General features: G+C 72.3%; 44 protein-coding genes and 1 pseudogene. 29 read left to right on the top strand and 16 right to left on the bottom strand.

Features of this window, described 5'->3' with window-relative positions:
- Positions 1-82: 82 nt before the first annotated feature.
- On the bottom strand, positions 83-1,303 hold the full coding sequence (locus tag ACFV5H_RS31685; protein WP_385198358.1) for a threonine aldolase family protein: 1,221 nt from the start codon (positions 1,301-1,303) through the stop codon (positions 83-85).
- Between the two features lie 196 nt (positions 1,304-1,499).
- On the opposite strand from ACFV5H_RS31685, the gene ACFV5H_RS31680 reads away from it, so the two are divergent.
- The 10 genes from ACFV5H_RS31680 to ACFV5H_RS31635 all read left to right on the top strand — a co-directional run bounded on the left by ACFV5H_RS31680 (position 1,500) and on the right by ACFV5H_RS31635 (position 10,216).
- Positions 1,500-2,438, top strand: a complete 939-nt coding sequence (locus ACFV5H_RS31680; protein WP_385198357.1) for a Rossmann-like and DUF2520 domain-containing protein — start codon at positions 1,500-1,502, stop codon at positions 2,436-2,438.
- A 70-nt stretch (positions 2,439-2,508) separates the two neighbouring features.
- On the top strand, positions 2,509-3,507 hold the full coding sequence (gene panC, locus ACFV5H_RS31675) for a pantoate--beta-alanine ligase (protein WP_385198355.1): 999 nt from the start codon (positions 2,509-2,511) through the stop codon (positions 3,505-3,507).
- On the top strand, positions 3,504-5,213 hold the full coding sequence (locus ACFV5H_RS31670) for an L-aspartate oxidase (RefSeq protein ID WP_385059051.1): 1,710 nt from the start codon (positions 3,504-3,506) through the stop codon (positions 5,211-5,213). The genes panC and ACFV5H_RS31670 overlap by 4 nt, the downstream gene beginning before the upstream one ends.
- 5 nt (positions 5,214-5,218) lie before the next feature.
- Positions 5,219-6,193: a carboxylating nicotinate-nucleotide diphosphorylase gene (gene nadC / locus ACFV5H_RS31665; RefSeq protein ID WP_385059062.1), complete on the top strand. Its 975-nt coding sequence runs from the start codon at positions 5,219-5,221 to the stop codon at positions 6,191-6,193.
- A gap of 8 nt (positions 6,194-6,201) precedes the next feature.
- Positions 6,202-6,999, top strand: a complete 798-nt coding sequence (locus tag ACFV5H_RS31660) for a type III pantothenate kinase (protein ID WP_344567221.1) — start codon at positions 6,202-6,204, stop codon at positions 6,997-6,999.
- Positions 7,000-7,799: 800 nt separating this feature from the next.
- A complete protein-coding gene (locus ACFV5H_RS31655; RefSeq protein WP_385198354.1) occupies positions 7,800-8,396 on the top strand; it encodes a hypothetical protein in 597 nt (198 codons plus the stop codon).
- Positions 8,397-8,423: 27 nt separating this feature from the next.
- Positions 8,424-8,600, top strand: a complete 177-nt coding sequence (locus ACFV5H_RS31650; RefSeq protein ID WP_385059134.1) for a hypothetical protein — start codon at positions 8,424-8,426, stop codon at positions 8,598-8,600.
- A 136-nt stretch (positions 8,601-8,736) separates the two neighbouring features.
- Entirely contained in the window at positions 8,737-9,138 is a 402-nt protein-coding gene (locus ACFV5H_RS31645; RefSeq protein WP_385059149.1) for a BlaI/MecI/CopY family transcriptional regulator, read from the top strand.
- A 9-nt stretch (positions 9,139-9,147) separates the two neighbouring features.
- Positions 9,148-9,681, top strand: a complete 534-nt coding sequence (locus ACFV5H_RS31640) for an amino-acid N-acetyltransferase (RefSeq protein WP_385059136.1) — start codon at positions 9,148-9,150, stop codon at positions 9,679-9,681.
- Between the two features lie 199 nt (positions 9,682-9,880).
- The gene (locus ACFV5H_RS31635) at positions 9,881-10,216 is read left to right on the top strand and encodes an Lsr2 family protein (protein ID WP_385059139.1); all 336 of its coding nucleotides are present in this window, start codon (positions 9,881-9,883) and stop codon (positions 10,214-10,216) included.
- Here the strand turns inward: ACFV5H_RS31635 and ACFV5H_RS31630 are convergent.
- Positions 10,195-10,878 carry an SCO3374 family protein gene (locus ACFV5H_RS31630; protein ID WP_385059141.1) on the bottom strand — a complete coding sequence of 228 codons (684 nt, stop codon included), beginning with the start codon at positions 10,876-10,878 and terminating at the stop codon, positions 10,195-10,197. The genes ACFV5H_RS31635 and ACFV5H_RS31630 overlap by 22 nt on opposite strands.
- A gap of 431 nt (positions 10,879-11,309) precedes the next feature.
- Here ACFV5H_RS31630 and ACFV5H_RS31625 point away from each other — a divergent pair, with 431 nt between their 5' ends.
- Positions 11,310-13,835 carry an ATP-dependent Clp protease ATP-binding subunit gene (locus ACFV5H_RS31625; protein ID WP_385059144.1) on the top strand — a complete coding sequence of 842 codons (2,526 nt, stop codon included), beginning with the start codon at positions 11,310-11,312 and terminating at the stop codon, positions 13,833-13,835.
- An 80-nt stretch (positions 13,836-13,915) separates the two neighbouring features.
- On the opposite strand, the gene ACFV5H_RS31620 is transcribed toward ACFV5H_RS31625, so the two are convergent.
- Positions 13,916-14,554: an HAD family acid phosphatase gene (locus ACFV5H_RS31620; RefSeq protein WP_385198353.1), complete on the bottom strand. Its 639-nt coding sequence runs from the start codon at positions 14,552-14,554 to the stop codon at positions 13,916-13,918.
- 442 nt (positions 14,555-14,996) lie between these two features.
- On the opposite strand from ACFV5H_RS31620, the gene ACFV5H_RS31615 reads away from it, so the two are divergent.
- Positions 14,997-15,701, top strand: a complete 705-nt coding sequence (locus ACFV5H_RS31615; RefSeq protein ID WP_385198351.1) for a M23 family metallopeptidase — start codon at positions 14,997-14,999, stop codon at positions 15,699-15,701.
- A gap of 20 nt (positions 15,702-15,721) precedes the next feature.
- On the opposite strand, the gene ACFV5H_RS31610 is transcribed toward ACFV5H_RS31615, so the two are convergent.
- A complete protein-coding gene (locus ACFV5H_RS31610) occupies positions 15,722-16,318 on the bottom strand; it encodes a TetR/AcrR family transcriptional regulator (protein WP_030836008.1) in 597 nt (198 codons plus the stop codon).
- 137 nt (positions 16,319-16,455) lie between these two features.
- On the opposite strand from ACFV5H_RS31610, the gene ACFV5H_RS31605 reads away from it, so the two are divergent.
- Both ACFV5H_RS31605 and ACFV5H_RS31600 read left to right on the top strand, forming a co-directional pair.
- Positions 16,456-18,042 carry an MDR family MFS transporter gene (locus ACFV5H_RS31605; RefSeq protein ID WP_385057869.1) on the top strand — a complete coding sequence of 529 codons (1,587 nt, stop codon included), beginning with the start codon at positions 16,456-16,458 and terminating at the stop codon, positions 18,040-18,042.
- Positions 18,043-18,192: 150 nt separating this feature from the next.
- Positions 18,193-18,409: pseudogene (locus ACFV5H_RS31600) on the top strand (helix-turn-helix domain-containing protein); the annotation flags it as partial.
- 56 nt (positions 18,410-18,465) lie between these two features.
- On the opposite strand, the gene cseC reads toward ACFV5H_RS31600, so the two are convergent.
- The 5 genes from cseC to ACFV5H_RS31575 all read right to left on the bottom strand — a co-directional run bounded on the left by cseC (position 18,466) and on the right by ACFV5H_RS31575 (position 23,116).
- The gene (cseC, locus tag ACFV5H_RS31595) at positions 18,466-19,812 is read right to left on the bottom strand and encodes a two-component system sensor histidine kinase CseC (RefSeq protein ID WP_385057868.1); all 1,347 of its coding nucleotides are present in this window, start codon (positions 19,810-19,812) and stop codon (positions 18,466-18,468) included.
- Between the two features lie 9 nt (positions 19,813-19,821).
- A complete protein-coding gene (gene cseB, locus ACFV5H_RS31590) occupies positions 19,822-20,520 on the bottom strand; it encodes a two-component system response regulator CseB (RefSeq protein WP_073936761.1) in 699 nt (232 codons plus the stop codon).
- A gap of 143 nt (positions 20,521-20,663) precedes the next feature.
- Entirely contained in the window at positions 20,664-21,320 is a 657-nt protein-coding gene (locus ACFV5H_RS31585) for a hypothetical protein (protein ID WP_385057866.1), read from the bottom strand.
- Positions 21,308-21,871, bottom strand: coding sequence for a SigE family RNA polymerase sigma factor (locus tag ACFV5H_RS31580; protein ID WP_385057864.1), 564 nt, complete (start codon positions 21,869-21,871; stop codon positions 21,308-21,310). The genes ACFV5H_RS31585 and ACFV5H_RS31580 overlap by 13 nt, the downstream gene beginning before the upstream one ends.
- A gap of 309 nt (positions 21,872-22,180) precedes the next feature.
- Complete coding sequence (locus tag ACFV5H_RS31575; RefSeq protein ID WP_073936763.1) at positions 22,181-23,116, bottom strand: A/G-specific adenine glycosylase; 936 nt, start codon at positions 23,114-23,116, stop codon at positions 22,181-22,183.
- A 131-nt stretch (positions 23,117-23,247) separates the two neighbouring features.
- Here ACFV5H_RS31575 and ACFV5H_RS31570 point away from each other — a divergent pair, with 131 nt between their 5' ends.
- Both ACFV5H_RS31570 and ACFV5H_RS31565 read left to right on the top strand, forming a co-directional pair.
- Complete coding sequence (locus ACFV5H_RS31570; protein ID WP_385198349.1) at positions 23,248-24,831, top strand: sensor histidine kinase; 1,584 nt, start codon at positions 23,248-23,250, stop codon at positions 24,829-24,831.
- Positions 24,828-25,493 (top strand): response regulator, encoded by a 666-nt coding sequence (locus tag ACFV5H_RS31565; RefSeq protein WP_385198348.1) that lies wholly within the window; start codon positions 24,828-24,830, stop codon positions 25,491-25,493. The genes ACFV5H_RS31570 and ACFV5H_RS31565 overlap by 4 nt, the downstream gene beginning before the upstream one ends.
- A 6-nt stretch (positions 25,494-25,499) precedes the next feature.
- On the opposite strand, the gene ACFV5H_RS31560 is transcribed toward ACFV5H_RS31565, so the two are convergent.
- Positions 25,500-26,153: a phosphatase PAP2 family protein gene (locus tag ACFV5H_RS31560; RefSeq protein WP_385057859.1), complete on the bottom strand. Its 654-nt coding sequence runs from the start codon at positions 26,151-26,153 to the stop codon at positions 25,500-25,502.
- Positions 26,154-26,327: 174 nt separating this feature from the next.
- Between ACFV5H_RS31560 and ACFV5H_RS31555 the strand changes: the two genes are divergently transcribed.
- Positions 26,328-27,185 carry a hypothetical protein gene (locus ACFV5H_RS31555; RefSeq protein ID WP_385198346.1) on the top strand — a complete coding sequence of 286 codons (858 nt, stop codon included), beginning with the start codon at positions 26,328-26,330 and terminating at the stop codon, positions 27,183-27,185.
- A 154-nt stretch (positions 27,186-27,339) separates the two neighbouring features.
- Here ACFV5H_RS31555 and disA read toward each other — a convergent pair whose 3' ends face one another.
- On the bottom strand, positions 27,340-28,464 hold the full coding sequence (disA, locus tag ACFV5H_RS31550; protein WP_030872200.1) for a DNA integrity scanning diadenylate cyclase DisA: 1,125 nt from the start codon (positions 28,462-28,464) through the stop codon (positions 27,340-27,342).
- An 81-nt stretch (positions 28,465-28,545) separates the two neighbouring features.
- Complete coding sequence (gene radA, locus ACFV5H_RS31545) at positions 28,546-29,955, bottom strand: DNA repair protein RadA (RefSeq protein ID WP_385057856.1); 1,410 nt, start codon at positions 29,953-29,955, stop codon at positions 28,546-28,548.
- Between the two features lie 238 nt (positions 29,956-30,193).
- Between radA and ACFV5H_RS31540 the strand changes: the two genes are divergently transcribed.
- Positions 30,194-31,996, top strand: coding sequence for a hypothetical protein (locus ACFV5H_RS31540; RefSeq protein ID WP_385057854.1), 1,803 nt, complete (start codon positions 30,194-30,196; stop codon positions 31,994-31,996).
- A 189-nt stretch (positions 31,997-32,185) separates the two neighbouring features.
- Here the strand turns inward: ACFV5H_RS31540 and ACFV5H_RS31535 are convergent, their stop codons facing one another.
- Complete coding sequence (locus ACFV5H_RS31535; RefSeq protein WP_385057853.1) at positions 32,186-33,058, bottom strand: hypothetical protein; 873 nt, start codon at positions 33,056-33,058, stop codon at positions 32,186-32,188.
- Positions 33,059-33,153: 95 nt separating this feature from the next.
- On the opposite strand from ACFV5H_RS31535, the gene ACFV5H_RS31530 reads away from it, so the two are divergent.
- From ACFV5H_RS31530 to ilvD, 4 genes are all read left to right on the top strand, one after another.
- A complete protein-coding gene (locus ACFV5H_RS31530; RefSeq protein WP_385057851.1) occupies positions 33,154-34,086 on the top strand; it encodes a Ppx/GppA family phosphatase in 933 nt (310 codons plus the stop codon).
- An 88-nt stretch (positions 34,087-34,174) separates the two neighbouring features.
- Complete coding sequence (locus tag ACFV5H_RS31525) at positions 34,175-35,014, top strand: sugar phosphate isomerase/epimerase (protein ID WP_073936773.1); 840 nt, start codon at positions 34,175-34,177, stop codon at positions 35,012-35,014.
- Positions 35,011-35,658, top strand: coding sequence for a TetR family transcriptional regulator (locus tag ACFV5H_RS31520; RefSeq protein WP_385057850.1), 648 nt, complete (start codon positions 35,011-35,013; stop codon positions 35,656-35,658). The genes ACFV5H_RS31525 and ACFV5H_RS31520 overlap by 4 nt, the downstream gene beginning before the upstream one ends.
- Before the next feature lie 111 nt (positions 35,659-35,769).
- Positions 35,770-37,623, top strand: coding sequence for a dihydroxy-acid dehydratase (gene ilvD / locus ACFV5H_RS31515; RefSeq protein WP_385057849.1), 1,854 nt, complete (start codon positions 35,770-35,772; stop codon positions 37,621-37,623).
- Between the two features lie 435 nt (positions 37,624-38,058).
- Here ilvD and ACFV5H_RS31510 read toward each other — a convergent pair whose 3' ends face one another.
- Entirely contained in the window at positions 38,059-40,176 is a 2,118-nt protein-coding gene (locus ACFV5H_RS31510) for a serine/threonine-protein kinase (RefSeq protein ID WP_385198344.1), read from the bottom strand.
- A gap of 183 nt (positions 40,177-40,359) precedes the next feature.
- Between ACFV5H_RS31510 and ACFV5H_RS31505 the strand changes: the two genes are divergently transcribed.
- The 6 genes from ACFV5H_RS31505 (at position 40,360) to proC (ending at position 44,971) form a co-directional block, all read left to right on the top strand.
- A complete protein-coding gene (locus tag ACFV5H_RS31505) occupies positions 40,360-40,686 on the top strand; it encodes an SH3 domain-containing protein (protein WP_385198342.1) in 327 nt (108 codons plus the stop codon).
- Between the two features lie 59 nt (positions 40,687-40,745).
- Positions 40,746-41,246 carry an EamA/RhaT family transporter gene (locus ACFV5H_RS31500; RefSeq protein WP_385198341.1) on the top strand — a complete coding sequence of 167 codons (501 nt, stop codon included), beginning with the start codon at positions 40,746-40,748 and terminating at the stop codon, positions 41,244-41,246.
- Positions 41,247-41,565: 319 nt separating this feature from the next.
- A complete protein-coding gene (locus ACFV5H_RS31495; RefSeq protein ID WP_385198340.1) occupies positions 41,566-42,348 on the top strand; it encodes a class I SAM-dependent methyltransferase in 783 nt (260 codons plus the stop codon).
- 32 nt (positions 42,349-42,380) lie between these two features.
- Positions 42,381-43,172: an ABC transporter ATP-binding protein gene (locus tag ACFV5H_RS31490; protein WP_385058864.1), complete on the top strand. Its 792-nt coding sequence runs from the start codon at positions 42,381-42,383 to the stop codon at positions 43,170-43,172.
- The gene (locus ACFV5H_RS31485) at positions 43,169-43,939 is read left to right on the top strand and encodes an ABC transporter permease (protein ID WP_385058866.1); all 771 of its coding nucleotides are present in this window, start codon (positions 43,169-43,171) and stop codon (positions 43,937-43,939) included. Before ACFV5H_RS31490 ends, ACFV5H_RS31485 begins: the two co-directional genes overlap by 4 nt.
- 219 nt (positions 43,940-44,158) lie before the next feature.
- Positions 44,159-44,971 carry a pyrroline-5-carboxylate reductase gene (proC, locus tag ACFV5H_RS31480; protein WP_073936784.1) on the top strand — a complete coding sequence of 271 codons (813 nt, stop codon included), beginning with the start codon at positions 44,159-44,161 and terminating at the stop codon, positions 44,969-44,971.
- 28 nt (positions 44,972-44,999) lie between these two features.
- On the opposite strand, the gene ACFV5H_RS31475 is transcribed toward proC, so the two are convergent.
- Complete coding sequence (locus ACFV5H_RS31475) at positions 45,000-45,584, bottom strand: cysteine hydrolase family protein (RefSeq protein WP_385198338.1); 585 nt, start codon at positions 45,582-45,584, stop codon at positions 45,000-45,002.
- A 75-nt stretch (positions 45,585-45,659) separates the two neighbouring features.
- Between ACFV5H_RS31475 and ACFV5H_RS31470 the strand changes: the two genes are divergently transcribed.
- Positions 45,660-46,664, top strand: a complete 1,005-nt coding sequence (locus tag ACFV5H_RS31470) for a GlxA family transcriptional regulator (RefSeq protein WP_385198336.1) — start codon at positions 45,660-45,662, stop codon at positions 46,662-46,664.
- On the opposite strand, the gene trpS is transcribed toward ACFV5H_RS31470, so the two are convergent.
- Entirely contained in the window at positions 46,595-47,629 is a 1,035-nt protein-coding gene (gene trpS / locus ACFV5H_RS31465; protein ID WP_385198335.1) for a tryptophan--tRNA ligase, read from the bottom strand. The two genes, ACFV5H_RS31470 and trpS, sit on opposite strands and share 70 nt — an antisense overlap.
- Positions 47,630-48,164: the final 535 nt, after the last annotated feature.

Below are 48,164 nucleotides of genomic sequence, written 5' to 3'. Positions count from 1 at the left end.
CGGCTGGATCTCAGCCTCTCCGGCGTTTGAGGAGCGGAGCCCCAGGTCGGGACGGGAAGGGGCGGCGGGGGCGAAGAAACCCTCAGGCCCGGAGCAGCCGCCGCGCGAACTCCAGCGCCGCCGCGCGTACGTCCTCGGCCGTCCACTCCAGCCCCGCGGAACGCACGTACACCTCCGTGAGGGACAACCCCGGCCCCTTCGGATCCCAGTGGTTGGCGAAGAGCACGGTTCCCGTCTCCTCGGCCGCCCGGATCGCCATCTCGGCGACCACATCCGCGTCGTACGGCAGCCACACCTGGAAGTCATAGGTGTGCGGCACCTCGGGGTGGACGCGGAACCAGGGCAGTCCCCCTGCTTCCAGGCCCTCCCGCAGCGCGGCGGCCACCACGCGCGCGTGCCCGACGTACTCCGGCAGCCGTGGCAGCTCCCGCTCCAGTCCGATCAGCGCCGACAGCGCGGTCGGGAACTGCTGGAAGACGTTGCCCCCGTACCGGTGCCGCCAGGCCCGCGCCTCCTCGATCAGGCTCGCGGGACCGGCGAGGGCGGCGCCGCCGTAGGCGTCGAGGGACTTGTAGAACGACACGTAGACGCTGTCCGCGAGGCCCGCGATCTCCTCCAGCGGCCGGCCGAAGTGCTCGGTGCACTCCCACAGCCGGGCCCCGTCGAAGTGCACGACCGCCTCGCGTTCCCGCGCGGCGGCCACCACCTCGGTCAGCTCCTCCCACGTGGGCAGCACGAAACCGGCGTCCCTGAGCGGCAGCTCCAGCATCAGCGCCCCGAAGGGCTCCTCGAAGTCGCGGACCTCTTCGGCGGTGGGCAGCCGGGGCTCGCTCGTCATCCGCACCGGCCGCAACCCGCTGACCTGACTGAACGCGTTCCGCTCGTACACCTCCGGGTGGCTGAGCGGATGCAGCGCGACCGCCGGGTCGCCGGTGCGGCCGGCCCAGCAGCGCAGCGCCACCTGCTGGGCCATCGTCCCGGTCGGGAAGAACGCGGCGGCCTCGGTGCCGAGCAGACCGGCGACCCGCTTCTCCAGGGCCTCGACGACGCCGTTGCCGTAGATGTCGGACGTCTCGTCGAGGTCGTACACACTCCCCGCCGCCTCCAGCAGGGCCAGCCGCTCCGAGAGGGGGGCGAGGAAGCCGAGGCGTGCGAGCACACGCGGGGCGGCGCGCCAGGCGGCGATCCGCCGTTCGCGCGACGTCGGCCGCGCCGCGTCGTCCGCCTCCTGCCCGGACTCCCGCTCGTCCCGCACCGTCGTGGTGTCACTCGTGCCGTCGGTATCACTCATGCGCGCGATCATCCCCCGCCCCCGTCCGCGCGGGCACCCACATTTCCGTACGCGCGCCCGCCGCACATTTCCGCACGCGCGTGTGCCACGACGGCGCACGGAAACCCACAGCCTGTGGACAACCGACCGCCTCCGGAACCGATCGCGTTAACATGACGAGAAATCGTCCGGTACCCCGAGCGGACTGGAACGGGAAGGCCGCCGTCGCGTGAACACAACCCCACAGCCAGATCCCCGGGACCGCCCCGCGCGGCTCACCGTCGGCGTCGTCGGCGCCGGACGCGTGGGCCCCGCCCTGGCCGCGTCCCTCCAGCTCGCCGGGCACCGCCCGGTGGCCGTCTCCGCCGTCTCCGACGCCTCCCGCAGGCGCGCCGAGCAGATGCTCCCCGACGTGCCGGTGGTGCCGCCCGCCGAGGTCCTCCAGCGGTCCGAACTGGTCCTGCTGACCGTCCCGGACGACGCCCTGCCCGAGCTGGTCTCCGGACTCGCCGACACCGGCGCGGTGCGGCCGGGCCAGCTACTGGTGCACACCTCCGGGCGGTACGGCGCGAAGGTGCTCGACCCCGCCCTGCGGGCCGGCGCGCTGCCGCTTGCCCTGCATCCCGCGATGACGTTCACCGGCACCCCCGTCGACGTGCAGCGCCTCGCCGGGTGCTCCTTCGGCGTCACCGCCCCCGAGGAGCTGCGGCTGGCCGCCGAGGCCCTCGTCGTCGAGATGGGCGGCGAGCCGGAATGGATCGCCGAGGAGAACCGCCCGCTCTACCACGCGGCCCTCGCCCTGGGCGCCAACCATCTGGTCACCCTGGTCGCCCAGTCCCTGGAACTGCTGCGCACCGCCGGTGTCGAGGCCCCCGACCGGATGCTCGGCCCGCTGCTCGGCGCCGCCCTGGACAACGCCCTGCGCTCCGGCGACGCGGCCCTCACCGGCCCGGTCGCGCGCGGTGACGCGGGCACGGTCGCCGCACACGTCACCGAGCTGCGCCGGCACGCCCCGGGGGCCGTCGCCGGCTATCTGGCGATGGCCCGCGCGACCGCCGACCGGGCCCTCGCCCACGGCCTGCTGAAACCGGAACTCGCCGAGGACCTCCTCGGAGTGCTCGCCGACGGAGCCGACGGCACCGGAAGCACTTCGGGGGAGGACCGATGAGCGGCACACCCCGACACCCCGCCCACCCCACCCCCGCGACGACGCGCGCGTCCCGGAACGGAGTCACCCGATGACCGCCACCCTGCTGCGCACCGCCGCCGAACTGCACGCACGCGCGCGTACCGGCCGCCGCGCCGTCGTGATGACCATGGGTGCCCTGCACGAGGGCCACGCCACGCTGATCCGCACCGCGCGGGGCATCGCCGGTCCCGGCGGAGAGGTCGTCGTCACCGTCTTCGTCAACCCGCTGCAGTTCGGCGCGGGCGAGGACCTGGACCGCTACCCGCGCACCCTGGACGCCGACATCGAGCTCGCCGGGCAGGCGGGCGCCGACGCCGTCTTCGCCCCGTCCGTCGACGAGGTCTACCCGGGCGGCGAACCCCAGGTCCGCGTCACGGCCGGCCCCATGGGCGAACGCCTGGAGGGCGCCGTCCGCCCCGGCCACTTCGACGGCATGCTCACCGTCGTCGCCAAACTGCTCCACCTCACCCGCCCCGACCTCGCGCTGTACGGCCAGAAGGACGCCCAGCAGCTCGCCCTGATCCGCCGCATGGTGCGGGACCTGAACTTCGGCGTCGAGATCGTCGGCGTCCCCACCGTGCGCGAGGAGGACGGGCTCGCCCTGTCCAGCCGCAACCGCTACCTCTCGCCCGCCGAGCGGCGCACCGCGCTCGCCCTGTCCCAGGCCCTGTTCGCGGGCCGCGACCGGCACGCCGCCCAGCAGGCGCTGCGCGCGCGTGCGAGTGAGGTGCCCTCCACGCGCGCGCGTGCCGAGGCGCTCAGCGCCATAGGGGAGTCCCGCGCGGCGGCCGACGCGCACGCCGTCGCCACGACCGCCGGCGGCCCGGTGGCCGTCCGCGCCGCCGCCCGCCTGGTCCTCGACGAGGCCGCCCGCCTCACGCCGCCCCTCGACCTGGACTACCTGGCCCTGGTCGACCCCTCCGACTTCACCGAGATCGGCGACGACTTCACCGGAGAAGCCGTCCTCGCCGTGGCCGCCCGCGTGGGCACCACCCGCCTGATCGACAACATCCCCCTGACCTTCGGAACCTTCGGAGCCGCCTCGTGACCAGCACAGGCATAAGACTGCATGCGCCCGCGCCCGGGTGGTCCATCGACGCGGACGTCGTGGTCGTCGGTTCCGGCGTCGCCGGCCTCACCGCCGCCATGCGCTGCGAGGCCGCCGGCCTGACGACGGTGGTCGTCACCAAGGCCCGTCTCGACGACGGCTCCACCCGCTGGGCCCAGGGCGGCATCGCCGCGGCCCTCGGCGAGGGCGACACCCCCGAGCAGCACCTGGACGACACCCTGGTCGCCGGCGCGGGACTGTGCGACGAGGAGGCGGTCCGCATCCTCGTCACCGAGGGGCCCGACGCCGTACGCCGCCTCATCGCGACCGGCGCGCACTTCGACGAGTCGACCGACGGCGGCCTGGAACTCACCCGCGAGGGCGGCCACCACCGCCGCCGCATCGCCCACGCGGGCGGCGACGCCACCGGCGCGGAGATCTCCCGCGCCCTCGTCGAGGCGGTCCGCGCGCGCGGGATGCGCACCATCGAGAACGCCCTCGTCCTCGACCTCCTCACCGACGCCGACGGCCGCACCGCCGGCGTCACCCTGCACGTCATGGGCGAGGGCCAGCACGACGGCGTGGGGGCCGTCCACGCACCCGCCGTGGTCCTGGCGACCGGCGGCATGGGCCAGGTCTTCTCGGCGACCACGAACCCCGCCGTCTCCACGGGCGACGGCGTGGCCCTCGCCCTCCGCGCGGGCGCCGAGGTGAGCGACCTCGAATTCGTCCAGTTCCACCCGACGGTGCTCTTCCTCGGACCCGAGGCGGAGGGCCAGCAGCCGCTGGTCTCCGAGGCGGTGCGCGGCGAGGGCGCCCACCTGGTGGACGCCGACGGCGTGCGCTTCATGCAGGGGCAGCACGAACTCGCCGAACTCGCGCCCCGGGACATCGTCGCCAAGGGCATCATGCGCCGCATGCGGGAGCAGGACGCCGAGCACATGTACCTCGACGCCCGCCACTTCGGCGCCGAGATGTGGGAGCACCGCTTCCCCACGATCCTCGCCGCCTGCCGCGCGCACGGCATCGACCCGGTCACCGAGCCCGTTCCGGTCGCCCCGGCCGCCCACTACGCCTCCGGCGGCGTCCGCACCGACTCCCACGGCCGCACCACCGTGCCCGGCCTGTACGCGTGCGGTGAGGTCGCCTGCACCGGCGTGCACGGCGCCAACCGCCTCGCCTCCAACTCCCTCCTCGAGGGCCTGGTCTACGCCGAGCGCATCGCCGCCGACATCGCGCGCGCCGGAAACACCCTCCACGCGCGCGTGCCGCAACCGCTCCCCGTCACGGAGCGCCCCGCCTACCCCCTCCTCCCCCCGGAGGCCCGCTTCACCGTCCAGCGGATCATGAGCCGGGGAGCAGGCGTACTCCGCTCCGCGACCTCCCTCTCCCAGGCCGCCGACAGTCTCCACCGGCTCCACGCCGACGCACGCGACGCCCTCGACGAGAACGGCAAGACCGCCGAGCCCGGCGTCGACACCTGGGAGGCCACCAACCTCCTGTGCGTGGCCCGCGTCCTGGTCGCCGCCGCGCAGCGGCGCGAGGAGACCCGCGGCTGCCACTGGCGCGAGGACCGTCCCGAGCGCGACGACACGACCTGGCGCCGCCACATCGTCGTACGGCTGAATCCGGACCGATCGCTGGCGGAGCACACCACCGACACCACAGACTTCCCCCCGACCCTCACCCAGGCCCAGGAGCAGTGACAGCAGTGACCACCCCCGACCTTCCCCTCGTTCCCTCCGGCGGCTGTGGCGACGGCTGCGCCTGCGGCGCCGACGAGGAGACCTACCTGGAGTGCGGCCTCGACCCCGCACTCGCCCAGCTCCTGGCCGACGCCGGCCTCGACCCCGTCGAGGTCGAGGACATCGCCAACGTCGCCCTCCAGGAGGACCTGGCCCACGGTGTGGACGTGACGACGGTCGCGACCATCCCGGAGGACGCCGTCGCCACCGCCGACTTCACCGCGCGGGAGGCGGGCACCGTGGCGGGCCTGAGGATCGCCGAGGCGGTCATGTCGGTCGTGTGCACGGAGGAGTTCGAGGTCGAACGCCACGCGGAGGACGGCGACCGCGTGGAGGCGGGCCAGACCCTGCTCTCCGTCACGACCCGCACCCGCGACATCCTCACCGCGGAACGCAGTGCCCTGAACCTGCTGTGCCGCCTGTCGGGCATCGCGACCGCCACGCGCGCGTGGGCGGACACCCTGGAGGGCACCAAGGCGAAGGTCCGCGACACCCGCAAGACGACCCCCGGCCTGCGCAGCCTGGAGAAGTTCGCCGTGCGCTGCGGCGGCGGCGTCAACCACCGCATGTCCCTCTCGGACGCGGCCCTGGTCAAGGACAACCACGTGGTGGCCGCCGGCGGTGTCGCCAAGGCCTTCGACGCGGTCCGCGAGCGCTTCCCCGACGTCCCGATCGAGGTCGAGGTCGACACCCTGCACCAGCTCCGCGAGGTCCTGGACGCCGGCGCCGACCTGATCCTGCTGGACAACTTCACGCCCGGCGAGTGCGAGGAGGCGGTGGCCCTCGTCGGCGGCCGTGCCGCCCTGGAGGCCTCCGGCCGCCTCACCCTCACCAACGCGAAGGCGTACGCGGACACGGGCGTCGACTACCTGGCGGTGGGGGCCCTCACCCACTCCTCGCCGATCCTCGACATCGGCCTCGACCTGCGAGCGGCGGAGTAGGACCGGCCATGCTGCTGACGATCGACGTGGGCAACACGCACACCGTCCTGGGCCTCTTCGACGGCGACGACATCGTCGAACACTGGCGCATCTCCACGGACGCGCGCCGCACGGCCGACGAACTCGCGGTCCTGCTCCAGGGCCTGATGGGCATGCACCCGCTGCTGGGCGACGAGCTGGGCGACGGCATCGACGGCATCGCGATCTGCGCGACGGTCCCGTCCGTCCTGCACGAACTCCGTGAGGTGACGCGCCGCTACTACGGAGACGTCCCAGCGGTCCTGGTGGAACCGGGCGTGAAGACGGGCGTGCCGATCCTCACCGACAACCCCAAGGAGGTCGGCGCGGACCGCATCATCAACGCGGTCGCGGCGGTCGACCTCTACGGCGGACCGGCGATCGTCGTCGACTTCGGTACGGCGACGACGTTCGACGCGGTCTCCGCGCGGGGGGAGTACGTCGGTGGGGTCATCGCCCCCGGCATCGAGATCTCCGTCGAGGCGCTCGGCGTCCGCGGTGCGCAGTTGCGGAAGATCGAGGTGGCGCGTCCGCGCAGTGTGATCGGCAAGAACACGGTCGAGGCGATGCAGTCCGGCATCATCTACGGATTCGCCGGTCAGGTCGATGGCGTGGTCAACCGGATGGCTCGCGAGCTGGCGGACGATCCCGAGGACGTGACGGTCATCGCGACGGGTGGGCTGGCGCCGATGGTGCTGGGTGAGAGCTCGGTCATCGACGAGCACGAGCCGTGGCTGACGCTGATCGGTCTGCGCCTGGTGTACGAACGGAACGTGTCGCGTCTGTGACGTGCGGGTGCCTGCGCGGCCCGGTGCGGTACGGGGTGCCCCTCGCTGTTGTGGTCCGGTGCGGTACGGGGTGCCCGGCGTTGATACGGCCCGGGGGTGTTCGTGCGGCCCGGCACGCTTTGCGGGGTGCCCCGGCGTGGGTGTGGGCCGGGGGGGGTGTTCGCGCTGCCCGGCGCTTGCGGGGTGCCTCCCCCCACTCTCGGCTTCGCTCGAGCGGGAGGTACCCCCACCGCCCACCCGTGCCGCCCCAGCGGCACGACTGCCCGCGGAGGGCGGGGTGGTGGCTGCCCGCGGAAACGGCGGCAGCGGCGGCTGCCCGCGGAGGACGGGGCATGCGGCACGGCTGCCCGCAGAGGACGGGGCGGCGGGGGTAGGCAGTCGCGTACGGCGGGAAGGGGACGGGGCGGGGGTGGCCGCCCGCAGCGGCTGGCGCGTCCGCGCCGCCCACCCCTCCAAGTGACCTGTTCCGCGCCAGTCCGAGGACGGACACCCCCGACCCGGCCCCGACCCACCCACCGACCGCAGGCGCTACCCAAGCCCCCACCCGAGCCGCACAGGCGCCGCAGGCATCCCACCCACCGGACCGAAAGCCGCACCGCAGGCACAAGACCCGCACCGGGACCGTGGCGGCGCCGAGGGCACAAGACCCGCACCCCCACCGGGGGCGAACAGCGGCGCCGCAGGCATCCCACCCACCGGACCGAAAGCCGCACCGCAGGCATCCCACCCACCCGGGTGGCGCCCCACGCCACACCTGCCCCATACGCGGTGTTTGTCTGATTAGCGCGTATCGTCGCAGCATGCCCACGCCCTACGGACCCCGCGGCGGCATGGCGTTCGGCGCGGAGGAACTGCGCGTGCTCCGCCGCGCTCTCGCCCTCGCCCTGTGCCCCACCCCCACCCCCGCCTCGGCCGACGACCTCCAGGACTGCCTCCGCCTCGCCACGGACCTCGACGAGGCGACGCGGGAAAGTGCCCGGCTGCGCGCCTTCCTCCTGGCCGACCTCGGCCGCTACCGCGCGGCCCTCCCCGGCACCGCCGCCGGCTACCTCACGCTCCTGGAGGAGGCGCTGGGCGCCGGGTACCGCCCCCACCCCGACGACCTGGCCGCCCTCCGGGCCCTGCGCGGCAATCCCACCGCCGCCGCCCTCCTGCGCCACTGCCGGCGCACCTTCCTCCTGGCCCTCCCAGGAGGCCGTGCGGCCACCGAGGACCCGCGGAAGAAGCAGGACCCGTCCCGGAAGCCGGCCACCCCCAGCCCCGCCCCCGGCCCCGCCCCGAACCCCACTCCCGCCCCCGCGCCCGACCCCGCCCGCCCCATCCCCACCCCCGGCGAGGTCTTCCCCCGGCGCAAACCCACCCCGCCCCCCTCGGACCGGCACCTGGCCGCCGGCTGACGACCCCCGCTGCCCTACCCTGGACCCATGGACTACGTCTCCGCGCTCCTCCCCCCGGCCGTCATGGCCGTCCTCTTCATCGGCGTGATCCGGGTGATCGTGAAGACCCAGGGCGGCGCCAACAAGACCAAGGAGGACGCCGCGGTCGACGCGGCCCTCGCGCGGGTGCAGGGTTCCCAGCCCTCCCCCAAGACCGAAGCCTGACCGGCCCGACCCCAGCCGCCCCCGGCGTACGACCCAAGGTCGTACGCCCTTTTTGTTCATGTTTGACGACGATCATGCCCGTCCGGCACGCCATTACCCGGATCCGCCAGTATTGTTCTGAGTTGTGCCTCGCCCATTGGGAGAACTCGAAGACGCGGTCATGACGCGGGTGTGGAAGTGGAACCGCCCGGTGACCGTTCGGGAAGTCCTGGAAGATCTTCAGAAGGAACGGTCCATCGCGTACACCACGGTGATGACCGTTTTGGACAATCTCCATCAGAAGGGCTGGGTGCGCCGAGAGGCGGAAGGCAGGGCCTATCGATATGAGGCGGTCTCCACTCGCGCCGCCTACGCCGCCGCGCTGATGAACGAGGCGTGGTCGCAGAGCGACAACGCCGCCGCCGCTCTCGTCGCGTTCTTCGGCATGATGAGCGAGGAACAGCGTCAGGCTCTCACCGACGCGGTCCGCATCGTCCAGCTCCCGGAAACCCCCGCCGAGGAGAACCCCGGCTCGGCAGAGGGCCGGGGCGGACGATAGCGTCCGCCCATGTCCGCAGACAGCCCCGAAGTCCCCGCAAAAGCCATCACGGTCCGACGGGCCCGCACCAGCGATGTCCCCGCCGTCCGCCGGCTCCTTGACGCCTACGTCCGCGGGCGCATCCTGCTCGACAAAGCAACGGTGACGCTTTACGAGGACATCCAGGAGTTCTGGGTCGCGGAACGGGACGACAACGCGGAGGTGGTCGGCTGCGGCGCCCTGCACGTGATGTGGGAAGACCTCGCGGAAGTCCGCACTCTCGCCGTGAAGCCGGGCCTGAAGGGCGCGGGCGTCGGACACCGGTTGCTGGAGAAGTTGCTGGAGACCGCCCGCTGGCTCGGTGTTCGGCGCGTATTCTGCCTGACCTTCGAAGTGGAGTTCTTCGGCAAGCACGGCTTCGTGGAGATCGGTGAGACACCCGTCGACACCGATGTGTACGCGGAGTTGCTGCGCTCCTATGACGAGGGTGTCGCGGAGTTCCTCGGCCTCGAACGCGTGAAACCGAACACCTTGGGCAACAGCCGGATGCTTCTGCATCTGTGATCTGCGCGCGGTGCCCTATGTCCGAAACGCGCACGTTTCCGGGCCGGGTGCGGGCAGCGGGTCTCCGTCAGGGGTTTGTGTTTTTACGGCAAAAGCGGTTTGCTTTCCGGAGTACTGCAGTACTGGATATAACAAGGGGCGGCGATACGGCGGACGCCGGCACACCCCGGCCCTCAAGTTATCGATGAAAGGAAATCCGGTGGCACAGAAGGTTCAGGTCCTTCTTGTCGACGACCTCGACGGCGGCGAGGCGGACGAGACCGTGACGTTCGCGTTGGACGGCAAGACGTACGAGATCGATCTCACCACCGCCAATGCGGACAAGCTCCGCGGCCTTCTCGATCCTTACGTGAAGGGCGGTCGTCGTACCGGAGGCCGCGCTTCGGGCGGGCGCGGAAAGGCGCGTTCCTCTTCCGGCGGCAGCCAGGACACCGCGGCCATCCGCGCGTGGGCGAAGGAGAACGGTTACGAGGTCAACGACCGCGGCCGTGTCCCCGCGTCCATCCGCGAGGCCTACGAGAAGGCCAACGGCTGACCGTCGGCCCGTACGGCGGCGGCAGCGCACGCACGCCGCAGCCGGACCCGGTGGACCTGTGTCGCCACCGTGTTCACCAGTCGCACGAGATCCGGGGGGACGTCCCGGTCCCCCCTCGCACCACCTCTCGTGCCCATCGCCGACAGCGTCGGCAGCGAGGCCTCGGCCCCGCGTCCCGGCTCGGGGGGCCGCAGCCACACGGCGGCCCCCTGCGATCCGTCACGGCCCAGGGGGAGCGACCGGGCGGCGGGGCCGGCGTCACCGCCGGCGGCGGCGCCCGGAGGCCAGGGAGCGTCCATGAGACCTCCCGCGCCGATCGCCACCAGGTCCAGCCCCAGCGCACCCCACTCCAGCCACTCCAGCAGCCCCGGCAGTTCCTCCGCGCTGCCCGCCGCCACCAGCAGCCTCATCCGGCCGTCCCGCAGGGCCACCGGGAACCCCCGCCCGAGTCCTCCCGAGCGCCCCAGGCGTTCCAGCGCCGCGCACCCCGCCTCCGCGGGCACGTCCAGGACGTCGAAGCACACCCCCACCACCAGCCGCACCGGCACCCCGGGCACTGTGGGCCACCCCAGCGCGTTCTCGTACCAGAGCCGCACCTCGTCGTCGTCCGGCGTGAGCGGCCGGTGGGGAAACGGCACTGCGGGAGCGACGGTCCGAGCCATGCCCGGCGCAACGTCCCGGCGCCCTCCGGGTTACGCTGGGTGCTCACGTGTAAGCGGGGGGTGTCGAACAAGGGGGCGTGCGGGGGTGCGGGGAGGCGCAAGGTTGTTCGCCCGTAGCGGAGGGAACCCGTGCACTCGGCATGGACTGTCCGTAGCAGCGGGTAAGACATCCCTAGTGGGAGGGGGCGACACGCAGGGCGGGACGTCTCCCGTTCGCCATGGGCGTACTGGCGAAGGGGGTAACTGCCTGGCCTGCGGGAACATCGTCTCGCACCATCGGGTTGGAGCAGATGTCGGCGTGAGCGGGGTCAGGAGGCCATCGACGGTGTCGGCAGTTGGAATGAGCGGTCCCCGCTCGCGGGACTAAGCTGCGGAAGGACAGGGAGGGGAAGTTCCCCCCACTGCCTGACCGCTCTGAGGAGCGATTAACGATGTTCGAGAGGTTCACCGACCGCGCGCGGCGGGTTGTCGTCCTGGCTCAGGAAGAAGCCCGGATGCTCAACCACAACTACATCGGCACCGAGCACATCCTCCTGGGCCTGATCCACGAGGGTGAGGGTGTCGCCGCCAAGGCCCTTGAGAGCCTCGGGATTTCGCTCGAGGCGGTCCGCCAGCAGGTGGAGGAGATCATCGGGCAGGGCCAGCAGGCCCCGTCGGGTCACATTCCCTTCACCCCCCGTGCCAAGAAGGTCCTGGAGCTGTCGCTCCGCGAGGCCCTTCAGCTGGGCCACAACTACATCGGCACGGAGCACATCCTGCTCGGCCTGATCCGTGAGGGCGAGGGCGTCGCCGCCCAGGTCCTGGTCAAGCTGGGCGCCGATCTGAACCGGGTGCGGCAGCAGGTCATCCAGCTGCTCTCCGGTTACCAGGGCAAGGAGACCGCCACCGCCGGCGGTCCTGCCGAGGGCACCCCCTCCACGTCCCTGGTCCTCGACCAGTTCGGCCGGAACCTCACCCAGGCCGCTCGTGAGTCCAAGCTCGACCCGGTCATCGGGCGCGAGAAGGAGATCGAGCGGGTCATGCAGGTGCTGTCCCGCCGTACCAAGAACAACCCGGTGCTGATCGGTGAGCCCGGCGTCGGCAAGACCGCCGTCGTCGAGGGCCTCGCCCAGGCCATCGTCAAGGGCGAGGTGCCCGAGACCCTCAAGGACAAGCACCTCTACACCCTGGACCTCGGTGCCCTGGTCGCCGGCTCCCGCTACCGCGGTGACTTCGAGGAGCGCCTGAAGAAGGTGCTCAAGGAGATCCGCACCCGCGGCGACATCATCCTGTTCATCGACGAGCTGCACACGCTGGTCGGTGCGGGTGCCGCCGAGGGCGCCATCGACGCCGCGAGCATCCTCAAGCCGATGCTGGCCCGCGGTGAGCTGCAGACCATCGGTGCGACCACGCTGGACGAGTACCGCAAGCACCTGGAGAAGGACGCGGCCCTGGAGCGCCGCTTCCAGCCCATCCAGGTCGCGGAGCCGTCCCTGCCGCACACGATCGAGATCCTCAAGGGCCTGCGCGACCGGTACGAGGCGCACCACCGCGTCTCGATCACCGACGAGGCCCTGGTCCAGGCGGCGACGCTCGCCGACCGCTACATCTCGGACCGCTTCCTGCCGGACAAGGCGATCGACCTGATCGACGAGGCCGGCTCCCGGATGCGCATCCGCCGGATGACCGCGCCGCCGGACCTGCGCGAGTTCGACGAGAAGATCGCCGGCGTCCGCCGCGACAAGGAGTCCGCGATCGACTCGCAGGACTTCGAGAAGGCCGCCTCCCTGCGCGACAAGGAGAAGCAGCTCCTCGCCGCCAAGGCCAAGCGGGAGAAGGAGTGGAAGGCCGGCGACATGGACGTCGTCGCCGAGGTCGACGGCGAGCTGATCGCCGAGGTCCTCGCCACGGCGACGGGCATCCCGGTCTTCAAGCTCACGGAGGAGGAGTCGTCCCGCCTGCTGCGCATGGAGGACGAGCTCCACAAGCGGGTCATCGGCCAGGTCGACGCCGTCAAGGCGCTGTCCAAGGCGATCCGCCGTACCCGTGCCGGCCTGAAGGACCCGAAGCGTCCCGGCGGCTCGTTCATCTTCGCCGGCCCGTCCGGTGTCGGTAAGACCGAGCTGTCCAAGGCGCTCGCCGAGTTCCTCTTCGGTGACGAGGACGCGCTGATCTCCCTCGACATGTCGGAGTTCAGCGAGAAGCACACGGTCTCGCGTCTCTTCGGTTCGCCCCCCGGCTACGTGGGCTACGAGGAGGGCGGCCAGCTGACGGAGAAGGTGCGCCGCAAGCCGTTCTCGGTCGTCCTCTTCGACGAGGTCGAGAAGGCCCACCCGGACATCTTCAACTCGCTGCTGCAGATCCTGGAGGACGGTCGCCTGACCGACTCCCAGGGCCGGGTCGTGGACTTCAAGAACACGGTCATCATCATGACGACCAACCTCGGCACCCGGGACATCTCCAAGGGCTTCAACCTGGGCTTCGCCGCCGCGGGTGACACGAAGACCAACTACGAGCGCATGAAGAACAAGGTCCAGGACGAGCTCAAGCAGCACTTCCGGCCCGAGTTCCTCAACCGCGTCGACGACGTGGTCGTCTTCCCGCAGCTCAGCCAGGACGACATCCTGCGGATCGTCGACCTGATGATCGGCAAGGTGGACGAGCGCCTCAAGGACCGGGACATGGGCATCGAGCTCTCCCAGTCCGCCAAGGAGCTGCTGTCCAAGAAGGGCTACGACCCGGTGCTGGGCGCGCGTCCGCTGCGCCGCACGATCCAGCGCGAGATCGAGGACACGCTCTCGGAGAAGATCCTCTTCGGCGAGCTGCGTCCCGGTCACATCGTGGTCGTGGACACCGAGGGCGAGGGCGAGTCCCAGACCTTCACCTTCCGCGGTGAGGAGAAGTCGGCCCTGCCCGACGTCCCGCCGATCGAGCAGGCGGCCGGCGGAGCCGGTCCGAACCTGAGCAAGGACGCGTAAGCGTCCCACGGCGACCGAAAGGGGCCGGTGCCCGAAAGGCACCGGCCCCTTTCGCGTGCCCGCGGGCACACATGCCCGTGTTACGACAGCTGACCGTCGTAGTCCGGCAGCTTGAACGTCCTCTCGGCGTGGCCGCCCGACAGGTCGGTGGCGCTGTTGCCGATGTTGGCGATGATCGTGTAGCCCTTGGCCTCGATGTGGGCGCGCTGGGCGGTCTTGTAGTCGGCGACGTTCTTGAACAGGTCGAAGAACCCGCGGACGTACAGGCCGGAGGACTCGTAGCCGGCGTGGTCGAGGTTCCAGTCGGTGGGCGCGTGGATGATGCCCGGGCGGGCGGTCACGAAGAACAGGGCGACACCGTGCTCCTGCGCGTACTCCGCGACCTCCAGGACCGGCTCGTTGGCGGGCTGCGGGAAGCTGAACCCGAAGTCGGTCTCCAGCGCGGTGTTGTCGACGTCGAGGACGATCGCCTGCTTCTCGCCCGGCCCGGTGTCCCCGATCCGCTGCTTCAGATAGGGCAGGGCCTGGTCCATGACCGCCCGGCAGTCCCGCTGCCAGGTGTCGTAGTCGACGTCCGCCGCCGCGGTGGCAGCCGCCAGCGCGGCGGCGGACGGTGAGGCGGGGGCCGTGGCCTCGGCCGGTGCGGCCAGGGCCACCAGGGCGGCCGCGGAGACGGCGGTGACCGATGCGCGGATCGGCCAGGAGCGTCGGCTTCTCATCTCGTGGGGGGTCCTCTCACGTCCGTAACGCTGCCAACGTGTCGTGTGCATGCTCGTCTGCGAGGGTGACGTGAGGTGAACCGTAGGGTTACCGGGCGGTAGGCGCCTAGAGGCCTGCGCCACATTTATGGAATGGCCGAACCCGGTCCCCGGTGACATGGTGCACAGGCGCTTTGTCCGGTACTAGCCGGAATAGTGGCTGAAGACCGCACCCAAAACGGACATTTACCCCAAGATTCTGATCGATCGGCTCTAAATGGGGGGTTTCGCCAGGTAAGGGGGCTGTGTCAAGAGATCTGCATCTCAGTGCATGTCTACGACTTTCCGTCGTAGGTCACACCTTTGCGCGCTTATGTCCGGAAGGGCTACCAATGAATCACCACCGAGGCGCGGATCCGTCCGCCGGGTGGTTTTCCTACGCCCCCTTCCTGATGAGGTTGAGATGTCCCAGCGCGTCACGCCCCGCTCCTTCCGTACGTCCCAGATCCGCACCCGTGCTGCCGTGCTGGCCGCCGGACTGGGGGCCTCGGTCGTGATGGGAGCCGGGGTCGCGGCCGCCGCCGACACCACGGCCGCGTCCGGTGCCGCCAGTGCCGTTCAGGCGCAGGCCGCCGCCCAGGCCAAGGCCGCGAAGGCCCAGGCCGCCCAGGTCGAGAAGGCCGCCGAGGCGAAGGCCGCGAAGGCCGCCCAGGCGAAGAAGGCCGCCCAGGCCGCCGCCAAGAAGCAGGCGTCCTGGATCGACCCGGTCAAGAGCTACAAACTGTCCGCGAGCTTCGCCCAGAACGGCGGCATGTGGGCGCACAAGCACAGCGGCCAGGACTACGCCGTCCCGACCGGCACCACGGTGATGGCCGCGCACGGCGGCACCGTCGTCAAGGCCGGCCCCAACGGCGCCGGCGACGGCCCCGCGTACGGCAACGCCGTCGTCATCAAGCACGGCAACGGCACGTACTCCCAGTACGCCCACCTGTCGCAGGTCGACGTGCAGGTCGGTCAGGTCGTCAAGACCGGCCAGAAGATCGCCCTGTCCGGCAACACCGGCAACTCCAGCGGCCCGCACCTGCACTTCGAGATCCGCACCACCCCGAACTACGGCTCCGCCGTCGACCCGGTCAAGTTCCTGCACTCCAAGGGCGTGACCGTCTGACCCGCACGGACGAGCAGCGCCTAAGCGCCCCCGGACCCCCGGTGGGCCTGGGTGATCAGATCGATGGCGACCTCGAGGACGGCCTTGCGCTTCTCCTCGGGGTCGCTTTCGACGTCCTGCAGGACGTGCATCCCCGCGTGCATGGTGAACAGGGCGCTGACGCAGCGCACCTGGTCGACCAGGTCGGCGTCCGGGTCCATGAGGATGTCGCGCAGCCCGAGCATGCGGGTCTTGAACATCTCGCCGATGCTCAGCTCGCGGATCGTCGCCTGGTTCTCCTGCATGAAGCGGAAGAGCGGGGCCGCGCCCGCCAGGGCCTCGCTGTAGCGGCGGATGATCTCCTGCTTGGTCTCCAGCGAGTGGGGCTGCCGCCGACCCCACTCGATCAGGTCCTCGATCGGCCGCGAGAGGTCCTCGAAGATACCGACGAGGATCTCTTCCTTCGTCTTGAAGTGGTAGTACAGCGCCGCCTTGGTGACGTCCAGGCGCTCGGCGATCTCGCGCAGCGATGTCTTCTCGTAGCCCTGCTCGGCGAAGAGTTCGAGGGCCACGTCCTGGATGCGCTGGCGGGTGTTCCCGCGGCGCCGCTGTCTGGTGCCGTCCATGGTGCCGCCCATCCTCCTACTCGACTCCTCTTGACGAAAACTTACTTGACGCCCGGCTAGTTACACGACTAGCTTCCCAGTGTAGTGAACTAGCCGGGCGGCAAGTAAGTAGCAGTGGTCACGCGACCGTGGCCGGGGGAGAAGGAACCATGACGGACACACCAGCGGCGGGGGCCGTGGAGACGGACACCGGCAAACAGCCGAAGAGCGTGCGGGTGGTCCTGCTCGCACTCATGATCGCGATGATGCTCGCGATGCTCGACAACATGATCATCGGTACGGCGATGCCGACGATCGTGGGCGAGCTGGGCGGACTGGAGCACCTGTCCTGGGTGGTCACCGCCTACACCCTGGCCACCGCGGCCTCCACCCCGGTCTGGGGCAAGCTCGGCGACATGTACGGGCGCAAGGCCACGTTCATGACGTCCATCGTGATCTTCCTGATCGGCTCCGCGCTCAGCGGCATGGCCCAGGACATGGGTCAGCTGATCGCCTTCCGCGCGGTGCAGGGTCTGGGCGCCGGCGGACTGATGGTCGGCGTCATGGCGATCATCGGCGACCTGATCCCGCCCCGGGAGCGCGGCAAGTACCAGGGCATGATGGCGGCCGTGATGGCGCTGGCGATGATCGGCGGACCCCTGGTCGGCGGCACCATCACCGACAACTGGGGCTGGCGCTGGGCCTTCTACATCAACCTGCCGCTCGGCGCGATCGCGCTGGCCGCCGTCGGCGCCGTACTGCACCTGCCGAAGAAGCGGTCCAAGGCCGGCATCGACTACCTCGGGGTCGCGCTGCTGACCGTCGGCATCACCTCCATCGTGCTCGTCACCACCTGGGGCGGCACGGAGTACGCCTGGACCTCCGCGCGGATCATGGAGCTGATCGGGCTCGGTGTCGCGTCCCTCGTGGGCTTCGTGTTCTGGCAGACCAGGGCCGCCGAGCCGGTGGTGCCGCTGCACATCTTCCGCAGCCGCAACTTCACGCTGATGTCCGTCATCGGCTTCATCACCGGCTTCGTGATGTTCGGCGCGACGCTCTTCCTGCCGCTCTACCAGCAGGCCGTGCAGGGCGCCTCCGCCACCAACTCCGGCCTGCTGCTCCTGCCGATGCTCGGCGCGATGCTGGTCACCTCGATGGTGGCGGGCCGGGTCACCACCAACACCGGCCGGTACAAGATCTTCCCGGTGCTCGGCAGCGCGCTGATGATCGTCGGCCTGTACCTGCTGTCCACGATGGACACCGGGACCTCCCGGTTCACCTCCGGTGTCTTCATGGCCGTGGTCGGTCTCGGCATGGGCTGTCTGATGCAGATCACCATGCTGGTCGCGCAGAACAGCGTCGAGATGAAGGACATGGGCGTGGCGTCCTCGTCCACCACCCTGTTCCGTACCCTCGGCTCCTCCTTCGGCGTCGCGATCATGGGCGCGCTGTTCAACAACCGCGTCCAGGACGTCATGGCCGAGAAGGCCGGCTCGCTGGGCTCCAAGGTGACCGAGCAGTCCGCCCAACTGGACGCCGCGAGCCTGGCGAAGCTGCCGGAGGCGGCCCGCGAGGCCTACCAGTACGCGGTGTCCTCGGGCACCCACTCGGCGTTCCTCCTGGGCGCCGTGATCGCGGTGCTCTCGCTGGCGGCGGCGGTCTTCGTCAAGGAGGTCCCGCTGAAGGGCGCGGGCCCCCAGAAGGACGACACCGACGACGGCGCACCGGCACCGATGGCGGTCACCGAGCCCGTCTGACTCTCCTCCCGAGCGGCACGAAGGCCCCCGGCGGCGCACCCGCGCTTCCGGGGGCCTTCCCCGTACGCCGGACCGGCCCCGTTGTCGGACCCCCGTGCCACCATCGGTCGCACGGACAAGGCGCGGCAGCCGAGGCCGGCCAAGGACGCGATGGACCGGGACCGGGCCGCCCCGGACCTCGGCCTGGCCGCGATCGCCGCGCACGCCGGACGCGCGCTCCCACTTCGTACGCGCCTTCGGGGAGACCTGCGGCGAGACACCGGGCCAGTACCTCACGCACCGCCGGATCGAGCGCGCCGGGGACCTGGCGCGCACCGCAAACCCGCCGGTGACGGAGATCCGCCACCTGGCCGGTTTCCACAGCGTCTCCGATCGGCTCAGTGATCCCCACGGACAAGGACCGGTCCCGCTGAACCGCCCCCGCTAATGCGCCAGTACGGGATAGCTCCCGGTGTTCGTCGGTGCGTGTTCGGGCAGCCACAGCACGGCGGCCGCGCCCTCGGCCGGTGCGTCGTCCGGGGCCCCCGGCGGCCGTACGTTGCGGAAGGTCAGCCGCGCGCCCAGCACCCGCGCCTGCCCCGCCGCGATGGTCAGGCCCAGCCCGTGACCGCGGCCGGCCCGGTCCGCGCTGCCGGTGCGGAAGCGGCTCGGCCCCTCGGCGAGCAGTGCCTCGGGGAAGCCGGGCCCGTGGTCGCGGACCCGGATGACCCGGCCCTCGACGGTGACCTCGATGGGCGGCCTGCCGTGCCGGGCGGCGTTGGCGAGCAGGTTGAGCAGCACGCGCTCCAGCCGCCGCGGGTCGGTGGTGACCTCCGACTCGTGCACCACCCGCACGGTGACGTCCGGGTCCTTCGCCGCCACCCGCCGGGCGACGAACTCGCCCAGCAGGATGTCCTGCAGTTCCGCCCGTTCGGAGGCGCTGTCCAGCCGGGCCACCTCCAGGACGTCCTCGACGAGGGTGCGCATCGCCTTGGCCCGGTCCAGCACCAGCTCGGTCGGCCGGCCCGGCGGCAGCAGCTCGGCGGCGGTGAGCAGGCCGGTCACGGGGGTGCGCAGCTCGTGCGCGATGTCGGCGGTGACCCGGCGCTCGGCCTCCAGCCGCTGCCGCAGCGCGTCCGCCATGGCGTCCACCGCGCTGGCCAGGTCGTCGGTCTCGTCGCGCACCACCCCGCCGATCGCCTCGCGCACCCGGACGTCCGTCTCACCCTTCGCGACCCGGTTGGCGGCCGTGGCCGCCTTCCGCAGCCGCCGCGACAGGTGCCCCCCGATGAGCACCCCGAGCGCGCTGCCGCCCAGCACCACCGCGATGGAGCCGATCACCAGGGCCTGGTCGAGGTCCTTGAGGATGTCCGAGCTGCGGTCCGTGAAACCGGAGTGCAGCGACATCACGTGCCCGTTCTTCAGCGGCACCGCCGCCCAGATGTCCGGCGCCCCGCCCGGCCGGTCCGCCACATAGGTCGCCCGTCGGCCCCCCTCGGCCTTCTCCCGCAGCTCCTCCGGCAGCTCCGGGTCGTCGATCTTGGTGTTGGGGAAGTTCAGCCGTCCCGACAGTTCGTAGTTGCGCTGGGCGATCATGACGCGCTCGTCCGCCAGGTCGCGCGCGTTGTCCAGCATCGACACCCGGGCCGCGTTGTGCACGACCAGGCTCAGCGCGACCGCCACCAGCGCCCCGACCAGCGCGATGGCCGCGCTGAGCTTCCACCGCAGACCCGTACCTATGCCCACCCGGTCGACGCACGCCGCCACCAGGCGCCGGAAATACCCGCGCATCCGCTTCGCTCAGGCCTTCAGCTTGTAACCGAAGCCACGGACCGTCTCGATACGGTCCTGGCCGATCTTCGTACGCAACCGCTGCACATGGACGTCGACGACCCGCGTGTCACCACCCCAGCCGTACTCCCACACCCGCTCCAGCAGCTTGTCGCGGGAGAGCACGGTTCCCGGCGCCGCCGAGAACTCCAGCAGCAGCCGCATCTCGGTAGGCGTCAGCGCCACCGGCCTGCCCGCCCGGCGCACCTCCATGCCCCCGGTGTCGACCTCCAGCTCGCCGAACGCCAGCACACCCCCGTCACCCGGACCGTCCGCGTCCTCCCGGCCGCCGTTCGCGCGCCCGAAGCGACGCAGCACCGCGCGGATCCGGGCCACCAGCACCGCACTGTCGAACGGCTTGGTCACATAGTCGTCGGCGCCCGCCTCCAGGCCCAGCACCACGTCGATGGCGTCGGCCCGCGCCGACAGCATGATCACCGGCACCGTCGACTCGTCCCGGATGCGCCGGCACAGGCTGACCCCGTCGAGCCCGGGCACCATGACGTCGAGCAGCGCGATGTCGGGACGGTCCGTGCGGAACGCCTCCAGGCCCGACAGCCCGTCGGGCATCGCGGTGACCGCGAAGCCGTCCCGCTCCAGGGTGAGCTGGGTGGCCTCACGGATGACGTCGTCGTCCTCGACGAACAGGACGTGGGTCTGGTCTGCCATCCCGGTGCTCTCAGTCCTCGTGTGATCTCGGGGTCGGTGCGCGCGTGTTCTTCTCGTTCACCCCACGGACGCGGGGACCGCGCCGCGGGTTCACCCGTTCATCGGCCCGGGCGGCCTCTTCGGTTCACGACGTGAGCCATGTCTCAGCTCTCGGGCGCCGGTGTCGGCTCCGCGCCGGCCACCTGTCCGTAGTCGTTGTGCGTGCGGTACTTCTCGGCGAACCGGCCCGATTCCCAGCGGTACGTGATCACGTTCTCCCCGGACGGGCTCGACACCGGGTCGCCCCGGTCGTACACCTGCTTGGTCACCACCAGGTCCCCGCGGTCGATCTCCGCGTACACCGGGGGCTCCTCGGCCGAGAACACGTTCACATACGCGCCGCCCTGCTCGCGGTACACATACGTGCCGACGCCCACCGCGTCCCCGCAGGTCAGCACGTTGACGACGATGTCGTCGACGGCCCCTCGGGTGAGGTTGCCGTAGCTCACGTCGACGGGGTACTGGTCGGCGACGCACGGCTGCAGCTCCCGCTTGACCTCCGCCGAGATCTCCGGGTCGGCCTTGACCAGCCGGACCGCGTCCACCCGGTCGGGGGTCCGCGAGGGCTCGGCCGACGCCGCGGCGGCGGGGGCGCTCGCCACGGAGTCCGCGTGCGCCGGGCCCTCGTCCCGCGCGCCGGTGCCGCCCGTGCCGCAGCCGGCGACGAACAGGACGACGGCGACGAACACGGCCGTCACCGTGGTCGCCGCCCTGGCGGTGGTCCGGGCCCAGGTGGGCCCCGCGCCGGTCAGGCCGCGCAACGCTCCCGCTCCTCACGCTCCAGCGCGCGGGCGTCCAGATCGCGCGCCTGAAGCTCCTCGCGGAGCCGGGCGAGCGCCCGGTGCAGGGTGCTCTTGACCGTTCCGGCCGACATGCCGAGGGCGGCGGCCGTCTCCTCCGTGGACATCTGCTCCCAGTGTCGCAGCACCACGACACTGCGCTGTTTCGGGGCGAGGACCTTCAGGATGTCCATCAGCAGGGCGCGGTCGGCGTGCTGCTCGGTGGAGTCGTCCACACAGGCGTCCGGGAGCTGCTCGGTGGGCACCTCCTCCAGCTTGCGGGCCCGCCACCACTCCGTCCGCGTGTTGATCATCACCCGGCGCAGATAGGCGTCGGCCAGCCGCTTGTCCTCGATGGTCTCCCAGCGGCCGTACGTCCGGGCCAGCGCGGTCTGCAGCAGGTCCTGCGCGTCGATGGGGTCCGGGACCAGGCGGCGGGCGCTGCGCAGCAGTGCGTCCTGCCGGGTGCGGACGTACTCCTCGAATGCGAGGACCTCACCCCGTACCTCGCCCCGCGCCATCTCCTGCGCCATGGTGAACCGCCTCCCGCTCCCCGTGTCCGGCCCGCCCGCGCGAGCCGGTGGTACCGCCTGTGATCCGTCGTCGCCGTGCCCTTGTCGAGCACGTGATCGACGGTACGGAGGCGTTGTCACGGCGCTGTCCGAGGAAGCCTGCGGGAAGCGCTCGGCTGTCCGTCGGTTGTGTAACGGAAGGAGGAACGGGGTAAAGCGGGCGGTCGATCGGGGCGGGTGCGGGCCGGTATGTCCCGCCGTACCGATGGGACGTGTGTGAAACGGCTGTACGTGACGTCGGACGTGTGTGTGAACCGGCTGTATCCGGTGTCAGGTCATCGGCAGCCGGTACAGGCCGCCCGGCAGCGGCTCCACCAGACCGTCGGCGACCAGACCGTCCAGCGCGCGGGCCCGCTGCACCGGTTCGTGCCACACCCGGTCCAGCGCGGCCTGCGGCACCGCACCGTGCGCCTCCCGCAGCACGGCCAGCAGCCGCCCGCGGACCTGACGGTCCGTGCCCGCGTACGTCTGGCCCCGGCGCGGCGGACCCTCGTGGGCCGGCTTGCCCGCCAGCCGCCACGCGCACTGCGCCGCGATCGGGCAGCGCTGACACGACTCGTTCTTCGCCGTGCACACCAGCGCGCCGAGCTCCATGGAGGCGGCGGCCCACCGCGCGGCGGTCGGGGCGTCCTCCGGCAGCAGGGTGCGGGCCAGCCGGCGCTCGGCGGCGGTGGTGGCGTTCGGCGGGTACTGCGCACCGGTGACCGCGCGGGCGAACACCCGGCGCACATTGGTGTCCAGCACCGCGTGCCGCTGCCCGTACGCGAACGACGCCACCGCCGCGGCCGTGTACTCCCCGATGCCGGGCAGCGCCAGCAGCTGGGCGTGGTCGGCCGGTACGTCGCCCCCGTGCCGCTCCGTTATGGCGACGGCGGCGCCGTGCAGCCGGAGCGCGCGGCGCGGGTAGCCGAGCCGGCCCCAGGCGCGGACCGCCTCGCCGGGCGCCTCCGCGGCGAGGTCGGCGGGGCGCGGCCAGCGGGCCAGCCACTGCTCGTAGACGGGCAGCACCCGGTTCACCGGGGTCTGCTGCAGCATGAACTCGCTGACCATCACCCCCCACGCACCGGCCTCCGGACGCCGCCACGGCAGATCCCGGGCGTGCTCGTCGAACCAGTCGATGACGGGGGAGTGCAGCGGCTCACCGGGAGCACGCTCGGACGCGGAATCGGCGGCGTTGCCGTACGGGGGCTTAGTGGGAGCAGTCATGGCCCCTCGATCCTCCCACGCCGGTGCCCGCCCGTGGTGGGAGCGCCACGGCGGAGGCCTCCCGCAGGGTGACGGCACACCTGACGATCGGCAGCGGTGGCACACCCCCGTCCGCTTGTAGCGTCAAGGCCATGGAACGTGCCCGTCCCGCCGCGCTCGGCAAGGGCTGCCTGCTCTGGGCGGCCCTCGCCCTGCCCGCGGTCTGCGCCGACCGGATCGGGCTGAACGAGCCGCGTCCGCTCTGGCAGCAGCTCGCCGGACTCGGCGTGCTCGCCGCCGCCACCGCCGTGGCCCGGCGCCGCCCGGCGGCCGCCTTCGGACTGACGGCGGCGCTCGGCATCGCCGCCACGCCCGCGCTGTTCAGCGTCTCCTACGGCCCCGCCCTCGCGGTGTTCGCGCTGCTGCTCGGCCTGCGGTCGCCCCGTACGGCCCCCGCGGCGCTGTGCTTCGCCGCCGTCGCCTGCGCCGGCGGCGTGAAGATCGAACTGGTGGGGCCCGACCCGGTCCCCGAGTGGCTGGTCCTGACCGGCACCCTCCTCTTCGGTTGTGTCCTGCCCTGGCTCGGCGGACGCTACTGGGGACAGAGCCGTGCGCTCACCGCGGCGGGCTGGCTGCGGGCCGCCCGCCTGGAGGAGGAGCAGCGCCTGACCGAAGAACGCGCCCGGCTGCGCGAGCGGGCCAGGATCGCCCAGGACATGCACGACTCCCTGGGCCACGAGCTGAGCCTGATCGCCCTGCGCGCGGGCGCCCTCCAGGTCGCCCCCGACCTTCCCGGCCACCACCGGGCCGCCGCGGCCGATCTGCGCGCCGCGGCCGCCGACGCCACGGACCGGCTGCACCGCATCATCGGCGTCCTGCGGGAGGACGACGACGAACCCCTGCCGCTCGCCCCGGCCGGCGAGAACGTCGAGCAACTCGTCGCCCGGGCAGCCGAGTCGGGACTGCCGGTGCGCTGGGAGAGCGGCGGGCGGGGCGCGGCCGTGGCACCCGGCGGGGTCGCCGAGCGGCTGCTGCACCGGGTGGCCAGGGAGGCGCTGACCAACGCGGCACGGCACGCACCGGGCGCGCCCGTCGTCGTGGCGGTGACGGGGGACGACGGACGAGGAGCGACCGTCACCATCTCCAACGGGCTGCCGGCCGCGGAGAGTTCCCCGGCCCCCGGAGGTGGTTCGGGACTGCTCGGACTGCGCGCCGCCGTCACCGCGGTCGGCGGCACCTTCGAGGCGGGCCCGCACGCCGACGGGTTCCGCGTCCGGGCGTACGTCCCCGCGCGGGCGGCCGCGGCGCTCGAACCGCCCCGCCCCGCCTCCGCCCCCTTCACCCGCGCCCGCCGCCGCGTCGCCGCCGGACTCGGTGCCGCCGTCGGCGCGGGCGTCGTCCTGGTCGGCGCCGCCTTCGGCTGGTACGCGTACACCGAGACGCACTCGGTGCTGGAACCCGCCGCGTACGCCGGACTGCGCCCGGGCACACCGGCCGCGGAGGTCGAGCGGGTGCTGCCGGACCGGCACGTCCAGGACCCGCCGACGGAGCGTGCCCCCGCACCGCCCGAGGGCACCGACTGCCGCTACTACCGCGCGAGCGGCGAGCTCTTCGTCTCCGTCGACCACTTCCGGCTCTGCTTCGACGACCGGGGCCGCCTGGCCGCCAAGAACGTGATCCCGCGCGTCGGCACGTCCGGCGAAGGGCGGGACGAACACGAGGAGTTCGCACCGTGATCCGGGTCCTGCTGGCCGACGACGAGGCGATGGTGCGCGCCGGGGTGCGCGCCATCCTGGGGAGCAGCGGCGAGACGGAGGTGGTCGCCGAGGCGGGCGACGGCCGCGAGGCCGTCGAGCTGGTCCGGGCGCACCGCCCCGACGTGGCGCTGCTCGACATCCGCATGCCCCGCCTGGACGGGCTCGCGGCGGCCGAGGAGATCGCCCGCACCGTCCCCGGCACGGCGGTCGCCATGCTCACCACGTTCTCCGAACGCGCCTACGTCGCCCGCGCCCTCGGCGGCGGCGCCACCGGCTTCCTGCTGAAGTCCGGCGACCCGTACGAACTCATCGCGGGCGTAAGGGCGGTGGCGGGCGGCGCGGCCTTCCTGTCGCCCAAGGTGGCCCGGTACGTCATCGAGGGCCTCGGCGGGGCCGACGGCGGCGGCCGGCTCGCCCGGGAGGCCGAGGCGCACGCGCGCGTGGCGGTGCTGAGCCCGCGCGAACGCGAGGTCCTCGGCCTGGTCGGGGCCGGGCTGTCCAACCCGGAGATCGCCGCCCGGCTGCATCTCGTCGAGGGCACGGTGAAGGCGTACGTCAGCGCGGTGCTCGACCGGCTCGGCGTACGCAATCGCGTACAGGCGGCGATCGTCGCCTACGAGGCGGGCCTGGTGGGGGGATGAACCCGCTCAGCGGCGCCGGTGCGTGGCGTACGGCGGCACCGCACGGGCGACGGTTCCCGGCCCCGGCCCGGCGAGCCACCGCGCGGTGGACGCCGACGAGGCGCGCATCGCCTCCGCGAGCCGGACCGCCGGGCGCGTGCCCAGTCGTACGACGGTGAAGGCGACGACCGTGCCGAGCAGCAGGCCCGCCGCCACGTCGTGCGGGTAGTGCACGCCGACGAACACCCGGGAGAACGCCATCAGCAGGGCCAGCGGGGCCGTCAGCCGGACGAGCGCGCGCCGGACCAGGACCAGCGCGAGGGCCGAGGCGCCCGCGATCGTGGCGTGGTTGCTCGGGAACGACCAGTCGCCGTACGGCGGACACTCCGCCAGCGACGGGGCGGCACCGGTGACCGCCCGGCACGGACGCTCCTGAGTCGCAACGGACTTGAGCACCTCACTGCACACGTACGCCACAGCCGTGGCCAGAGGTGCAAGGACCGCTGTCGCGAACGCGCGGGTGGTGGAGCGCCGTGCCCGCCACCAGCCGGCCACGAACAGTGCGACGAACACGAGCAGTCCGGCCTCCGTCCCGATCTCGGCCGTGTGCTGTACCCACGCCGGGGTGCCGTGCGCGTAGTCGGTGATGTCGCGGTAGAGCCCGCTGTCCACGAAGTCCATGGTCACGCACGGTAGGCAAGGTGCCGATACGGTCACACCCCGCGATCGTCGCGTGCCGTACCTGACGAAAGACAGGGGTCACAGGACCTTTACCGGAATGATGATCCGGAAAAGTTGGGCTCGGAGCGGCGGGTGGGACAAGCGAACGCTCCGATCTCTCGTACAGTTTGCGCCGTGGGATCTCTGCGCAATCCGGTCGGGCCGCTTCCCTCCACCATCTACTGGCGTCGGAGGGCCGTACTGCTGTCCGTGCTGGCCCTGTTGGCGTTGTCGATCACCTGGGTGGTGGTCTCCGGGGGCGGGGGCGGCGGCGACCGTGACAACGGGGCCAACGGCAAGAATCCCGCGCCGTCCATCACTCCGGGACCGTCGAGTTCGGGGCCGGCGATCAGTCAGGCGCCGGGCGGGCGCGACGAGTCGGGGTCCGGTGGATCCGACAGCGGGTCCGGCGGATCGGGCGGATCGGGCGGATCGGACGGCTCGTCGTCCGGGTCCGGTGACGACGGCGATACCGCGGACTCCGGTGACGGTGGTGGTGCCGGGGGCAGCGCGGGCGGCGGTTCCGAGGGCGGTACGTCGGCGGGGGTCGGCGCGGGTGACGCGCTGCCGGCCGGATCGGGGTCCTCGCTGCCCAACTGCACGGCGAACGCGGTGAAGTTCACTCTGCGCAGCTCCCACAACTCCTACGAGCCCGGGCAGACGCCCACGTTCCTGCTCACCGCGCGGAACACCTCCGGCAGTGACTGCAAGGTCGATCTCGGGCCGGACAACGCGGTGTTGACGATCATTCCGGCGAGTGTCGAGGACGCGTACTGGGCGTCGGACGACTGTCCGAAGGGGACACGGAGCCTGGTGTTCCGGGTGCCGGCGGAGGACAGCATCACGTACACGGTGAAGTGGGACCGCAAGGCGAGCGAGCCGGAGTGCGCGACGCCGAAGGCCGGCACGGCCGGCGCGGGGACCTACCTGGTGGAGGCGAAGGCACCGGGCTTCGAGAGGGTACGGACGTCGTTCGTGCTGAAGGCCGCCTGACCCGCCGGGGGTGGGTTTCGCTCACCCGCGCTTGCGGGGTGCCTCCCCCGCTCTCGGCTTCGCTCGAGCGGGGGGACCCCCATCGCCCTGGGGGTACCTCCCAGGCCCTTGAGGCACTGGGGGAGGCGCGACTGCCCGCAGTTACGCCCGCGTCCTAGACGTACCGCTCGAGGATCGAGCTCTCCGCCAGCCGCGACAGCCCCTCACGCACGCTCCGCGCCCGGGCCTCCCCGACCCCGTCCACGGTCTGCAGATCGTCCACACTGGCGGCGAGCAGCTTCTGCAACCCTCCGAAGTGCTCCACCAGCCGATCGATGATCGCCCCCGGCAGCCGCGGCACCTTGGCCAGCAGCCGGAACCCGCGCGGAGACACCGCGGAGTCCAGCGTCTCCGGTGATCCCGTGTACCCCAGCGCACGGGCCACCGTCGGCAGCTCCAGCAGCTCCGCGTGCGTGAGCACGTTCAGCTCGTGCAGCGCCTCGTCGACCGTGCGGGAACGCTTGGCGGTGGGCTCGGGAACGTAGTCCCGTACGACCAGCTCGCGCTCCGGCTCCACGCCCGCGATCAACTCGTCGAGCTGCAGGGCGAGAAGACGACCGTCGGTGCCCAGTTCGACCACGTATTCGGCGATTTCGGTGGCGATGCGGCGCACCATCTCCAGCCGCTGCGCGACCGCCGAGACGTCCCGGACGGTCACCAGGTCCTCGATCTCCAGCGCCGACAGCGTGCCCGCGACCTCGTCGAGACGGAGCTTGTAGCGCTCCAGGGTGGCCAGCGCCTGGTTGGCACGGGACAGGATCGCCGCCGAGTCCTCCAGGACCCGCCGGTGGCCGTCGACGTACAGCGCGATCAGGCGCATCGACTGGGAGACGGAGACGACCGGGAAGCCGACCTGCTTGGAGACGCGGTCGGCGGTGCGGTGCCGGGTGCCGGTCTCCTCGGTGGGGATGGTCGGGTCCGGCACCAGCTGGACACCCGCCCGCAGGATCTTGGACAGGTCGGAGGAGAGCACGATGCCGCCGTCCAGCTTGCACAGCTCGCGCAGCCGGGTCGCGGTGAACTCGACGTCCAGCACGAAGCCGCCGCTGCACAGTGCCTCGACGGTCTTGTCGGAACCGAGCACGATGAGACCGCCGGTGTTGCCGCGGAGCACGCGCTCCAGGCCGTCACGCAGCCCGGTACCGGGTGCCACGGCGCTCAGCGAGGCGCGCATCAGGCCATCGGAACCGGCACTCCCACCGGACTTTCCGGGAGCTGCTGCCCGGTCGTTGGCTGCCACTGCACTCCTCCGGTCGCAGGTTCTGGGGCGCCGTCGTTTCGCACACTCGGTTCGTACGGACGGGCGAGACCTGGGCAAAGTCTACCGGCGGTCCTCCTCGCCCTGTGGGGCCTCTCGTCGACGGGAGCGCGGAAGGACCCGCAGCGCGTCCCCCATGTCCGCCACTTCCAGCACCTTCATGCCCGGCGGGACCTTGCCCGGATCGGCCGGTACCAGGGCGTGCGTGAAGCCCAGACGGTGTGCCTCGGCGAGCCTGCGCTGGACGCCCGTGACCCGTCTCACCTCACCGGCGAGGCCGACCTCGCCGATCGCGACCAGGTTCTTCGGCAGCGGGGTGTCGCTCGCCGCCGACGCCAGCGCGAGTGCGACGGCCAGGTCCGCGGCCGGTTCCGAGAGCTTCACCCCGCCCACCGTCGCGGAGTAGATGTCCCGTTTGCCCAAAGCGCTGATCCGGCCGCGCTGTTCCAGCACCGCCAGCATCATCGAGACGCGTGAGGTCTCCAGGCCGGACGTGGTGCGCCGGGGCGAGGGGATCTGCGAGTCGACCGTGAGCGCCTGCACTTCGGCGACCAGGGGGCGGCGGCCCTCCAGGGTGACGGTCAGGCAGGTGCCCGGGACCGGTTCGTCACGACGGGTCAGGAAAAGTCCGCTGGGGTCCGCGAGGCCCGTGATGCCCTCGTCGTGCAGCTCGAAGCAGCCCACCTCGTCCGTGGTGCCGTAGCGGTTCTTGACGCCGCGCACCAGCCGCAGACGCGCGTGCCGGTCGCCCTCGAAGTGCAGGACGACGTCCACCAGGTGCTCCAGCAGGCGCGGACCCGCGATCGCGCCGTCCTTGGTGACATGGCCCACGAGGAGCGTGGACATCCCGCGCTCCTTGGAGGCCCGGATCAGCGCGCCGGCCACCTCGCGGACCTGGGCCATGCCGCCCGGGGCGCCGTCGATCTCGGGGGACGCCACCGTCTGCACCGAGTCCATGATCAGCAGGGACGGCTTCACCGCGTCCAAGTGGCCGAGCACGGCGGACAGGTCCGTCTCAGCGGCGAGGTACAGGTGATCGTCGATGGCGTGGATGCGGTCGGCGCGCAGCCGGACCTGGCTCGCCGACTCCTCCCCGGTGACGTACAGCGTGCGGTGCTCCTCGCTCGCCGCCTTGGCCGCCACGTCCAGCAGCAGCGTGGACTTGCCCACGCCCGGCTCACCCGCGACCAGCACCACCGCGCCGGGCACCAGGCCGCCGCCGAGCACCCGGTCCAGCTCGGGCACGCCGGTGGAGCGGGCGGTGGCCTGGCGGCCGTCGACCTGGCCGATGGGCAGGGCGGAGGTGGTGACCCGCCCGGGTGCCGTCGTACGGACCGCGGGCGCGCCGTACTCCTCGATCGTCCCCCAGGCCTGGCACTCGGGGCAGCGGCCGAGCCACTTGGCCGTCTGCCAGCCGCACTCGGTGCAGCGGTAGGACGGTCGGTCCTTGGTGGTCTTGGTACGGGCAGCCATGCGAAAACGGTAACGGCACGCACTGACAACGGGCTGTGCCCGTCCTCCCGGGGCTGCCGCCCCGGACCCCGCTTCGGCCCGAACGGCCTGGTCCTCAGGCGCCGGACGGGCTGACAAAGCCCACCGGAACCGTGAAGCGAAAGGTTCCTGTCCCCGATAGAGGGATCGTTTCACCCGTACGGATTAAAAGCGCGCAGCACTCCCGTAGGCACCGCCCCGCGCCGCCTACGGTCGCCGGATGACGAGCAGCGGCCCGGAGACCTCGACCCGCACGACCGGAACCCACCGGACGCACCGGGAAGTGCGCGACCGCGGGGCCGCGCGCACGCTGGCCCAGCGGCCGGCCACCCGCTACGAGTCCCATCTGGACGGCCTGTTCACCTACTGCCTGTCCGTCCTCTGCGACCACGACGCGGCGACCGCCGCCCTGGCCGACGTCCTCGTGCTCGCGGAACGCCGAGGCCGGCACGCCCCCGACGAGCTCGGGAGCCGCAGGGCCTGGCTGTACGCCCTGGCCCGCTGGGCGTGTCTGCGCAAGCTGGCCGAGGCCGGGCAGAAGCGCCGGGCCACCCACGCCGTGGGCCGCGCCGGCCGGCGGCGGGCGGCAGGGGCCGCCCCCGTCCCGGCCGTCTCCGAGGACGTCCAGGAGCGGCGCCGCCGCGAGCTGGCCGAGCTGGCCTGGCCGGAGGCCGCCGGCACCACGCCCCAGCAGCGCGAGGCGCTCGAACTCGCCGTGCGTCACCACCTCGCCGCCCACGAGGTCGCCGCCGTGCTCGGCATGCAGCCGGCCGCCGCGCGTGCGCTGCTCGCCGCCGCGGCCTGCGAGGTGGAACGCACCCGCGCGGCGCTCGCCGTCATCGAGACCGGCGCCTGCCCGGGCGTGGCGCATCTCACCGGCGACCAGCGGCTCGTGCTCAGCGCGACCCTGCGCCGGGAACTCGTCCGGCACGTCGACGACTGCCCGCGCTGTCGTCGCACCGCCGAGCGGGCCGTTCCCGGCCGCTGGCCCGGCACCAGCGTCACCCCGGACACGCTGCCCGTCCTCCCGGCGCCCGGAGCGGCCCTGCACGCCGCCATGGCGCACCCTCCACGCGCGCGTGCCACCGCGCCCCGCTTCGACCGGCGCGGCTTCCCGATGGACCACAAGGACCGCGTCGCCCGGCGGGAGCGGCTGCGCGCGCGTGCCGTCACGACGACGGTCGTCGCCACCGTCGTCGCCGCGCCGGTGCTCGCCCTGTGGGCCGCCTACCGGAGCACCCCCGTGGGCGAGGACCGGGACGGCCGCCCGTCCTCCGCGCGGGAGGACGGCGGCCCCCTCGACCTCGACGGCGGGGGAGCGGGCGGCTACGAGAACACCGGCAACGCGAGCACACGGCCCGAGACCGGATTCGGCGAGAACGGTGAGCCGGACGTGTCCGTGGAGGTCTTGAGCGCCGCCGGAGCCGGGCACAAGGGCGCCGGCGCGCTGGGCGTCACGGCCGACCACAGCGGCGACACCACGCTGATCACCCTGACCGCGACGGGTGCCGAACCGGTCCGCTGGTCCGTGTCGACGGAAGCGTCCTGGCTCTACCCGAGCCGGTCGTCGGGAACGCTCGCACCCGGCGAGTCGGTGACGGTCAGGGTCTACGTCGACCAGCTGCGCGAGCCGTCCGGACCCTGGAGCGCGGCCGTGGCGATCTCGCCCGCCGGTTCCGTCGTGACCATCGACGGTCACGGCCCCGTCCCCTCCGCCCCGGGCGGCGGCTCGCCCTCCGGTCACCCCGGCGGCCCGGGCACCGCGCACCCCGGCGGCCCGGGCACCGCGCACCCCGGCGGCCCGGGCACCGCGCCTCCGTCGTCGCCCGGCCCGGAGCCGGCGCCCACGGCACCGGCGCCCTCGGAGCCCACACCGGGCGACCCACCGTCCTCGCCCGGCCCGGACCCCACGACGGGCGGCCCGACACCCACCGGGCCCACGCCCTCCGTCCCGGTGACGACCGGCCCGGAGGACTCGCCGCCGCCCACCGGGGGCGACGCCCAGAGCCCGGCCACGTCCTAGCGAGGCCGTGTCCGCGAAGCCCCGCCCGGCTCGCGACGCCCGGCACGACGCCACGCCGTGCGGCCGGGATCGCCCGCGTACGCCCAGCACGCGGGCGGCCCCCTCCGCCTTGCGGCGCACCGCACCGGACGACGCGAGCCCTGCCCCGCGGGCGGACGGCGCGCTTGTGCGGACACGCCCCGGGAAGCGTCAGGCGGGGTCCGCCGGATGCGGGGCCAGCAGGGGCAACCGGGATGCCAGCCGCTCCTCGCACAGCTCGACCAGACGGTCGTAACCCGCCTTGCCCATCAGCTCGGTCAGCTCCGCGCGGTAGGAGACGTACACCGGGTCCCCGGCGCCGTGCGCCGAGGTGGCCGAGGTGCACCACCAGTGCAGGTCGTGACCGCCCGGGCCCCAGCCCCGGCGGTCGTACTCACCGATCGACACCTGCAGCACGCGCGTGTCGTCGGGCCGGTCGATCCAGTCGTAGGTCCGCCGGACGGGAAGCTGCCAGCACACGTCCGGCTTGGTCTCCAGCGGCTCCCGGCCCTCCTTGAGGGCGAGGATGTGCAGCGAGCAGCCCATGCCGCCCGCGAAGCCCGGCCGGTTCTGGAAGATGCACGAGCCCTGGAACGGGCGGGTCTGACGGTCGCCGTCCTCGTCCTCGGAGACCCAGCCGTTCCGCGTGCCCTCCGCGTGGTGCTGCCAGATGTCCGGAGTGAGCCTCGCCACATGCCCGGCGACCCGCTTCTCGTCGTCCTCGTCCGAGAAGTGGGCACCCAGGGTGCAGCAGCCGTCGTCCGCGCGGCCCGCCTGGATGCCCTGGCAGCCGCTGCCGAAGATGCAGTTCCAGCGAGAGGTCAGCCATGTCAGATCGCAGCGGAAGACCTGCTCGTCGTCCGCCGGATCAGGAAACTCCACCCACGCGCGGGCGAAGTCGAGCCCCTTCTCGTCGTCCACCGGCGCTGTTCCCGGCGCCCGCGGTGCTGTCGCCCGCGAAGAACCCTCGGCCAGTCCGGCCTTCTTGTCCTTCTTGGCCTTCTTGTCCGTCTTTTCGTCCTTCGCCTTTTTCGTCTTTGGCACCCGTCCAGGGTAAGTCGCCCACGCCCCACGTCGGGACCGGCTCGACCACCGCGGACAGGGCATCACACCGCGCGGCGGGCAGTAGCGTTCCGTACATGAGACTCGGTGTCCTCGACGTGGGTTCGAACACGGTGCATCTGCTGGTGGTGGACGCGCACCCCGGCGCGCGCCCGCTGCCCGCGCACTCGCACAAGGCGGAACTGCGCCTCGCCCAACTCCTCGACGGCGACGGGGCCATCGGCCCCGACGGGGTCGACAGGCTGGTCGCGGTCGTCCACGAGGCGCTCCAGGCCGCCGAGGACAAGGGCGTCGAGGAGCTGCTGCCGTTCGCGACCTCCGCGGTGCGCGACGCCGGCAACGCCGACGACGTCCTCACGCGCGTGCGCGAGGAGACCGGGGTCGAGCTGCAGGTGCTCAGCGGCGACGAGGAGGCCCGGCTCACCTTCCTCGCCGCCCGCCGCTGGTTCGGCTGGTCGGCGGGGAAACTGCTCGTCATCGACATCGGCGGCGGCTCCCTGGAGATCGCCTACGGCATGGACGAGGAGCCCGACGCCACGGTGTCCCTGCCGCTCGGCGCCGGCCGCCTCACCGCCGCGCGGCTGCCCGGCGACCCGCCCGAGCCGGACGGCGTACGCGCGCTGCGCCGCCATGTCCGTACCGAGATAGCCCGCACGGTCGGGGAGTTCAGCCGTTTCGGCGCACCCGACCACGTGGTGGCCACCTCCAAGACCTTCCGGCAGCTCGCCCGCATCGCCGGTGCCCCCGGCTCCGCCGAGGGCCTGTACGTCCAGCGCGAGCTGAAGCGGGAGTCCCTGGAGGGCTGGGTGCCGCGGCTCGCCGCGATGACCGCCGCCGAGCGCGCCGAACTGCCCGGCGTCTCCGAGGCCCGCGCGGGTCAGCTGGTCGCCGGGGCCCTGGTCGCGGAGGGCGCCATGGACCTGTTCGGCGTGGAACGCCTGGAGATCTGCCCCTGGGCCCTGCGGGAGGGCGTGATACTCCGCAGACTGGATCACCTGGGCCAGGGATGAGGGGCGGCGGCCCTGAGTCCATGACAAACGCCACAACGGCGAACGGGCACCCCGCACCCACCCGGCCCCACCCCGTAACCTGAGGCTCGTGGCAGAACCAAGGGACGTAGTCCGCATCCCGGATGCGAAGGTCGCCCTGTCGACGGCCTCCGTCTACCCGGAGTCGACGGCGACGGCCTTCGAGATCGCCGCGCGCCTCGGGTACGACGGCGTCGAGGTCATGGTGTGGACCGACCCGGTCAGCCAGGACATCGAGGCCCTGCGCAGACTCAGCGACTACCACCGCATCCCCGTCCTGGCCGTCCACGCGCCCTGCCTGCTCATCACGCAGCGCGTGTGGTCCACCGACCCCTGGACCAAGCTCCAGCGGGCCCAGGCCGCCGCCGAGAAGCTCGGCGCGGGCACGGTCGTCGTCCATCCCCCCTTCCGCTGGCAGCGGCAGTACGCCCGCGACTTCGTGGAGGGCGTCTGGCGGATGGCCGGCGAGACGGACGTGCGGTTCGCCGTGGAGAACATGTACCCCTGGCGCTACCGCGACCGCGAGATGCTCGCGTACGCCCCCGACTGGGACGTCACCAAAGAGGACTACCGCCACTTCACGATCGACCTCAGCCACGCCTCGACCGCCCGCACCGACGCCCTGCAGATGATCGACCGCATGGGCGACCGCCTCGGCCACGTCCACCTCGCCGACGGCCGGGGCTCCGCCAAGGACGAGCACCTGGTGCCCGGCCGCGGCGACCAGCCCTGCGCCGAGGTGCTGGAGGGCCTCGCGTCGCGCGGCTTCGACGGCCATGTCGTCATCGAGGTCAACACCCGCCGGGCCATGTCGAGCGCGGAGCGCGAGGCCGACCTGGCCGAGGCGCTGGCGTTCACCCGCCGGCACCTGTCCTCCGCCGCCTCCGCGATCGAGGTGCCCCGCCGGTGACCGGCATCGCCCCGGGCGACGGCCCGGGTACTCCCGCGCGGGGCGACGGCACCACCCGGCGCCGCGGCCGTCCTCCCCGTACGGAATCGGCCGGCACCCGGGACCGCATCCTCGACGCGGCCCGCGAGGAGTTCTCCGCGCGGGGATACGAGAAGACGTCCGTCCGGGGCATCGCCAAGTCGGCCGGGGTCGACTCCGCGCTGGTGCACCACTACTTCGGCACCAAGGAGCAGGTGTTCGAGGCCGCCGTGGAGGTCGCCTTCGCGCCGGCGTTCACCGCGCGGGACACGATCCTCGACGGTCCCGTCGAGGAGGCCGGCGAGCGGATGACCCGAATGATCATCGGTCTCTGGGAGAGCCCGGTCTCCCGGGCCCCGCTGCTCGCGATCGTCCGCTCCGCCGTGAACAACGAGATCGCGGCCGGCGTCTTCCGCCGCCTGATCGCCGGCCAGCTGTTGCGCCGGATCGCCGGCCGGCTCGACGTCCCCGACGCGGAGCTGCGCGCCGAGCTCGCCGCCGCGCAGCTGGTCGGCATCGCGATGATCCGGTACGTGATCAAGGTGGAGCCGCTGGCCTCGGCGGACGCCGAGCAGATCATCAGGCGGGTGGCGCCGGTGGTGCAGGGGCACCTCACCGGGCGCTGACGCCCCTCCGGACCGAGACACCCGTCCCGAAATCCGGACACCCCGTCCCGCCCACTGGATGACCGGCGTACGCTCGACGACAGTCATAACTCTCCGAAGGAGCGAGCGACGATGCCCGAGCTGAGGTCCCGCACAGTCACCCACGGCCGCAACATGGCGGGCGCCCGCGCCCTTATGCGCGCCTCCGGTGTACCGGGTGCGGACATCGGCCGCAAGCCGATCATCGCGGTCGCCAACAGCTTCACGGAGTTCGTCCCCGGCCACACCCACCTGGCCCCGGTCGGCCGGATCGTCAGCGAGGCGGTCGTCGCGGCCGGCGGCATCCCGCGCGAGTTCAACACCATCGCCGTCGACGACGGCATCGCGATGGGCCACGGCGGCATGCTGTACTCCCTGCCCTCCCGCGACCTGATCGCGGACAGCGTGGAGTACATGGTGGAGGCGCACCGCGCGGACGCCCTGATCTGCATCTCCAACTGCGACAAGATCACCCCGGGCATGCTCAACGCGGCCCTGCGGCTGAACATCCCCACGGTCTTCGTCTCCGGCGGCCCGATGGAGTCCGGCCGCGCCACGCTGGTCGACGGCACCGTCCGCACACTGGACCTGGTCGACGCGATGTCGGAGGCGGTCAACGAGAAGATCTCCGACGCGGACATCCTCCGCATCGAGGAGAACGCCTGCCCCACCTGCGGCTCCTGTTCCGGCATGTTCACCGCGAACTCGATGAACTGCCTCACCGAGGCGATCGGCCTCTCCCTCCCCGGCAACGGCTCGGTCCTCGCCACCCACACCGCCCGCAAGGCGCTCTACGAGAACGCCGCGCGCACGGTGATGGACCTGACCCGCCGCTACTACGAGCAGGACGACGACTCGGTCCTGCCCCGCAACATCGCCACCCCCGCGGCCTTCGGGAACGCCATGGCGCTCGACATCGCGATGGGCGGCTCCACCAACACGATCCTGCACCTGCTGGCCGCCGCCCAGGAGGCGGAGGTCCCCTACGGCCTCACCGAGATGGACGCCCTCTCGCGCCGCGTCCCCTGCCTGGCCAAGGTCGCGCCCAACGTCGCCAAGGACCGCACGTACTACATGGAGGACGTGCACCGTGCGGGCGGCATCCCCGCCCTCCTCGGCGAACTGCACCGCGCGGGCCTGCTCAACGAGGACGTGCACTCCGTCCACAGTCCCTCCCTCGCGGACTGGCTGAAGACCTGGGACATCCGCGGCGGCTCGCCCTCCCAGGAGGCCGTGGAGCTGTGGCACGCGGCTCCCGGTTGCGTCCGTTCCGCCGAGGCCTTCTCCCAGTCCGAGCGCTGGGACTCCCTCGACGAGGACGCCGAGGGCGGCTGCATCCGCTCCGCCGAGCACGCCTACTCCAAGGACGGCGGTCTGGCCGTCCTGCGCGGCAACCTCGCCGTCGACGGCTGCGTCGTGAAGACGGCCGGCGTCGACGAGTCCATCTGGACCTTCGAGGGCCCGGCGGTCGTCTGCGAGTCGCAGGAGGAGGCCGTCGAGAAGATCCTCACCCAGCAGGTCAAGGAGGGCGACGTCGTCGTCATCCGCTACGAGGGCCCCAAGGGCGGCCCCGGCATGCAGGAGATGCTCTACCCGACGTCGTACCTGAAGGGCCGCGGCCTCGGAAAGGCCTGCGCCCTGATCACCGACGGCCGCTTCTCCGGCGGCACGTCCGGCCTGTCCATCGGCCACGCCTCCCCGGAGGCGGCCTCGGGCGGCACCATCGCCCTGGTCGAGGACGGCGACCGCATCCGCATCGACATCCCGAACCGCTCGATCGAGCTGCTGGTCGACGAGGCGGAACTGACCCGCCGGGAGCAGGCCCTGAACGGCCGGTACGCCCCGAAGAACCGCGACCGCAAGGTCTCCGCGGCTCTGAAGGCGTACGCGGCGATGGCCACCAGCGCGGACAAGGGCGCGGTGCGCGACATCAGCAGGCTCGGCTGACCCACCCCACCCGCACAACGAGCCCGCCGGCCCCCGTACGCCCCGCGCGACGCCCCGGCGGGCTCGCGTATGCACCCGTCCGGCGAACTTCGGTACGTGCTGTACGGGCGTCCGGCGCCCTCCGCCGGCCCCCGTACGCCCCGCGCGACGCCCCGGCGGGCTCACGTATGCACCCGTCCGGCGAACTTCGGTACGTGCTGTACGGGCGTCCGGCGCCCTCCGCCGGCCCTGGGACGACGTCCCGTACGGCCGCCCGCCGGATCCCCTGCACCGAGCCCGCCGGATCCCCTGCGCCCCGCGTGACGAACCGGCGGGTTCGCCGTGTGCCCGTGTCCGCCCGGCAGGCTTCCCGCGCGCTGTACGACCGTCCGGCGGCGGGGCGACGACCCGTACGCCCCCACCGGACCCCGCTCGTACGGCCGGCCCGGCCCGCCCCTACCAGCCTTCCGGATCCCGCCCCGCCACCCCGAACACCGTCCCGTCGGGCGCCCCGGCGTAGACGTGGCCGCCCGCGAGCACGGGCTCGGGCAGCGCGGCGGGGACCCGGTCGGACTCCGCGCCGAGCCGTGGCCGGGTCTGCCCGAGGAGCTTCCCCTCACGGGCGTCGACGCCCAGCAGCCGCCCGTCGGGAGCGGTGACGTACACGTGCCGTCCGTCGGAGACGGGCACCGAACCCCGGCTCACGCCCGTCTCCAGCCGCCACCGCTGCTTCCCCGCCGCCATGTCGACGGCCACCAGCGAACCGCCCGCGCCCATGAGGTACACGGTGTCCCCGTGCACGCCGGCCTCCGCCTGCGCGACCGGCACGGGCAGCGTCACCCGGCGGACGGCCCCGGTGCCGGGCGTGTAGCGGAGCACGGCCTTCGCGTCCCCGTACACGGCGCCACCGGCGACGAGGTACACGGCCCCGTCCGCCGCCCCCACGGGCGTCAGGTCCCCCTCCAGCTCCGCGTCCCACCGCACGTCGCCCGTCGCCGGATCCACCGCGGTGACCCGGGTCCCGTTCCCGTCCCCGGACGGACTCACCGCGTACGCCGACGGCTCACCCGGCTCCTCCGACTCCCCGGCGAACGAGGAGAAGTACGGCACGGCCTGCCCCGGAATCCGGTGGGACCACCTGGTCTCGCCCGAGGCGCCGTCCACGCCCGTGACCGTCCCGTCGGCGGGGGTGAGCAGAAGCGTGTCGCCGACCGCCCGCACTCCCTCGTACTCGGACGGGTCCTCCCGCCACGCCGGCTCGCCCGTGGTGGGGTCGAGCGCCTCCAGGTCACCGGTCCGGTCGAGGGAGGGCTGGACGAGGCCGCCCGACACGACCGGCGGTTCGCTCCGGTCCGTCCCCGCGACGTCGTGCCGCCACAGGGTGCGGCCGTCGGCCGGATCGAGGGCGAAGACCCGGCCGGGCAGCGCACACAGCAGCCTCTCCGCCCCGTACGAGCACTGGGGCATGCCGCCGCGCTCCGCGCCGGGCACCGCCTCCCACGCGCCGAAGCCGCCCGACGCGCTCTGCGCGGCGGTGGTCTTCCGCGCCGGTTCCGCGCCACCGAACACCTGCACCGAGGCAAGCCCGCCGAGTACGGCGAGGCAGAGCACCCCCGCCACCAGAACCGTCCGCCTGCCGAGCCGCCGCGCGGGCCGCGCCCCGGGCGTGTCCGGGGGTTCCGGCACGGCCTCCTCCCGCTCTTCGGGCGTCCGCGGCGCCGGTACGAACACCTGAGTGTCGTACGCCGCCGACACCGACCGCAGCTCCCGCATCAGCTCGTCCGGCGTGGGCCGGTCGTCGGGCTCCTTGGCGAGACACCGCAGCACCAGCGGCGCGAGCGACTCCGGTACGCCGGTCAGGTCGGGTTCGTCGTGCACGACCTGGTAGGCGACGACGTACGGGCTGTCGGAGTCGAACGGACCGCGCCCCGTCGTCGCGTGCACCATGAGCGACCCGAGCGCGAACACGTCGGCCGCGGGACCCACTTCCCGGGGGCGACGGAACTGCTCGGGCGCCATGAACGGCGGCGTACCGATCAACTTCCCCGTCTCGGTGCGCAGTTCGCTGTCTTTCGGCCGGGAGATGCCGAAGTCGATGACCTTCGGCCCGTCCTCGGCGAGCAGCACGTTGCTCGGCTTCAGGTCCCGGTGCACGACCCCGACCCGGTGGATGTCGCGCAGCGCCTCCGCGAGTCCGGCCATCAGCCGGCGCGACTGGTCCGGGTCCATGGGCCCGTTCCGCTTCACCTCCTCGGAGAGTGTCGGACCGGGGATGTACAGGGTGGCCATCCAGGGCCGTCCGCCCTCCGGATCGGCGTCGACGACCGGCGCGGTGAAAGCCCCGCTCACCCGCCGCGCGGCGGCCACCTCCTGCCGGAACCGCCCTCTGAACTCGGGGTCCATGGCATACCGGGCGTGTACGACCTTCACCGCGACCCGCATCCCGGAGGTGCTCCGGGCCAGATGTACGACGCCCATGCCGCCCGAGCCCAGACAGGACTCCAGACGGTAGTGACCGGCGTACTCCGGAAGTTCCGCTTCCGCGCCCGCTCCGGCGTTCCGCTGCGGCGCCATGGAACCACCCCCGTGCTGTTCGTTCGCGCGCGCGACGCTCGGAGCCTAGTCGATGGTGCGTGCGGGGCCGAGGCGGCTTGCCCACCTCCGTGTGCGAGTTGCGAACCGGTGTTTCATGGCTTGTTCCAGGGGTATCAACGTGGCCCCACGGCAGTCGTGGGGTGCAACGGGGGAGGTTTTCTCATGTCTGTCGACCAGACGCAGGACATCGCGGGCGGGGACCAGGAGGCGACGGCGACGGTGGAGACGATGGCGGCCACGGCCGCGGCCTCCTACCCGGTCGCTCCGGGCTACCGGCTGAACGTCCGCAGCGGCCCCGGCACCGGCTACTCCGTCGTCCGGGTCCTGTCCGAGGGCGCCGAGGTCCGGATCAACTGCCAGACACCGGGCACGCGGGTGTCGGGCCCGTACGGCACCTCGAACATCTGGGACAACATCGGCAGCGGCCAGTACGTCTCCGACACGTACGTCCGCACCGGCAGCGACGGGTACGTCGCCGCCCGCTGCTAGGGGGTGCCGGTGGGGCGGGGGCTTCCGCGGTCGCGCGGGGGAGGGGTCACAATCGATCCGTGAGCGCAGCAGAGAACGACACGAACGGCAACCCGGACACCTCCGCGGGCCCCCGCCCCGAACCCCTCCGGTTCTACGGCACGACCTGGGTGAACCACGACAACGGCTACGCCGCCCGCCGGGCCGGCCTGGCCGTCGGCTCCCTCGTCGCGGCGGTCGCCGCCTGCCTCGTGCTCCGCATCGCCTACGACGGGCTCCGGATCGCCGACATCGGCAGCTTCGTCTCCCTCCTCATGGTCGTGATGTTCGCGGTCTGCAGCGCCCTGGCCTTCCGGCACACCTGGTCCGCCTTCACCACCCGTCCCGACCCCGACCGCCAGGCCTCCCTGCGCGGCCTGCTGGCCATCGGCTTCGTCGGCTCGCTCCTCGCCTACTTCTTCCGCACCTTCACCGAGGCCCCGGGCGAGAAGCTCCACCGCGCCGAGTACGACAAGGCCCGAGCGGACTACGAGAAGCGCACCACCCGCCGCTCGGGCAACCCGTCGAAGCGCCGCCACTAGGAACCGCCCGACGACCCGGCCGCATGGCGCAACCCGGTGACTTCCGGGTGGATACCGCGCCCCCGAGAATTACCGCCTCCCGGGAGCCTTCCCGATCCCAAGACGCTCGCGGCCCCGGGAGCCCGGCGGCGCTTCCGGACGGACCGGATCCGGCGGATCCCCGCGAGCCCCGGGCGGACTCCGCGAGCCCCGGGAGCCCGGTGGCTCACCGGGCGGCCCCGGCCCGCCCCGACAACCGCGCCCTCGGAAAAAGGCCTGGTAGCCGCCCGTACCCCCGAAAACCACCTGTGCGCCGAAGCCGCCCGGCCACCATGGCCGTATGACGACACCCAGGGCCGACCACCTCACCCGAGCCCACTCCTTCAACGCGGCCGCCGCCCAGTACGCCGCCAACCGCCCCTCCTACCCGCCCGCCCTCTTCGACACGGTCGAGGAGCTGACCGGCCGTCCCCTCGCCGGCTCCCGGGTCGTGGACGTCGGTGCCGGTACGGGCATGGCGACCGCGCATCTGCACGCGCGCGGCGCCGACGTGATCGCCGTCGAGCCCGGTGACGGCATGGCGGCCGAGTTCCGTCGTACCCTCCCCGACGTGCCGGTCGTCCGGGGCAGCGGCAACGCCCTCCCCCTCGCCGGCCACCACGCCGACCTCCTCACCTACGTCCAGGCCTGGCACTGGACCGACCCCGCCCGCGCCGTCCCGGAGGCGGTACGGGTCCTGCGGCCGGGCGGGGCACTCGCCCTGTGGTGGAACACCGACGCGCTCGACGTGCCCTGGATCGCCGAAGAAGCCGAACGCACCGCACGTCACTTCGGCGTGAACCTCGCCGCCGAGCGGCGCAACACCAACGCCCGAGCCGCCGACCCCGCCGGTCTCCTGCACTTCACCCGCCGGGAGATCCGCTGGAGCCGCCGCGTTTCGATCGACACCCACCTGGCCAACCTCGCCAGCCACTCGGTCCTCCTCGTCGACGGCGACCGCGCAGCCGCCTTCCTCGCCGAGGAGCGCGAGCACCTCACCGCCGCCTTCCCCGACGGCACCGTCGAGGAGACCTACGACGTCGTCCTCCTCCTCGCCACCACACCCCCGACCCCAACGGCTTGACGCCTCCCGACCCCGGGAGGAGTATTCATCACATGATGAATTACTCCTCCCGCCCACCGGAGGAACCGGCCGTCCACGCCCAGGACCTCACCGTCGTCCGAGGCCCCCGCACCGTCCTGCGCGGCCTCGACTTCACCGTCCCGCGCGGTCAGATCACCGGCCTCCTCGGCCCCTCCGGCTGCGGCAAGTCGACCCTGATGCGGGCCGTCGTCGGCACCCAGGCCAAGGTCACCGGCACCCTGGACGTCCTCGGCAGCCCCGCCGGCCACCCCACCCTGCGCACCCGCATCGGCTACGTCACCCAGGCCCCGTCCGTCTACGACGACCTGACCGTCCGCCAGAACCTCGACTACTTCGCCGCGATCCTCGACCCCGGCCGAGCGGCCGTCGACCGCCGCCACGAGAACGTCACCCGCGCGATCGCCGACGTCGACCTCACCACCCACGCCGACACCCTCGCCGGCAACCTCTCCGGCGGCCAGCGCAGCCGTGTCTCCCTCGCCGTGGCCCTCCTCGGCACCCCCGAACTCCTGGTCCTCGACGAACCCACCGTCGGCCTCGACCCCGTCCTCCGCCGAGACCTGTGGCAGCTCTTCCACACCCTCGCCACCGAACGCGGCGCCACCCTCCTGATCTCCTCCCACGTCATGGACGAGGCCGAGCGCTGCCACCGCCTCCTGCTCATGCGCGCGGGCGGGATCCTCGCCGACGACACCCCCGACGCCCTGCGCACCCGCACCGGCTCCGACACCGTCGAGGCGGCCTTCCTCCACCTGGTCGACGAGGCGATCGCGGCAGGCCGTACCAAGGAGACGACCCGATGAGCACGACCACTCCCGCCCCGACGCGCGCCCTCAACGCCTCCCGCACCACCGCCACCGCCGCCCGGGTCCTGCGCCAGCTCCGCCACGACCCGCGCACCATCGCGCTGATGGTCCTCATCCCCTGCGTGATGCTGTTCCTGCTCCGCTACGTCTACGACGGCAGCGCGCACGTCTTCGACAACATCGGCGCGTCACTCCTCGGGATCTTCCCGCTGATCACGATGTTCCTGGTCACCTCGATCGCCACCCTGCGCGAACGCACCTCCGGCACCCTCGAACGCCTCCTCGCCATGCCGCTGGGCAAGGGCGACCTGATCGCCGGCTACGCCCTCGCCTTCGGCACCCTCGCGATCGTCCAGTCCGCCCTCGCCACGGGCCTCGCCGTCTGGTTCCTCGGCCTCGACGTCACCGGCAGCCCCTGGCTGCTCCTGCTGATCGCCCTGCTCGACGCGCTCCTCGGCACGGCCCTCGGCCTCTTCGTCTCGGCCTTCGCGGCCTCCGAATTCCAGGCGGTCCAGTTCATGCCGGCGGTGATCTTCCCCCAGCTCCTCCTCTGCGGCCTCTTCACCCCGCGCGAGAACATGCACCCGGCCCTGGAGGCCGTCTCCGACGTCCTCCCCATGTCCTACGCGGTCGACGGCATGAACGAGGTCCTGAAGCACACCGACATGACCGCGACCTTCGTCCGCGACACCGCGATCGTCGCCGGCTGCGCCCTGCTGGTCCTGACCCTGGGCGCGGCGACCTTGAAACGCCGGACGGCATAAGTCAGCCCGTCCGGCGTTTGAGGACAAGGCCCGTTCAGGGCCGAAGGGGGTCTGGGGGCGAAGCCCCCCCCGGAACGGGAAGGGAAGGGGCGGCGGGGGCGAAAACCCTGGACAGCCACCCACCACCAACGTCCCGCCCACCGGACGCCCCACCCCCACCCGCCCCCGGGATGCGAGGATGCCCACAGGACGACGCACCCCCGGAGGGCACCCCCAGCCATGACCCAGAAAGTCGCAGTCCTCGGCACAGGCAAGATCGGCGAAGCCCTGCTCAGCGGAATGATCCGCGCAGGCTGGGCCCCCACCGACCTCCTCGTCACCGCCCGCCGCCAGGAACGAGCCGACGAACTCCGCACCCGCTACGGAGTCACCCCGGTCTCCAACCAGGAAGCCGCCAAGACCGCCGACACCCTGATCCTCACGGTCAAACCGCAGGACATGGGCACCCTCCTCGACGAACTCGCCCCCCACGTCCCCGCCGACCGCCTGATCATCAGCGGTGCCGCCGGCATCCCCACCGCCTTCTTCGAGGACCGCCTCGCCACCGGCACCCCGGTCGTCCGCGTCATGACCAACACCCCCGCCCTCGTCGACGAGGCCATGTCGGTCATCTCCGCCGGAAGCCACGCCACCGCCGGCCACCTCGCCCACGCCGAGGAGATCTTCGGCGCCGTCGGCAAGACCCTCCGCGTCCCCGAGTCCCAGCAGGACGCCTGCACCGCCCTCTCCGGCTCCGGCCCGGCGTACTTCTTCTACCTGGTCGAAGCCATGACCGACGCCGGCATCCTGCTCGGCCTGCCCCGCGACAAGGCCCACGACCTGATCGTCCAGTCCGCTATCGGCGCCGCGACGATGCTCCGCGACAGCGGCGAACACCCGGTGAAGCTCCGTGAGAACGTGACCTCCCCCGCCGGCACCACCATCAACGCCATCCGCGAACTCGAGAACCACGGCGTACGAGCCGCCCTCATCGCCGCCCTCGAAGCCGCCCGCGACCGCAGCCGCGAACTCGCGAGCGGCACCAAGGACTGACGACCGGCCTGAGCCCCCGCACGGGGGCTCACTTCGCCGCGGTCAGGACGTCCTCCGTCGTCACCACCGTCGCGAACCCGCCCCCGTGCAGCGACACCGCCGACGCACGCGCCAGCTCGTCCGCGCTCTGCCGCCAGCCGAAGGGCCCCTCCAGGCCGAAGGTGTACGTCGCGTCGAACGCGACCACGACCTCGTACCCGAGGTTCCCGCCCATCCGCGCCGTCGTCTCGACGCACATGTTCGTCTGGATCCCGGCCAGCACGACCTGCGAGATCCCCGCCTCCCGGAGCCAGGCGCCCAGGTCCGGCGTCCCGAGGAACGCCGAGTTCACACTCTTGGTGACCAGCAGCTCGGCCCCGCTTCCCTTCCCGCGCCGCCGCTCCACGTACTCCTTGAACCCGTTGCCCTCGTACCCGGTACGCAACGGCGACCCGGGCTTGACCGAGTCGTGCCGCACGAAGACGACCGGCCGACCGGTTGACTGCCATACGTCGATGAGGGCGGCGATGTTGTCGTCCGCGGCCGGATTGTTCCGCATCCCCCAGAAGCCGACCTCCTCGAAGCCCTTCTGCACGTCCACGACCACCAGTGCTGCGTTCTGCGCGATGTCCATGCCCACGATCGTGCCGCCCGGCGGCACCGGCTCCCAGAGGTCCGAAAGTCAGCGATCGATGGTTTACTGCCACCCATGGCAGCCCCCTACCGCGTGGCCCTGGTCGCCTTCCCCGGCATCCGGGCCTTCGACGTCTCCGTCATCACCGAGGTCTGGGGCCCCGACCGCACCGACCGCGGCGCCCCCGCCTTCGACCTGCACCGCGCCGCCACCGACACCACCCCCGTCCCCATGCGCGGCGGCCTCACCCTCCTCCCCGACCGCCCCCTCACCTGGCTGACCGACACCGACCTGATCGTCGTCCCCGGCCTCGACGACCACCTCACCCCCGCACCACCTCCGGTCCTCGACGCCCTCCGTCACGCCCACGCCCGCGGCACCACCATCGCCGCCCTCTGCGGCGGCGCCTTCACCCTGGCCCAGGCCGGACTCCTCGACGGCCGCCGCGCCATCACCCACTGGAACCTGATCGACCTCTTCCGCGCACACCACCCCCACGTCACCGTCGTCCCCGACGCCCTGTTCATCGAGGACGGCAACATCTGGACCGCGGCCGGCACCGCCGCCGGCATCGACCTCTGCCTCCATCTCATCCGCCTCGCCCACGGAGCCGAGGCCGCCGCCACCATCGCCCGCTCCATGGTCACGGCCCCCTTCCGCACCGGCACCCAGGCACAGTTCATCGAGCACCCCACCCCGCGCGCCGACCGTGACGCCGACGCCCTCGCCGCCGTACGCGAGCACGCCCTGCGCCACCTCCACGAACCGCTCACGGTCGCCGACCTGGCCGCCCACGCCGGAATGTCCCCGCGCACCTTCGCCCGCCACTTCACCGCGGCCACCGGCACCACCCCACTGCGCTGGCTCCTCGACCAGCGCATCGCGGCGGCCCAGCGCCTCCTCGAACGCACCGACCTCCCCATGCCCGAGGTCGCCCGCCGGGCAGGCTTCGGCAGCGAGGTCACCATGCGCCAGCACTTCGCATCGCGCCTCGCCACCAGCCCCCGCGCCTACCGAGCCGCGTTCAGCACGGGCGCCCCGGTATCCGAGCCCGCCGGCAACAAGCCGATCGCCCGATAAGCGGCATCAACGGTCGGCCGAGCCATACCCCGCGCCCGCTCCGCACCATCCCGCAGCACCTCCTCCACATAGCCGGGATCCGCGCACAACTCCTTGTGCCTCTCCCGCACCGGCCTCAAGACCTCGACCACCGCCTCCGCGGCGTCCCTCTTCACATCCCCGTACGACTCATATACACCGGCCAACTCCTCCGGGTTCCCACCCGAACACGCAGCGAGGATCTCCAGCAGATTCGCCACCCCCGGCCGGGTCTCCCTGTCGTACACGACGTCCCGCCCGCTGTCGGTCACCGCCCGCATGACCTTCTTCCGCGCCACGTCTGGCTCGTCCAGCAGATAGACGATCCCCGGCCCCGTGTCGTCGCTCTTGCCCATCTTCGACATGGGGTCCTGCAGATTCATCACCCGCGCCGCCACCGACGGATTCGTCGCCCGCGGCACCACGAACGTGTGCCCGTAGCGCTGGTTGAACCGCACCGCGAGATCCCGCGCCAGCTCCACGTGCTGCGTCTGGTCGTCCCCGACCGGCACCTCGTCCGTCCCGTACGCCAGGATGTCGGCCGCCATCAGCACCGGATACGTCAGCAGCGACAGTCGCACGCTCCCACCCCGCCGCTGCTCCCGCGCGGCCTTCTCCTTGTACTGGATCATCCGCCGCATCTCGCCGTCCGTGGCCACGCACTCCAGCAGATACGACAGCCGCGCGTGCTCGTCCACATGGCTCTGCACGAACACCGTGCACAGCGCCGGGTCCAGCCCGGACGCCAGCAGCAACGTCGCCGCCTGTCGGCTCAGCCTGCGCACCCGCGCGGGATCGTGGTGCACGGTCAGCGCGTGCAGATCGACGACGCAGAACAGCGCGTCCGCCCGGTGCTGGTCGACCGCGGCCCACTGCCGCATGGCTCCCAGGTAGTTTCCCAGCGTCAGATGCCCGGTCGGCTTGATCCCGCTGAAGACCCGTGTCATCTCTTCTCTTCTCCATCTCCGGTCCGAGGCCGCCGTCCCTGGCCGGCCGCCCCTCGGAGTCCTGGAGGGAGAAACAGAAACGGCCGCCGAGGCGGCGGCCGTTGAGTGCGCACGTAGGGGGCGGCCGCCGTCAGGCGGCCCACCAGAACTGGCTGTACGTACGCGTCGTCATACGGACCAGAGTACGCCCGGAGGGCGGGACGAGGCAGTGAGTTGACACGCCCCGGCCGGATCCGTACTGTTCTCCGAGTTGTCCGACGTGAGCGCCGACTCCGGTCGGTCCCCGGACAGCCATTCCGCAAGTACCACTCCTGATCGACGTCAGCAGTCTGTCTGCCGACGCTTCATTGACGTGCGTATTCGCGAAATGAGGAATCCGCACCCGAAAGGGAGCAGGACCCCGATTAGGTCGGGGGCCGGGAATCCGCTAAAGTCTCACTCGTCGGAACGGCCCAACGGCCGGGAAGACAGCCCGCTCTGACCGGGAATCAGGCCCGAAAGGATCTGATAGAGTCGGAACCGCCGGAAAGGGAAA

It is taken from the genome of Streptomyces sp. NPDC059787 (assembly GCF_042732315.1).
Taxonomy (GTDB): domain Bacteria; phylum Actinomycetota; class Actinomycetes; order Streptomycetales; family Streptomycetaceae; genus Streptomyces; species Streptomyces atrovirens.
This window is presented reverse-complemented; position numbering and strand designations above follow the sequence as displayed.

Excerpts from the sequence above, each read along its gene's own strand:
- ACFV5H_RS31630 (WP_385059141.1), bottom strand. The coding sequence starts at position 10,878 with ATGGCTCGGACCGTCGCTCCCGCAGTGCCGTTTCCCCACCGGCCGCTC.
- ACFV5H_RS31470 (WP_385198336.1), top strand. The coding sequence starts at position 45,660 with ATGGCAGCCCCCTACCGCGTGGCCCTGGTCGCCTTCCCCGGCATCCGG.
- ACFV5H_RS31640 (WP_385059136.1), top strand. The coding sequence starts at position 9,148 with ATGTCCGCAGACAGCCCCGAAGTCCCCGCAAAAGCCATCACGGTCCGA.
- ACFV5H_RS31560 (WP_385057859.1), bottom strand. The coding sequence starts at position 26,153 with ATGGACTTCGTGGACAGCGGGCTCTACCGCGACATCACCGACTACGCG.
- ACFV5H_RS31610 (WP_030836008.1), bottom strand. The coding sequence starts at position 16,318 with ATGGGCGGCACCATGGACGGCACCAGACAGCGGCGCCGCGGGAACACC.
- proC (WP_073936784.1), top strand. The coding sequence starts at position 44,159 with ATGACCCAGAAAGTCGCAGTCCTCGGCACAGGCAAGATCGGCGAAGCC.
- ACFV5H_RS31570 (WP_385198349.1), top strand. The coding sequence starts at position 23,248 with ATGGAACGTGCCCGTCCCGCCGCGCTCGGCAAGGGCTGCCTGCTCTGG.
- ACFV5H_RS31660 (WP_344567221.1), top strand. The coding sequence starts at position 6,202 with ATGCTGCTGACGATCGACGTGGGCAACACGCACACCGTCCTGGGCCTC.
- ACFV5H_RS31615 (WP_385198351.1), top strand. The coding sequence starts at position 14,997 with ATGTCCCAGCGCGTCACGCCCCGCTCCTTCCGTACGTCCCAGATCCGC.
- ACFV5H_RS31485 (WP_385058866.1), top strand. The coding sequence starts at position 43,169 with ATGAGCACGACCACTCCCGCCCCGACGCGCGCCCTCAACGCCTCCCGC.
- ACFV5H_RS31540 (WP_385057854.1), top strand. The coding sequence starts at position 30,194 with ATGACGAGCAGCGGCCCGGAGACCTCGACCCGCACGACCGGAACCCAC.
- cseC (WP_385057868.1), bottom strand. The coding sequence starts at position 19,812 with ATGCGCGGGTATTTCCGGCGCCTGGTGGCGGCGTGCGTCGACCGGGTG.
- ACFV5H_RS31475 (WP_385198338.1), bottom strand. The coding sequence starts at position 45,584 with ATGGACATCGCGCAGAACGCAGCACTGGTGGTCGTGGACGTGCAGAAG.
- ACFV5H_RS31580 (WP_385057864.1), bottom strand. The coding sequence starts at position 21,871 with ATGGCGCAGGAGATGGCGCGGGGCGAGGTACGGGGTGAGGTCCTCGCA.
- ACFV5H_RS31510 (WP_385198344.1), bottom strand. The coding sequence starts at position 40,176 with ATGGCGCCGCAGCGGAACGCCGGAGCGGGCGCGGAAGCGGAACTTCCG.
- radA (WP_385057856.1), bottom strand. The coding sequence starts at position 29,955 with ATGGCTGCCCGTACCAAGACCACCAAGGACCGACCGTCCTACCGCTGC.
- panC (WP_385198355.1), top strand. The coding sequence starts at position 2,509 with ATGACCGCCACCCTGCTGCGCACCGCCGCCGAACTGCACGCACGCGCG.
- ACFV5H_RS31530 (WP_385057851.1), top strand. The coding sequence starts at position 33,154 with ATGAGACTCGGTGTCCTCGACGTGGGTTCGAACACGGTGCATCTGCTG.
- ACFV5H_RS31490 (WP_385058864.1), top strand. The coding sequence starts at position 42,381 with ATGATGAATTACTCCTCCCGCCCACCGGAGGAACCGGCCGTCCACGCC.
- cseB (WP_073936761.1), bottom strand. The coding sequence starts at position 20,520 with ATGGCAGACCAGACCCACGTCCTGTTCGTCGAGGACGACGACGTCATC.
- ACFV5H_RS31605 (WP_385057869.1), top strand. The coding sequence starts at position 16,456 with ATGACGGACACACCAGCGGCGGGGGCCGTGGAGACGGACACCGGCAAA.
- ilvD (WP_385057849.1), top strand. The coding sequence starts at position 35,770 with ATGCCCGAGCTGAGGTCCCGCACAGTCACCCACGGCCGCAACATGGCG.
- ACFV5H_RS31625 (WP_385059144.1), top strand. The coding sequence starts at position 11,310 with ATGTTCGAGAGGTTCACCGACCGCGCGCGGCGGGTTGTCGTCCTGGCT.
- ACFV5H_RS31495 (WP_385198340.1), top strand. The coding sequence starts at position 41,566 with ATGACGACACCCAGGGCCGACCACCTCACCCGAGCCCACTCCTTCAAC.
- ACFV5H_RS31655 (WP_385198354.1), top strand. The coding sequence starts at position 7,800 with ATGCCCACGCCCTACGGACCCCGCGGCGGCATGGCGTTCGGCGCGGAG.
- ACFV5H_RS31650 (WP_385059134.1), top strand. The coding sequence starts at position 8,424 with ATGGACTACGTCTCCGCGCTCCTCCCCCCGGCCGTCATGGCCGTCCTC.
- ACFV5H_RS31575 (WP_073936763.1), bottom strand. The coding sequence starts at position 23,116 with ATGACTGCTCCCACTAAGCCCCCGTACGGCAACGCCGCCGATTCCGCG.
- ACFV5H_RS31505 (WP_385198342.1), top strand. The coding sequence starts at position 40,360 with ATGTCTGTCGACCAGACGCAGGACATCGCGGGCGGGGACCAGGAGGCG.
- trpS (WP_385198335.1), bottom strand. The coding sequence starts at position 47,629 with ATGACACGGGTCTTCAGCGGGATCAAGCCGACCGGGCATCTGACGCTG.
- ACFV5H_RS31620 (WP_385198353.1), bottom strand. The coding sequence starts at position 14,554 with ATGAGAAGCCGACGCTCCTGGCCGATCCGCGCATCGGTCACCGCCGTC.
- ACFV5H_RS31685 (WP_385198358.1), bottom strand. The coding sequence starts at position 1,303 with ATGATCGCGCGCATGAGTGATACCGACGGCACGAGTGACACCACGACG.